We start from the raw sequence: 57,671 nt of genomic DNA, 5'->3' as shown, positions 1-57,671 counted from the left end.
TTCGCTTCGTCCCTCACACCAATCTGTCTCAATTCAATTCTGGTTTTAAAAACAGATGCCAAATCTTTCACCAATTCACGAAAGTCAACCCTTCCGTCTGCCGTAAAATAAAATAAAATTTTGCTGCGGTCGAACGTATATTCCACCTCCAGCAATTTCATCTCCAATTTATGTTTTTCAATCTTTTCCTTACAGATACGAAATGCTTCCTCCTGCTTGTGTTCGTTTATAATAACCTGTTCCAAATCCTTTGGCGAAGCGGCCCGCATCACTTTCTTCAGCGGCGGAATGATCTTTTCGTCCGCAACCATCCGATTCTCAATGGAGATCTCCCCCATTTCGACTCCTCTTGCCGTTTCTACAATCACCTTGTCGCCCAATTCAAATTTTTTGCCATCGGGGTCAAAATAATATGTTTTCCCAACTTTTTTGAATCTGATTCCTACGATTTCAACCATGTATTTCCTCCCACATGCTGATAAGCAATTTCATCATTCCGACTAAATAGTTTTGATTTTTTTGCTGCCCTTCGGAAAATGATAACGTACACATCAACAAATTATTTAAAGTGTGATAATTCAATATCTCAGCCAACTCGTTCAAAGCTTGTAACTGATCGGAATTGATGATTTTTCCGCTGTTTCCAGAACGGATCAATCCGATATCGGAAAGGATGATAGTCAAAAATTCAATGATATCCGAAGCTTTTTCCTGTCTTTCTTTCATCAGGAGAAACATCCTGTCAATCGCATTTTGTTTCTGTCCAACAACCAGCGCCTCAAATCCTTTCAGCGTTTCATTCCGAAGCTCTATCAGTTCTTCATCTTCCGATAGAGCAATAAGGCGGCCGATTTGTCCGTTTGAAAGATTGGTCAAAACCTTCCTGTTATCATCTTTCAAACCGTTCTGCACAGCAAATTGAAGAAGTTCCTCTTTGGAAAGCAGTTGAAACTTCACAATAACTCCTCTTGACAGGATAGTCGGCAAAAGCTTTGACAGACCGTTTGTCAGAAGAATAAAGGTAGCAAACCGCGGAGGTTCCTCAAAAACTTTAAGCAGTGCATTTTGTGCTTCCACTGTCATTTTTTGTGCACTCGGAATGATATAGACCTTCCGATCAGCGAAAAAAGGCTTGATATAGACATCTTTCTTTAATTCTCTAACAGCATCTACCGATATACTTTCTTTTATATCACCATTTTTGTCAATAGTCAAATCCATTTCTATGATATCCGGGTGAGAATTTCCAAAGGAAAGATGACAATTTTTGCAGACACCGCAAGGTTCCTGCTGAAAATTATCACAGACAATCGAGCTTGCAAAAGCATGAGCCATCATACTTTTCCCAATTCCATCCGGTCCGTCAAAAATATATGCATGACTAATTTTACCTGAGTGTACAATGTTTTTCAGTTGTTCTTTGATCGTTTCATGACCGATAATTTGTTGATACTGCATTTATGCTTGCTCCTGTTTTACTGCCAGTATGGATTCTCTTCCGGCAAATTTTCGGATGTTCTCTATGGTTTGCTTTGTCATTTGCTCTCCTAAAACAGCAATAGGGATCGAAGGAGGAAAACAGATCATATTTTCCCCGGCAATTCTGCCGACAGCCTGTGAAAGAGGAATTTCTTCCTTCTGTGAGAAATGTGCAGCTTTTGGGGACATCGCCATATGGGAAGAAAAAGACGGAATTTCACTCTCGTCATTAGAAACAGAGTGTCCGAATTTGTCCGAAGCAGCCAAAAGCGCGTCATACAGACATTCCAATTCCTTCTCTGTATTACACAATGTGATAATAAAAACAATATGTCTTTCGTCTGTCATTTCACATACAATCCGGTGTTTCTGTTTCAGATAATCCTGCAATCGATCAATTGTGGTATTACAGTTTTTGATGGAGATAACGATTCTTGTCGGATCATACCGTTCGGTCTCAATCAAAAACAGATTCTTTATTTTACGGATTTTTTCTCTTAATATCACAGTATATTCCGTAATTTTTTTCAAGTCTTCTCGACCTTTTTTCCTCATTCTATCCGCAAGCTGATCCATTGCACTCATCAAGAGGTAAGATGGGCTTGTAGAGGTAAAACACTTTACACCTTGTTTAATTCTGTCGAAATCATTGCTATTATATGCGATTGCGCCGCATTGTGTCAGAACAGGAAGATTCTTATGTAAACTTAAAATGCTGATATCAGCACCGCAATGCAACGCTGAATTCTGTCCCTTTTCGTTATAATAAAAATGGGTTCCATGCGCTTCATCCACAATCAAAGGAATACGATGCTGTTTTGCCAGAGCGGAAAGCTGACGGATGTCGGCGAGCATCCCATAATAGTTTGGGGATGTGACAAAAATCGCTTTGAGGTCGGGCTCTTTCTCTAAAAGTGCTTTTACATTTTTCGGTTCTACCGGTAAAGGCAAATGATCAAAAAAACTGCTTTCGGTAAATACCGGCATCACGCCGCTGAGTACTAAGGCATTGATGACAGATATGTGACAGTTTCGATCCACCAACGCCTTGTCCCCTTCTCGAAACAGAGCATAAAAAACGCCCAAATTCCCACTGGTTGCTCCATTGGGAAGAAAAATAACCTGGTTGCAACCAAGAGAAGCCGCTAATTCTTTTTGACTTTCCTCTATCACACCGGACGGATGAAAAAGATTGTCCGTTTCCTCCAATTCCGTCACGTCGAGCACAGAAGCCGGTAAATCAATTTTTCCTTTATGTCCGGGGGTGTGAAAGGAAATATAATTTTTATCCGCATAGTCATAAAGCGTTTTTGTTAACTGCAAAGAATTATTCACCTGAACTCTCTCGGAATTTGATTGTCAATCAAAATCGGATTCACACTGCATTTCACTGTGTCTCCGGCTTTGATATCCGTACCTGTAATATCCGTAACAATATTGTACATACCGACTCTGCCCAAAAGCGGATACTTTGTACCATCGATCTCTACCCATGTCTTTTTGCCAAGCTGCCTTATGTCCTGATAAATGTAGCGCAGAATGTCGATCGACCGAAAGGTATCTCTGGATTTTTCCACCATATAACCATCTTTATATCCCACAGGAATAACCGCTATTTTCGTCGGTTTCTTCGTGTAATACGTATTGGCATAACCGATATTATGGTTGGCAGGAAGCTCGCTTGTAGTCAGTATTTTGCTTTCCAGATAAGCAATGCGGTTAAGCTTCAGCTCGGTTGGATAACTGAGCCTTCCCAAAAAAGCGGAACCGATCCGCACAGCGTCCATCCTTGTCTCCGGAAATCGCAGCGCGGCACTGGAATTCGCAATATGCTTCAGAGGAATTTTTATTCCCAGCGTTTCCAGATAGGACAAAACTTCTAAAAATTTTTGAAGCTGTTTTTTCGTAATTCGATAGGTTTTCTCAAAGGAACAGGAAAAATGCGAATAGATTCCGTCAAAAGATAAATTCTTCAATTTAAACACTTTTGGAATCTCCTGCATATCCTGAAATCCGAACCGTCCGAAACCGGTATCCACCTTAATGTGAACCGATGCAATAATATCCAAATTCAAAGCGGCATTTTCATATAACTTTGCATTCTCATACGAGTGAATTGTCAGTATCACATTCTGTTCCATCAGCTTTTCAGCCAATGTCTGCTCTGTAACGGGAGTCAGAAGCAGAATGTTACCCTCAATTTCACTTTCGCGGAGGGAGAGCGCTTCCTCCGGCTCCGACACGGCAAAAAAATGAATCCCGTTCTCGTTTAAAATACGGGCATATGTTTCTAACCCCAGTCCGTATCCGTTTCCTTTCAATACCGCAATAATCTGCTTGTCGCCTACAGTCCCCTGAATCAGGTGAATATTTTCTTCCAGCTTGTCCTTTTCAATCACAAGAGTTTTATTCATACTATTTCTTCTTCCCTTTTAAAAGATAAACTTTTCTGCGCAGTTCCCGAAACGTTTTTTCCGAAGCGTCCACCAGTTTATTCAGCATCGGATTAAACACCAGCTCCAATTCCCCGATAAATTCAGTAAACTCGCCGTTAAAGCCTTTTTTGAAGCGGTATAATCCGTAAAGCGGATTGGATTCGTCCAGATCGCCGGACACACCTCTGAAATCGTAGATGCGGCATTTTTTCTCAATGGCCCACTTGATCATCTCCCACTGCAGCAGATAATTCGGCATAACATTTCTCGCACTGTTGGAGCTTGCTCCATACAGATACCATACCTTATCGCCAAAGTAGATCGCAAAGGTTCCCGCGATATCCTTTCCTTCATGTTCCGCCATATAAAGCCGCGCATACTCCGGTGCAAGGCAGTCATACATCTTCTCAAAATAGGAAAGCGTTCTTACCACAAATTCGTCGCGCTGCCCAGTTTCCTCCATAATTTCGTGAAACCGTTTTAAATCATCCCTGTTCCCGATTCGGACTTTGACACCCTTTCGTTCTGCCAGACGGACATTGTATCTGGTTTTGGAGTGAAAGCTCATAAAAATTTCTTCCTCAGTTTTATCCTTGATATCCATCCGAAAGACAAATTTAGGCTGTATTCCCTCAAAGTTTTTCGAATTTTCACCTTTGATTTCAAACCCTAAATCCAGGCAAATTTTCCGGAATTCCTGATTGTCTGCCCGGACATCCGGATCGATTTTCAGAACATAGGTTTTATATTTTTTACCGACTTCTTTTGCTCCCTCTATCAGTTCCGCAAAAGTCTCTTTATCTGTGATATTGCAGACGGGACCGCGCGGTGAGTACATGATCGTATTTTTAAAAAACGGAACTTTGCGGATCAGCAAACTCATAGCGCCTTTTATTTTATCATTTTCATCCACTGACAAAACAACCTCATTGATCCAGTTGTCTTTGACCGCCGCCCACATTTTTGTCTGCATAAAACTGCCCTTTTCACACCCTGCTACAAAATTGTGAAATTCATCTATTCTATCAGGAGTCAAAAGTTTAAACATCTGTTACCACCCTATTCGTTTCATAATGTATTTATTGTAACATGATTTTTCCAAAAAGTAAATATTTGTGGCTTATTTCCTGCCATAAAGCGCATTGATATGCTTAAAATATTCATGATCTATCTGCTCCAAAATTTCTTTCGTCACACGGAATCTCCAATTGTCCTTTTCGGTTCCCGGAAGATTCATTCTGGCATCATTTCCAAAACCGCACATATCCTGTATCGGAATGATTGCCGTATCGGACGAGGATTTCCATACTGTCTCAATAATACTGCGGCAGGAACGCGAATGATATCCGCCTCTTCCCCAGTCTGTGTCTTGAAACCCACAATAGCGGAGTGCAAATTCTCTTTCCTCCATACTGGATTCCCACAGCCAGCCGAGCAAGGTGGTGTTGTCGTGCGTCCCGATATAAGCGGCACAGCGGAAAGGATAGTGATGCGGCAGATGAATGCTGTCCGCTCCAGGGGTAAATGCAAATTGAATCACCCGCATCCCTGGAAAACTGGTGGCTTCCAAAAGCGCTTCTACGTCCTGACCATAACTCCCCAAATCTTCTGCAATGATTTTATCCTTCCAATTTTCCCAGACAGAGTGAAAAAAAGAAACTCCGGGACCGCTTTCCCAATGCCCTTCTTTAGCGCTGACAGAATCAGCCGGAACCGCCCAGTAAGAAGCAAAAGCGCGGAAATGATCGATTCGGATGATATCAAACATAGAAAAAGCATGAGTAAAACGCTGCTTCCACCAGGAGTATCCATCTTTCTTCATTTCCATCCAGTCATAGAGCGGATTTCCCCAAAGCTGCCCGTTTTCAGAAAAATAATCTGGCGGCACTCCTGCTACCTGAAGAGGTTGATGTGTTTCGGGATCCATTTGAAACAAGTTCTCATTGGCCCATACATCGCAGCTGTCCAAGGAGGGATAAATCGGCATGTCTCCAATAAAAGCAATGCCTTTCCGGTTGCCATATTCTCTTACCTTTTCCCATTGTTTCAAAAAGACATATTGAACAAACATCCAGAAGAGAAGCTCGTCTTTGTCAGCAGGTTCTCGTTTGATTTCCTCCGCCCATTCCCTCCAGGACATTCCCTTGTATTTCTTCTGTAAAAACATAAAAAGAGCAAAATCGGAAAGCCAAGCTTGCTCTTTTGAGAATATTTCTATTTTTTCGAGAGACTCCCCATTCAGCCTGGAAAATGCTTTTCTTAAAACAGATAATTTCTTTTCGCCGGCAAACGGATAGTCGGCCGTATGCGGAGTGCCCGGATAGATACATTCCCGCACCTCCTCTTCACTGAGAAGCCCTTCCGCCTGAAGCTGGCGCGGATCGATAAAAAGATAGTTTCCCGCAAAAACACTGATGCTGGAATAAGGAGAATTGCCCTCACCGACAATCGTAAACGGAAGCAGCTGCCAAAGCCGGAACCCCATTTCAGCAATCCGATCAATGAAACCATAGGCTTCTTCCCCGAATCCACCGATTCCGAATGGACCGGGCAGTGAGAATATAGGCATCAAAACGCCTGCTCTTCGCATAATCTCAACTCTTTTCTTTTAAGAATCTCTCAATAATATATTCCTTTGCCTGTATTTCTATGCAATCGTCCAGAGGAGACAAAGCAGCTGTCCCGTATTTGCGCGTCAAAGCTCTTGCGATCAGTTCATCTGTCAGATTCGGATTTTTCGGCAAAATAGGCCCGTGGAGATAGGTACCGAAAACATTGCGGTATAAAACGCCTTCCTGCCCATCTTCCCCATTATTTCCGTTGCCGTACAGGACTTTACCCAAAGGCTTGTGATCACCAATATAAGTACGTCCTCCATGGTTTTCAAAGCCTGCAACGGAACCAAAGTCTGTCTCTAGGATGACATTGTCAATCAATCTTTTCTGCCCTGCAATGGTATAAATATCCAAAACAGATAAACCCTCTATCTTTTCCTTCTCCAGCTGATAATAATGGCCCAGCAACTGATAACCGCCGCAAACTGCCAGAATGACGCCGTTATCCTGCACATAATCCAGGATATCTTTCTGAATTTCCTTAAGTCTTTTGCAGACAATAAGCTGTTCCCTGTCGGATCCGCCGCCTAGAAAAACAATATCCAGTCCGGAGAAATCCACTTCGTCATCAATGGAGAACTCCTTTACTTCAGTCTCTATTCCGCGCCATTCACAGCGTTTTTTTATGGCAAGAATATTTCCCCTGTCCCCGTATAAATTCAGCAGGTCGGGATAAAAATGTCCTATCGTGATTTTCATATTTCCAGACCGCCTTTCCGGTATTCCTCTTCCAATTCCTTCAAAATATCCTGTGCTTGAAAAATAGCAGTGTAATTCACCAAAATATAGAGTACCTCACCGCCTTTTTTTATCATATCCTTTATGGCTGATTTCAAATCATCATAAACCTTGGAGGACTTTCGTTCAAAGTCCGCATACTTGAACCGAACATTGACATCATATCTCCGAATGCCGCAGAAGCCGAGAGAGTGCACCTTCTCGTTATCCAGCTTCTCAAAATCAACATCCCAAATCCATGAAATATCCTTTCCATCCTGCGCATTGTCGTTGATCATAACAATAATGTCTTTTGTATGAGTATCCGATAAAACGGTAAAAATCCCCTGATTAAAACCGGCCGGATTTTTGGAAAGATTTAAAATAACCGGTTTTCCCAGATCAAACTTTTCCATTCTTCCAATTTGCGGCTTATAGTCTGAAAGGATTTCATTGATATCTGATAAGTCAATGTGCAGGCAGTCCGCCGTGCACAGTGCCGCCAAAATATTATACACATTGTAAAAACCGCGGTAGTCAACCGCAATGCGCATTTTCTGATTCACAGTAAATTTCAGGCCGTTTTGGATATCCACCTGTGTTGCCTCATAATCGATCGCCGGCCGCTGAAAGCCACAGCTCTCACAATGATATTGTCCAAGCTGGCTGTAATGATAGTAATCATAGGCAAGGCGGCTGCCGCAGTATGCACAAAACTGCCCTTCCTTCGTCTCATTCAGATGAATCTGTAGATCCTCGCTGATCCCATAGGTAATCACTTTTTGATTGAAATCTTTTCCGATTGTCGCACAGATAGGGTCATCGCCATTGATGATCAACGTAGTATTTTTGGTGAGTGCCAGCGCTTTTTTCAAAAAATCAACCGTGATATCAATTTCGCCATACCGATCCAGCTGATCACGGAACAGATTTGATATTACCATAATATCGGGTGTGAAATGGGGAAATATTCTGACACAGGAGGCCTCGTCCATCTCAATTGCAGCATAATCTGCATGCAGATTCCCAAATAAATCCGCACTGTCTATAAACGCGGTCACAACACCTGGAAGCATATTTGCCCCAACCTTATTGCACACCACTTTATAGCCTTTCTTTTCCAAGATAGAGCAAATAAGATTGTTGGTTGTAGTTTTCCCGTTGGTTCCGCAGACTGCAATGATTTCATGCTTCACCTGTTTCGATAAATCTTCAAGAATTCCGGGATATATTTTCAATGCGTAAATCCCTGGTGTGGAAGACCCCTTTTTTCCTGCCAGTTTTCCGATTTTGATAAGTAGCTTACAAGTCCAAACCGCTGCTATCCGTCTGATTCTATTCATAAGGTATTCTCTCCGTCATCTTTTGTGATTCTGATTTATGTACAACAGCCAAGACGATTTGGCGCCTTCGCATTTATACTGATATCCTCTTATGATATTATATCCCATTAAAGAAATTTTTTCAATTATTTTTTTAAATATATATTGACATCAAGGTCTCATATGTGTTATTATTTAATAGTTGAATACAGATAACATTTTATGCCGCTGTGATGGAATTGGCAGACGTAGCGGACTCAAAATCCGCCGGTAGCGATACCGTGCCGGTTCGACTCCGGCCAGCGGCACCAAAAAAGCTTTTGACCTTTTGTCAAAAGCTTTTTTGATTTTTAAGAAATTTAAAGACAACTATAAATTAAAATGCAGGGAAAACTTTCATTTTTCCCTGCATTTTCTCATAGAACAACCTGATTAAAAGATATGAAACGTTAAAATAAAGCTTGCGAACACAATGGAAACCATAGAAAGCAACTTAATTAGAATATTGATAGACGGTCCGGATGTGTCCTTAAACGGATCACCAACCGTATCGCCAACAACTGCCGCTTTATGAGCATCGCTTCCCTTTCCGCCGTGTTTTCCGCTCTCGATATATTTTTTTGCATTATCCCAGGCTCCGCCCGAATTTGCCATCATGACAGCCAAAATAAAACCTGAAACAGTGGCGCCGGCCAGCATTCCTGCTATGCCGTTCACCCCTAAAATCAGCCCGACTATAATCGGTGAAATAACTGCAATCAAAGCAGGTAAAATCATTTCTTTCTGTGCGGATCTCGTACAGATATCAACGCAACTTTCGTAATCCGGTTCCGCTTTTCCTTCCATCAGCCCAACAATTTCTTTAAACTGTCGACGTACTTCAATTACAATGCTTTGTGCTGCGCGCCCCACTGCATCCATTGTGAGAGATGCAAACAAAAATGGAAGCATCCCGCCCACAAACAAACCAATCAGAACAGGCGGATTCAAAATGGTAAGTTCAAATTGAAAGTTCGGATCGAGAACTTTGATCTCTGCGACAAAAGAAGCGATTAAAGTCAAAGCGGTCAGAGCAGCGGATCCAATGGCAAAGCCCTTTCCGGTTGCTGCAGTTGTATTTCCAAGGGAATCCAAAGCATCCGTTCGCTTGCGGACATCTGCTCCCATACCTGCCATTTCTGCAATCCCCCCTGCATTGTCAGCCACAGGTCCATATGCGTCCGTTGCCAGTGTGATTCCAAGTGTCGAAAGCATACCGACAGCGGATAATCCTACACCATATAAACCTTGATTAAATGTAAAATCACCGATTCCTCCGGCACCGCCGGATACCGTGTAACTAATTAAAACAGAGATACCGACAATAATAACTGGCAAAACAGTGGACAGCATTCCCAGAGAAAGTCCTCCGATGATAATAGTTGCAGGCCCTGTCAAAGAGGTGGCGGAAAGCTTTTGCGTTGGCTTATAGCTGTCCGAGGTATAATATTCTGTTGTCAGCCCAATTAAAATGCCTGCAATCAAACCGGAAAGAATCGCAAAGTAAAATCCTATTTTATCAGCGCCCAATCCAAAGTAAATCAGCGGGAAAGCAACAATCGCAACTAATCCGGCACTGATCCAGGTTCCCCTTCTCAATGCGGACAGCAAATTTTTCTGTGATGCCCCCTCTTTGGTACTGACAAAGAACGTACCAATAATGGACGCCAGAATTCCCACTGCCGCCATAATCATAGGTATGGTAACTCCTTTGAAACCAAGTCCTGCGGCAACAGCAAGTGCGGCGGTAGAGATAATAGAGCCTACATAAGACTCGTATAAATCCGCGCCCATCCCCGCTACATCGCCGACATTGTCTCCGACGTTATCTGCGATAACCGCTGGATTCCTGGGATCGTCCTCCGGAATTCCGGCTTCCACTTTGCCGACCAAGTCAGCTCCAACATCAGCTGCTTTGGTAAAAATTCCGCCCCCAACACGGGCAAATAAAGCCATAGAAGAAGCTCCCATACCGAATGTAAGCATGGCGGAAGTGATCGCCTGCACCTGGGCATCCGCCATGTTTTGCCCTGCAATCATACTCAGATGAGCAGGATCAGCATACCAAAATTTTAAGAAAAAGAACCAGAAAGAAATATCAAGTAAGCCTAAGCCCACTACAACAAATCCCATTACAGCACCCGAAGAAAATGCAACTTTCAAACCAGAATTCAAACTTTTATGCGCAGAATTCGCCGTTCTCGCATTAGCAGCTGTCGCAATTTTCATGCCGATAAACCCGGAAAGCGCAGAGAAAAAACCACCAGTAATAAAGGCAAAAGGAACGAACAGGGTAAGAAATCCATTGAGTGCCAGAATAAACAAAATGACAAACATAATTCCGAAGAAAATCAAAACACCGGTATACTGCCGTTTTAAATACGCATTCGCCCCCTTGCGGACGGCAAGTGAAATCTTCTTCATCAGGTCGGTGCCTTCTGGTTCCTTCATTACTCTGCGTGAAAGATACACCGCAAACAGCAGAGCAATGACCGAACCAATCGGGGCTAAAAGCGATAAATCCATTTCTGTATAACCCTCCTATATTTTATGATAATTTAAAAGTAACATATATTTCTTTTTATTTCAATTAAAATCCATTAATTTAAAAGGTAAATTTTTTCTGGATTGCACAGTTCGATCAAAACCGCATGAAAATACTGTTTTTCGGTCTTTTTCAACCGATTTGACCATATAACATTTATAGGGTGATAACTATGATTCAGAATGATATTTTAAAGATGGCTGAATATTCTGGTATCGCCTATCAAGCGATTCAACCCGAATGTTCAAATATTCGTCTTAAAGTCATTGATGATCCTGAGACAGATATACAGTGCATTCTCCGTCAAAAGGGAAATACATTGTGTATTTCATTTCGTGGGACAGATTCTTTAAAAGATTTCATCACCGATGTTCAATTCTGGAAAAAGAAAATTCCCTATGACAATCATAATTCAAGAATTCGGGTACATTCAGGTTTTATTGAACGTTATAAAAAACGGCAAATTCGAGATTGTATTCGATTCTGTATCACAGAGAATATTGAAAAAATACAGTTGACAGGCCATTCTTATGGAGCGGCTCTGGCAGTCTTATGTGCTGTTGATTTACAATATCATTTTCCCAAAAAAGATTATGAAGTTTTTTTATTTGGCTGTCCCCGGGTGGGGAATCGCGCCTTTGCTTCTTCCTATAACAAACGTATTTTTAAAACGCTGCGTTTCGAAAACGGAAACGATCTTGTTACGAAAATTCCTTTCTGCCTGCTTGGATACTGCCATGTCGGAACAAAAGTTCATATCGGCAGAAAACGAATCGCTGGTATTTATTCTATTGGCCAGCATTTTTGTCAGAAGTACTATGCCGGACTCTTAGGATTCGAACAATAAAAATACTGTAATTCTATTTTTTCTAACATTAAGCAACTAAATCTGTTATTGTTTTGAAGACCAATTTTCCGTACCTATATATAGCTATATATCATAATTGCGTATAGTTATCTCCGTGCTTTTTTCTTTCATTAGAAAAAATTTGCAGCTCTGATTTTAGAATTCAAACAAATGCAGGATATATTGGATCTGATATTCTAGGACTTAATCACTCCGGCAGAAGGGTATATGCCACGAAAAAAGCAACATGCAATGTGATTTTTTATCAGGTGAACTATTTAGTTATTTTTTTAAGATAATCCATTGAATTTCCAAAGATTCTCTGATATAATGATCACAAACAATATGAAAAGGAGTTGCTTAAAATGGCATATGTAAAACTGGATGTCAATGCTGTTAAGAAATTTTGCGCAGATGTATTTGAAAAAAGGGGTTTTTCAAAAGAGGAGAGCGACGATATCGTCGATGTTTTGTCCACAGCGGATCTTTACGGTATTGAATCGCATGGGGTTCAGCGTTTGATTCGTTATCACAAAGCAATTGATGAAGGTTCTATCATTCCGGGCGTGGAACCTTCATTGATACATAAAACGCCAATCTCAGCTGTATTCGACGCACCAAAATCAATGGGACAGGTTATGGGAAAAATGGGAATGAATATGGCGATTGATATGGCAAAAGAACATGGAATCGGCGCAGTGGTTGTAAGGGGTTCCAACCATTACGGAATTGCTGGTTATTATACAAAAATGGCCGCCGATAATGATATGCTTGGAATCTGTATGACAAACACGGAGGCAATCGCAATTCCCACCTATGGCAAAAAAGCAATGCTGGGAACCAGCCCTATTGCTGTTTGTATGCCTGCGGATCCAGTAGACTTCTGGTATGATGTTTCAACGACCGTCGTAACCCGAGGCAAGCTGGAGGTATACAACAAAAAAGAAGCTCCCCTCCCGCAGGGATGGGCAGCAGATGAGAACGGAAAAGATTGCAGTGAAGCGGATAGAGTTCTCAAAAATATTATCGGCAAACTGGGCGGAGGCATTTTCCCGTTAGGTGGGGCAGATGAATTAACCGGTTCTCATAAAGGTTATGGCTTGGGTGTTATTGTGGAGATCTTTACTTCTATCTTCTCCGGCGGAACCACTTCTCCACATGTGAAAAACAGTGGAAACGCTGACACTTCCTTCTGTTTCTGGGCAATTGATTATGGAATCTTTGGCGATAAAAAGGAAATCAAAGCAAGAATGTCTACCCTTCTCCAAGAATTGCGGGAAAGTCCGAAAGCAGATGGTCACGATCGTATTTATACTCATGGTGAAAAAGAAATGGAATCTCAGGCTGACAAACTGAAAAACGGTATTCCGGTAAACGATAAAACAGTTGCTGAAATGAAGGGGATTGGCCAGCAGTTGGGTCTCGATTTCGACAGCTATTTTAAAGCTTAAAAAATTTTTAAGAATAAAATGAAAACGGCCGCGGCACTGTTAAAAACAGTCCCCGCGGCTTTGTTTTATAAAAATATAAAAAAGTTTTTTCTTCTGAAAAACGCAGCCGCGCTTCGCACGCTGTTTTTTGAAACATGCAATTGTGCACGAGTCCGCGCAATTTGCTATGTTATAAAAAACGGCTTTTGCAAAGCAAAAGCCGCCAGAAAAACGTTTCAACCTTACGAAACGGAGAATAGTAATCCATCACTTGCTTATAATCGTAACTCGCTCGCTTTCAAAAGCGAAATTATATTTTTAGGTAACAGTATTTTTACACTGTGTCCTGCACTATTCTAAATCTTCCAGAACTCTTATCTGTGCTTCTACAATACTGCGGATTTTCGCTTTGTACGCATTGTAATCCTGAATCAGCGTTTCATGCTTTCCCCTGATATCCGTAATTTCTTTTTGTGCCTGCAACAAAACTTCCTTGGCTTTGTTTTCAGCTTCTTTCATCAAATTTTCCGCATTTAGCTGTGCGGTACGCTTTACTTCCTCGGCGATATTATTTGCCGTGACAATTGTATTCTGTAAGGCGGCCTCCATATTTTTATATTCCTTAATCGCCTCGGTCAGCATATTGATTTTATCCTTCAGCGCAATGTTATCTCGGTATATTTTATCAAATTCGCTTTTTGCGAGCGATAAAAAATCGTCCACCTCATCCTTGTTATAACCATTAAACGCATTTTTGAATTCTTTATTGTCAAAATCAATCGGCGTTAGCATTAAAATAAGCCCCCTGTTCCACTGTCACTATATATATTTTTTCATCACAATAATATAACGATCCTTCCTGCTCTTCCCTGTTACTTGATCAAATTCCGCCTTTCCATATCCTTTTGCAGAAAGAATGTCACCGCCTTTTAAAATATGGCTGACATTATCAATCATTTCATAATTCACAAAAACCCGCTGTTGTTGAATCAGCTTCACTGCACTGGATCTCGAAATTCCAAAAGCAACTGCGCATATCGTATCCAATCGAAGAGAAACTACTGTATCGCGTATGATTTTTTGCTTTCTTTCCGGTGCAGTGAGAACTCTCGTATAATAATCAACCTGAATATTACGGTTTCCGATTTTTTCTAAATGAAAAAGAATATACTGCGCAACATCATCACTGACTATTATTTTAACTGTCTCATCTATGAGAATATCCCCAATCTTCTCCCTTTTGAGCCCGAGTCCCATGAGGGACCCGAGAATATCCCGATGAGAAAAAGAGGAAATTTCTCTTGCCTTCCCTTCCAAAATAGAAATCGGGAATTCATTCCATTCCGGTATTCTTTCATAAAAAGCGGCCATTTGCCGTTCTGCAGCCTGATAACCTCCGTACAACAGCAACGAAACAGGTAACTCGGGTTCTATACGCTTTAATAGCATTTGTTGCCTTGGATCGAGAAAACCGCAGTATGTGGTATATCCTTTTTTCTCGGTAGAAGAAATCCGATCAATTATCTTTGAAAAAAACAGCCTATCCTCACTGCCACTGGCAGATTTTAGTATTTTTTCACGATCAAACATATCACAATGCTATAACAAGCAGACGCTGAACCATTACAATCAGCGCAAACAAAATAATCGGTGAAAAGTCAATCATAAATCCGCCCGGCATAAGCCTTCTGAGGACTCGCCGGATCGGCTCCAAAAAAGGATAGTTAAATTTTGTAACAAGATAATAAAACTTTGTGTTCTGAATCGGCGGAATCCAGGACATAAGACACTCAATAACAACCATGAATTCCAGAAACCGAAAAAACAAAGAAAGGATTAATACAACTGTCCGCATAAAAACTCCCTAAATTAATTGTTGAACGGAAAAACAATTTTATTTTTGATTTCATTCTTGAAATCGCCTCCCATAATACCAACATTATAAGGAGCAATCAAGAAAATTCTGTCTGCAATTTTCTGAATATTTCCGTCGAGAGCATAAACAGATCCGGAAAGAAAATCAATAATCCTCTTAGCGATAGACATTTCCACATTCTCCAAATTGATGACAACCGGTTTTTTTGCCTTCAAATGATCTGCAATCTCTCTTGCATTTTCAAAAGAATCCGGATTATGTACAACCACTTTTAGCTGGGTTGTTGTATGAATATTTACGATTTTCCCTTTCTTTCCTGAACTGGAAGACGGGGTATAATCGGTATTGACTTCTTTGATTGGATTTAACTCTTCCTGCTCTTCCAAATTTTCATCTTCTTCTGCAAGGCCGACAAAGGTCATTGCTTTTTTAAAAAAGTTTGCCATTTTAAACACCCTCCACTTTTATTTCTCTTTTTCCGAACAGTGCTGTCCCGATTCTTACAATATTAGCGCCTTCTAAAATAGCGTAGTAGTAATCAAGGGACATACCCATGGACAGATAGTCCATATTTATATTATCTATTTTTTTGTCCCTTATGTCAACAAAAATTTGATATAATTTATAAAATATTGATCTTTGTGTCTTCTCATCGGTAAAAACAGGAGGAATCGCCATTAATCCCCGGATAGATACATTTTGAAAAGAAGCTGCCTCATATAAAAATTCTTCCAGCCTTTCAGGCATCAAACCAAATTTAGAAGCTTCTTTGCAAACATTTAATTCAATAAGGCAATCCATCTTTCTCCCGTGTTTTTCCGCCTGCATATCTATCTCGCGAAGCAGTTTGATAGAATCCACGGATTCTATCATATCTACCTTGTCTGCAACATATTTCACTTTATTGGTCTGCAGATGGCCAATCAGATGGAATGAAATGTTTTTTTCTTTTAGACGGTCATACTTTTCGAGAAATTCCTGAACTCTGTTTTCTCCGATTGCCTTAATGCCGCAGTTTAGCGCTTCCGAAATTTTTTCACAGTCAATTGTTTTTGTCACGCCAAGAAACAGGATGTCCTTCGGATCCCTTCCGGCAACAAAACAAGCCTGCTCTATCCTTTCAAGGATATAACGGTAATTTTCAGAAACTTGGCTCATAAAACCATCTCCTATGTTGAATAGCCTTTTATTATTTTATCTTCATAAACTTTTTCCGGTTCCAAAATGATCAAATCGTAAAGCACGATTCCCGAAGAATCCCCAACTTCCGAAGACGCTTCTTTTTCAGAAAGAATAAAGTTTTTATCTTCATATACCTTTTTGACAGGACGGAATTTTGCCACACCGCTGCGGATGACAAATACGCCTTCCTCACCGTCTACTATCGTCAACGCTTGCTGTGGAATACGGAAACCGCTGCAATCCTTTTTAATCAGCTCAAATTCCACATTTCTGGCTTCAAACAGTCCTTCTATGTAATCGGCTGAGCTGATTGTTACCGCATATTTTTCATCCTCCGGTTCAGAAATGGAAGAAATGGTGCCACGCACAGCCACTGCTGATAACCCGGGTATACGAATTTTCACGGAACTCCCTACTTTTAGCTGACCGAGTTCTTCCTGCGTAAAAATTCCAGAAATATACCATCTGAAATTATTGATCACTTTACAAAATGGCTGATTTGCCACAACACCTGATTTTGTTTCCGGTTTCATAGACATGATAGACTTTAAGTCAGAAGCTTTTAAATCTTTCACATTTTTGTGATTGATCACATTTTCAAAGCCATCTATTTTAGTGGAAAAAATTCCTGTCTGTGTGTTATAATACTGCTTTTTTTCATAGCTGATGGAGTTCTCAATCGCCGAGATCTCATTTTTCAGCTGTTCTATATTTTTTGTCTCCAGGGATTCTTTCCCGCTTTGAGCATTGATGTAATCAATCCGGGAAATGATATCATTTTTATATTTATAAACATTACTGTAATCAAATTCGTCAGTCTCCACTGCCAGGCTGTTGGATATTGTTGAAACTTCTTTTTTCGCCATAGCTGGATCGCTGGGCATATTTACTTTATTATTCAACCGCGTTTCCGATTGCTTAATATTGTTGTTTGCCACCATCAGTTTATCTTTTGTAGCAGCATCTATACTTCCCTTGTATACGGTTGCGATCTTAACCTTGCTGACAATCCTCTGCCCATCAGGATACATAAAAAGAGCCTCTCCATCGCTGGAAGATGTGAAGAGTTCCTCGTCAAACGCAAGAATCCCTGCCTTGCTTATTTTATCCTCGACACTGTCAAGCATCGCCGTGGAAGTTTTAAGAGAGCCGTTTTGAAGGGATAAAAAGGAGATCAGAAAAATTGCAGCAATTCCCAGCAGAAGCACTACAAAAAACTGATTTTTTTTTCTGTTTTTTTTTCTTACATTCTTGTTTGCCTGATTCTCATTCACTTTTCATCAGCCCCAAGCTTAATTTTCCGGATTCTGTGAAAGGATATTTTCAAGTGGCTTGGAAGGTACAATACTTGCCACAGCATGTTTATATACCATACTCTGCTTTCCGTCACTCTCCAGAATAATTGTGTAATTATCAAAACCGCGCACAGATCCCTTTAACTGGAAGCCATTGACAAGAAAAATAGAGACATTTACCCTTTCTCTTCTTGCCAAATTTAAAAATACATCCTGCAAATTCATATTTGTCTTCATGATGACACTCCATTCCGCCGTTTTACGGCTGTTTCTTCTTATTATTTATGAATAAATTCATTTAACTGCCCTGTTACTCGCTCTGTAAGCCGAGGTTTCGAAGAATCGAACCATTGAATCCGCTTGTCCCGCTTAAACCAAGTCAACTGTCGTTTCGCGTAACGCCTGGATTCCTGTTTGATCATCTCTATCGCTTTTTCCAATGGCATTCTATCCTGCAGACACCAGATTAGTTCCTTATAGCCAATCCCCTGCATAGATTGATACGAATCATCAAGCCCCATGGATAAAAGCTTTTTTACCTCTTCCTGTAAACCGTTCTCCATCATTCTATCAACACGCTGATTAATTTTTTCATATAAAACAGTCCTGTCCATGGTAAGACCAATGTAAAACAAATCATAAGGCGAAGGAAGCATTTTGGAGCGCCTGATATGTTCACTCATCGGAACTCCGGTAGTGCGGAATACTTCAATCGCCCGGACGGTTCTCTTCACATCATTATAATGTATTTTTTCCGCACTGTCATAATCAATTTCTTCCAATATTTTATGAAGAGCCTGATTGCCGTTTTTCTTTGCATATTGATTTAGCTCTCTGCGGATATTTTCATCATTCTCTGTCTCAGAGAATGCAATGTTATCAATAACGGAATTGATAAAAAGGCCTGTGCCTCCTACGATGATTGGAATCTTTCCTTTGCTCTGTATCTCTTCAATAGCTTTTTTTGCAAGATCGGTATATTGCTTTACGCTGAATTCCTCAAAGGGAGAAACTTCGTCGATCAAATGATGAACAACGCCATCCATTTCCTCCGCTGTAGGTTTCGCAGATCCAACATCCATATAGCGGTAAATCTGCATAGAATCTGCTGAAATAATTTCCGTATTTAGTTGTTTTGCCAGCTGAATGGACAGACTGGTCTTCCCCGAAGCAGTTGGTCCCGCTACAACGATTAACTGATTCATTTGTCACACTCTCTTAAACTGTTTCTCGATAAAGTACTGATCAAACGTAACAAAAAGCGGCCGTCCATGAGGACACGTGTTTTTTTCCTGTAAAACAAAAACATCATTCACCAGCTTTTCCATTTCGAGAATGCTGAGCTTTTTATTCGCCTTAATGGATTTTTTGCAGGCTATCGTATAAAGCGCCCTTTCCTGTTTTGAAGCTATGGGCTCTTTTTTATAGCTGTCCAGCATATCACATAGTTCGATCAAAATATCCTGAATATTTTCTCTTTCATAATCAAATGGAACCGCCCGTACAAGGATACAGTTGTTTCCGAAATCCTCAATATCAAAACCGCATTGTTTAAAAAAATCTAAATTTTCCAGAGCACATTCATATTCCGCAGGAGTAAGTCTTGCAGTGTATGGAACCAGCAGCAAAGAACTCATTGTCTGGCTGTTTTTCAGATTTTCAACAATTTTGTCATAATTCAGCCTTTCATGGGCCGCATGCTGATCGAGCAACATCATTTTTTTCTCTTTTTCAATCACAATGTAGGTATCAAATATCTGACCTACAATACGGTAGTCTATCTTAAATTCATTTTTTTCTTCCCCGTGTTCTGTCACCTTCTGGACAAAGTCACGGTGATCTTCACGGATTTTCGGTTTGAACGCTTTAAACTCCGTGGTATCAGCCTCCAGAAACGGCTCACTGACTTCTGTAAGATGAAGGGTATTTGGAGCAGAGTTCTCCTCTTTAAAGATAACGGATTCTTTCTGCCGATGTATTTCATTCTCCATTTTTTCAGGGATTTGAAATGAAAAAGCTTTGTTTTCAAACTGAGGCGAAGAAAAGGTTCTATCCTCATAGTCCTCTCTTGCCGAAACAACCAGTTCTTTTACCTGATAAGCTTCCGAAACTGCCTGGCAGATGCTGCCGTATATGCTTCTCTCATCTGTAAATTTCACTTCCGCCTTAGTGGGATGAACATTGACGTCTACCTTGTCATAATCCACGCCGATATTCAGCAGGACGAATGGATATTTTCCGACGGTAGCCTTTTCCTTTGCAGCCTCGTCCACTGCGGCATAAAAAATTTTATTGCGGACACAGCGATCATTGACAAAAAAAGTCTGTTGTTTTCGGTTTGGCCGCAAAATATTTTCATTTCCTACAAAGCCGATAATCTGAATTCCGTTTGATTCATAATGCACTTCATTTAAGTTAGAGGCAACCTCTTTGGAATAGATGGTCGCGATATTATTCAGCTGATTGCCGTCTCCCGCAGAAAAGAGCTGTTCTCTTCCGTCTTTTAACAATCGGAAGGAGATAAAAGGCTTGGATAATATCAGCTTTTCTACTGTTTCCCGAATCACGGCAGCCTCCGTCGCATCCTTCTTCAAAAACTTCATTCTGGCAGGTGTGTTGTAAAATAAATCCGTAACTGTAATTGTCGTTCCCTTAGGAGCGCCGATTTCCTCTTCCAAAACAATCTTGCCTGCCTCCAAGATCAAATGAAAGCCGGATATATCCTCTTCCCTTTTGGTTATCAGATCAATTTTGGATACCGCTGCAATACTGGCTAGCGCTTCGCCCCGGAATCCCATAGTGGCGATATAGCTTAAATCGTCCTTTGTCCGAATCTTACTGGTCGCATGACGCAAAAAAGCATTCTTGGCATCTTCCGGCTCCATCCCGTCACCGTTGTCAGTGACTTTAATGAAAGTTTTTCCTCCGTCTGCGATCTCTATGCTGATGCGGGTTGCATGCGCATCGATCGAGTTTTCTATAAACTCTTTCACAGCGGAAGATGGACGTTCCACAACTTCTCCGGCCGCGATCATATTCGCAATCAAACTATCCAGTACTTTAATTTTTGCCATACAATTCACCTTCTATTCCATCCGCAAAGATTTTCTTCTGCCAGCACTTTGCGTTTTCCGCTTCAAAGCCACGCTTCTTCCGCATTTTCCTTCAACCTATATTTTTTGCCATTTTTGAAAATTCAAATAGTTTATTGAGTGCTTCAATCGGGGTTAATGTGGTGACATCTAATTTTTGGAGTTCTTTAATAATTTCATTGTCGTACATTTGAGTGAGATCCAGTTGTTCTTCTTCTGTCTCTTCTTTTTTCACTTTTGAGGCATCGAATGTGATTTCATTCAATTCCAGCACTTTGACAACCTCTTTTGCACGCCTGATAACCTCACTGGGAACCCCTGCGATCTTAGCAACCTGTATTCCGAAACTGTCATCAGTGCCGCCATCCACAATCTTACGGAGAAACGTGATGTCATCCCCGCGTTTTTTAACCGCAATGCTGTAATTTTTAACACCCTTCAGCCGTTCTTCCAGCACAGTTAACTCATGGTAATGGGTGGCAAACAGGGTTTTCGCACCGATTTTTTTCGTAATGTATTCCACCACAGACCAGGCAATGGAAAGACCATCAAAGGTACTGGTCCCGCGTCCAATTTCATCCAGAATAAGCAAACTGTTTTCCGTAGCGTTTTTTAGAATATTGGATACCTCGTTCATCTCCACCATAAAAGTAGACTGACCGCTGGCCAGATCATCCGATGCGCCAACCCTTGTGAAAATCTTATCCACAATGGTAATCGCAGCACTGTCAGCCGGCACAAAGCTCCCTAAATGAGCCATCAGCACAATCAATGCAACCTGCCGCATATAGGTAGATTTTCCCGCCATATTCGGTCCTGTGATAATCGCAAAATTATCACTGCTTAGATTCAGCAGAGTGCCATTCGGTACAAAAAGCGAATCGGTCAGCATTTTTTCCACTACGGGATGCCTTCCGTTTTTGATGGAAATAATGCCGTCGTTGGTTATGATAGGCTTTGTATAGTTGTTTTTATAAGCCACGTTGGCAAGGGACTGCAAAAAGTCCAGTTTTGCAACCGCCCGAGCTGTCTTTTGAATCCGAAGCATATTGTCATAGACCACATCACGAACCTGACAGAATATTTCATATTCGAGAGCGACACTCTTTTCTTCCGCCCCCAACACAACGTTTTCAATTTCCTTCAGTTTCGGAGTAATGTAACGCTCACAATTTGCCAAAGTCTGCTTTCGAATAAAATAATCAGGAACCAAATTCTGATAGGATTTTGTCACCTCCAGAAAATAGCCAAATACCTTGTTATATCCCACTTTCAGATTTTTAATTCCCGTTTTTTCTTTCTCTTCCTGCTCGACCTGAGCGATCCAATCTTTCCCCTCGCGCATCGCTCGTCTGAGTTCGGTAAGTCCGTCATGATAACCATCCTTGATAATACCGCCTTCTCTAACAGTAAAAGGCGGATCGTCAACAATTGCCATGTCCAGAATAGAAGTCACATCCTCCAGCGGATCCAGCTCACAGCATATCTGCTGAAGCATCTTTGCCTGACTTTGTATAATCGTCTCTTTCAGCGCAGGAATACATTTCAAAGAATTTTTTAGGCTAACCAAATCCCGGCCGTTCGCACTTTTAAAGGATATTTTGGAAGCCAGCCGTTCGATATCGTTCACACCAGACAATGTCTCACGGATACCGTCCCGCATAAAATGACCGGAAAATAACTCATCTACCGCATTCAGCCTTTCGTTAATTAGGTTGTAGGAAGCAAGCGGACGATCGATAAAATGCCGGAGAAGCCGTGCCCCCATAGAAGTTCTCGTATCGTCCAAAACCCACAGAAGGGAGCCCTTTTTCTTTTTTTCACGCATGGTTTCTGTTAATTCCAAATTCCGTTTGGTGGAGAGATCGATCTCCATAAACAGGCTGTCATTAACACATTCTACATCATTGATGTGCTTCAGTTCATTCTTCTGCGTGTCCTCCAGATAGTCCAGCAATGCGTAGAGCGCTAAAACCGTTTCAGCCGACTGAGCAATTCCTTTCTCAGAAATCAGCTTTTTTCCAAAACGGCCTTCTACCGCCGCAACAGCTTTATCAAACTGATAAAAGCTGTCATCCTTGATATCAATTGTTGTGACAAAGCGCTGGCGGATTTCCTCCATCATTTTTTGATTGGATGCCATCTTTGCATTGACTAGAATCTCAGAAGGCGAGAATTTGGAAATCTCCGAGTAAAGCTTATTTAAGTCATCTCCTACAATAATCGGACTGATCGTCAATTCGCCTGTTGTGACGTCTGCAAAGATAATACAGGTAAAAACATCTTCACGATACATGGAAGCAAGGTAATTGTTTTTTGTCTCATCCAGCATTTTTGGATCGGTTACCGTTCCAGGTGTGACCACACGGATAATATCGCGTTTCACAATTCCCTTTGCTGTGCTGGGATCTTCCAGCTGTTCGCAAATTGCAACCTTATATCCTTTTGCCACCAGCTTTGCAATATACCCATCCATCGCATGATATGGGACACCGCACATAGGAGCTCTTTCCGGAAGGCCGCAGTCACGCCCGGTTAAGGTGAGTTCAAGTTCTCTGGAAGCGGTGATCGCATCGTCAAAGAACATCTCATAAAAGTCACCCAACCGATAGAACAGGATACAATCCTGATTGTTTATCTTGATATTCAAGTATTGCTTCATCATCGGTGTGATGCTGGATTCAAGAAGTTCATTCAAATCATACTTTGGCAAGATTTTCCACCCTTTTTTCAGATTTGCTTTTTCTGCCAAATTAATGGCATCCGGAACAGGAGCTGCAAGAACTGCAGCCGCCGGAAGCACAACCGCCCTGATTGCCCAAAATGGTATCTGAAATCGTTTTATAAACACTTTGTTCCAGTTCATTAAATTTATCCAAGGCTTTGACATAGGTGCTGATCACCGTGTTTTCCAAAAGTTTTCCGTAAGATTTTTCAAGCTGAAGCCGCAGCTCGCCCATCTGCTCATCGGAAAGTTCTTCCTTCTGCATTCTCTGTGCAATCTGATTTCTTTCTTCATTATATGCATCGATCAATTTGACGGCTTCTTCATCCTTCGACTGAATTTCCCCCGCCAAAACAACATTGCGGTATTCGGGTGTTTCACGGATCAGTTTTCCCAGTTCTTCTGCTCTTTTCAAAATTTCCATTTCAATCTCCTCCAAATTTTTGTGTTGAAAAATTATTTTACTACACTTCTTCACCGATTAAGGCCCATGTCTGTGCTTTGGTGATTTTAACAGGGACAATCTGTCCAGGTTTGGCTGTTTTAGCCTCAAAATTGACAATTTTATTGCCCTCTGTTCTTCCCGCCATCATTTCCGGATTATTTTTACTTACTCCATCTACCAGAATCGCAACGGTTTTCCCGACATAGGCATCATTTTTCTTTTTTGAAATTTGATTTTGCAAATCTACCAAGGTTTGAAAATTTTTCTGTTTTTCCTCACGGCTTAAAACATCCTCCATCTTCGCCGCAGGAGTTCCCTCCCTTGGAGAGAAAATAAAGGTATACAAGCTGTCAAATTCCACCTGTCTGATGACGTCCAGCGTATCAAGAAATTCCTCGTTTGTCTCCCCAGGAAAACCGACTATCACATCACTGGTGAGCGTGATATTCGGCATCGCCTTTTTCACTTTGTCAATAATGGACAAATAATGTTCCTTTGTATATTTCCGGTTCATCCTTTGAAGAACACGATTGTTTCCCGCCTGAAAAGGCAAATGCAGATACTCGCAGACATTCTCACACTCTGCCATTGTCTCAATCAGCTTGTCCGAAATATCCTTGGGATGGGAGGTCATAAATTTAATGCGCTTAATCCCCTCAATGCGGTTGATCTCCCCTAAAAGATCCGCAAAGTCAATCCCGCTGTCCAAGTCATTTCCATAAGAATTCACATTCTGCCCCAACAGTGTAATTTCCCGGTACCCGTCCTGTACTAGCTGCGCACATTCCCTCAGGATATCTTCTTTGTCTCTGCTGCGCTCTCTTCCGCGCACATAGGGAACAATACAGTAAGAGCAAAAGTTGTTGCAGCCATACATAATGGATACTCCTGCTTTATAAGGATCTTCCCGCTTCTGCGGAATTCCTTCCACCAAATATCCATCGGAATCCTCCACTGCAATGACACGGTGCTGCTGTTCCAATGTCTCATACAGAATTTGAGGAAACTTATGAAGAGTATGGGTTCCAAACACCATGTCGACATGTTTGTACTTGCTCTTCAAACGCTCAACCACTTGTTCCTCCTGTATCATGCAGCCGCAGATACCAATCAATAAGTCTTCTTTTTTTCTTTTTAAATGTTTCAGTGCTCCAAGATTTCCAAACACCCTGTCTTCCGCTCCGGCTCGCACTGCACAGGTATTGTACAGAATAAGATCAGATTTTTCCGGTTCATTTCCCAATTCATATCCCATTGACAAAAGCATACCTTTCAGTTTTTCCGAATCATTTTCATTCTGCGCACAGCCAAATGTTTGCACACAAGCGGTTGGAATCTTTTTTGACTTTCCAATATATTCCTTAATTTGTTTTATATAATTTTTCTGAATCTCCATGTCTTTTTCTAAAACAACAATTTTTTCACGATTGCTCAATCATATCACCCATCTAAATTAATATTTTTATTTTATCATAACCGCTTTTAAAGTACAAGCTTTTTTCCCCTATTTATAACAAGATAAAAACGCTTTTGCAAAGTAAAAGTCCTCCTAAAAGTTTTCGATGTCCTCCATTTACTCATAAAGTGGTATCCAATCGCTTGCAGAAGCGGAGAACGGTGTAATAGATATGTCCTGCAGTAAAAAAGAAACATCCCTATAGAAAGAATGTTTCTCTATTTTTCGTCATTGACTCTTTCGATATTGGGTTGCAGGAAGCTTGATTTTATACTTTACAGCCAGCATCCGTATTGCAAAGACAAACAGCGCACAGCCATAGTAACTGACATTATAGTCACCCCAATAGCGGGTATAATAAAATAGTGTTGCTCCGATAATAGATGGGATTGCATAGAGCTCCTTCTTAAAAATATAAGGTTCCGTTCGGCTCAAAACATCCCGCATCAGGCCACCCCCAACCCCCGTCAATACGCCTACGGCGATAACCAAAAAAGGATTTTTAGGCCAATAATCGGCAGCTGTCTGAACGCCAAGCATTGTGTAAAGCCCAAGGCCGATTGCATCAAACAATTCAATCCAATAGGCAATGCGGTTAAAAATATGGCGTTTTACCTTGTTGTCCAAAAATTGAAAATACAGAAAAGTGATCACAGCTGAAATCAAACCGGCGATCACATAGCTTGGGTGAACAAATGCAGCCGGAGGAATTTTGCCGATGATCAAGTCGCGCATCAGACCACCGCCAACCGTAGTAATAACAGCAAGTGTTATCACCCCAAATAAGTCGTACCGTTTCCGTATGGCAAGAAAAGCGCCTGAGAAACCAAAAGCAATTGCAGCCAGCATTTCAAATATAAAAGTGATTTCCTCCCTGTCCATTGTCTTTATCCCTCCGCTTATAGAATCCTCAATATTTTTACTATAACAAATTTGAATGATAAAATCAATTATTTTCATTTCTGTTTTGAGTCATATAAAGAAAGACGACCTCATATATTTATAGAGAATTAACGAAATTGGAGGTCGATCGCATTGAAAGGTAATATCGAAGAGAGGGCCGTTATGCTGGCTCAGTACATTATCGAAAAAAATTCTACCGTTCGAGACGCTGCCAAACAATTTGGTGTCAGTAAAAGTACAGTACATAAAGATATTGCAGAACGATTATATAAAATCAACCGAGATTTATTCAACCAAGCGCGGACTGTTCTTGATAAGAATAAGGCAGAGCGCCATATAAGAGGCGGTCTTGCCACAAAAGAAAAACATTTCCACAAGGTTTAAACTTAAGAACCGGCTCAATGTGCGTTAGGCTCTTTCATATTTAAGCCATTCTGCCTCCCTTTCGTTCGGATACAGAAAAGGAGGCTTTTTCTATTGTAATAATTTTTTTCTGCGCTTGCAATATAAATGTTTTTCTTATATAATGTTAAAGAAAATATGCGCTGTATCCGATTGGAACAGCAGCAGGAGGAATATTTATGATAAAAAGAAATGAAAGAATTCTTGGCATGGCTCAATTATCCATGTTCACAGCAATCATCGTTATTTTGGCATTTACACCGATGATCGGTTATATCCCATTGGGAATAACACGGGTTACTATTATTCACATTCCCGTTATCCTCGGTTCCATTTTACTGGGACCGAAAAAGGGAGCTTTTTTAGGATTTGTATTCGGATTGACAAGCCTTATTATGAATACACTCAATCCAACCGCTACCTCTTTCGTTTTCACTCCATTCGGTACAATTGGAAGCACACAGGGAAATTTTTCAAGTCTCCTGATCTGTTTTATTCCCCGTATTCTCGTTGGAATTATTCCGTTCTGGGTGAATTATTTTTTTGAAAAACGCCGTTGGAATAAATACATTGGTTACGGTTTCTCGACTATATTAGGTTCCATGACGAATACCATATTGGTCATGAATATGATCTATTTGTTTTTCTCTGACAGCTATGCCGCAGCGACAAATAAAAATGTAAGTATTCTCTATGATGCAATTTTATATGTTATTTCCTTCAATGGTGTTTTGGAGGCTGTTGTTGCAGCTCTTATTGTAACTCCAATTGCCGCCGCTTTAATTGTTGCTCTAAAGAGAAAAAAATGAAGGTGTTTATATGGTTTTAACAGCAGATATCGGAAACTCCAACATTGTTTTTGCTGCCGTTTCTGAAAAAAAAGTGGAATTTGTTGCCCGTGTTGCAACTGTATTACAGCGAACCCATGAAGAATATGCAGTGTATCTAAAAAATATTCTTTTCTCCCGTAGAATAAGTATCAGTAAAATAGAAGGGGCAATCATTTCCTCTGTCAGCCCCGCCTTGTCCGGGATCATTCACAAAGCGATTGAAAAAGCAGCGGGGATTAATGCGTTGCTGGTCGGTCCAGGCATTAAAACCGGTTTAAAGATTCTGGTGGAAAATCCAGCTCAGCTGGGAAGCGACAGAGTGGTTGACGCCGTCGCAGCAGTGACCTGCTATAATGCTCCCGTTATGGTTATTGACATGGGAACAGCAACAACAATGTCGGTTATTGACAAATCCAGTTCTTTTTTAGGAGGTATGATCGTGCCCGGAATTAAAATATCTGTGGAGGCGCTGGCGCAAAACACCTCTCAGCTTCCTCATATCGCCTTAGAAAAGCCGGATTACGTGATCGGAAAAAACACTGTGGAATGTATGGAAAGCGGCCTGATATACGGCAATGCTTCCTTGGTAGATGGTATGATACAGCGCGTAGAGGAGGAATTGGGAAGCAAAGTAACTCCAGTGGCTACCGGCGGACTCTCCAAATTTATTGTACCTCATTGCAAAAATAAAATTATATATGATGAACATTTACTATTGAAAGGACTCTATATTCTTTTTCAAAAAAATAATATTTAAAAAGGAGAATTTGTTATGAATGGATTGATTCTGTTTTACATTATCTTTCTGGGCCTCTATCTTATCGTTGGGTTAGCCGGCTATCTGCTCAAAGGGCTTGGAATGTACGGCATCGCAAAACAGCAAAATTTGTCTTATGCCTGGCTGGCTTTTATTCCAGTCGCATCCAACTATCTTCAGGGCCGCCTCGCCGGAGAATCTCTCAAAATAGGGAAAAAGGAGTGGAAGAATCCTGGTCTCTGGATGTTGCTGATACCCATCATTTTTTACGCTGTCTTCTTCACCGTTTACATTATTTTCATTATTTCTATAGCACTTCAAGGATCCGCCGATTATTTGGATAAATCCCCTGCTGCCGTGCAGGCACTGATAAGCGGAATGATTGGATTTATCGTAATTATTATGCTGCTTGCTATAATCGGCGGAACCGCTGTCAATCTGATAACGGGACTGGTCCGCTATAACATACATAAAAGATATCAGGATGACAATAAAGCTTTACTTCATATGCTTCTGGGTATGTTTGTTCCGCTTTATCAAAGCATTTATTTTTTCATTCTTCGAAATAAAATTCCAATAGATATGCAAACTGCTTCTGAAGAGGAAATGTTTTCTGAATAAAATGAGAAAAAGACCCTGAAAATCAGGGCCTTTTTCTCATCTTTCGGAAATATTCCTTATTTTGAAGATAGGCAGCATCATGGGGCTTCACCTCTCCCGCCTTATCGTTATAGCGCTCAGCACTTTGCAGATCTCCCATTTTGTCATAACAAACGCAAAGCTGTATATAGGGAATATAATCATAGCAATCCAGCATTACGAATCCGCCGGATGTTTCATTTTTCACACAGGCCGCTGCAAGCTCGTACCAAAATATCGCTGTTTTATATTCTTCCAACTCAAAAAAGTAATTGCCGATTCCACAACATATTTCCGCTCTGGGCGTATCAAAAATGAAGCTTTTAAAAAGGGAACAAAGCCGTTGTTCGGTATCCCCTATTTTTTCATAACAGGCTGATAGCTGCATGCAGGCTTCAATATTGTTTTCGAGCCAGCCCCTTTTTTCGTTCAGAAAATTTTCAAGCATGGCAATGGAGTCCTGATACCGCTCGTGATAGAACAGTTCCCGCCCGTAATAAAACTGTTGGCGGGGATTTAACTCCTTCCCATCTGCAAGAAGTTTTTCAAATATTCTGATATTTCTCTGCGGATCTCCCGGACGCATCTTTTTATGGGAAACAGCCGCTTCTGAATAAAGGATCTTTCCTCTTGGAGCAATCACCTCATGGACAGCACCTTCCCATATAAAACCTGCAGCCCGTCTTAAAATACGCTCGCGGTAATAGGAAAAAGTCGGATTATTTTTTTCATCAAATGCTACATGATATTTCATCATAATCACATCCTCAGAGCCATCCAAACTTTTTTTCATTTTTCGAAACAGTTCTCTGTCCGTTTGTGTCAGGATATCATCCGCATCAAGCCACATACAGTAATCCATTGTTGCTTTTGAAAAAGCAAAGTTCCTGGCAGCGGAAAAATCGTCAATCCACGGAAAGTCATAGATATGATTTGTATATCTTTCTGCAATTGCTTTGGTATTATCGAGGGAACCGGTATCAACTATAATAATCTCATCTACCAAATCGCTGATACTGTCAAGACAGCGCGCCAGCACCTCCTCTTCATCCCTTATAATCATACAAAGGCTAATTGTCTGCATAATATCTCCTTCTCATCATATAGGATAATTTAATATATGAAAGAAAAGTGAAAAAAGTGTTAAATCCCCTCCACTTCTGCAATCCGGAAGGCCGATTGCAGAAAATGCTGCTGTAAGGGTATGAAAAATGAAGAAGTATTTTTAGGAAAACGAAGAAATCGTCATGGAATTCTCAAAACTCCATGACGATTTCTTCACTCTTTCATAGGAAGCATTTCCCGTATACTACTTAATTTCCATAATTTTAATTTTATCCGCTTTTAATTTCGTTTCGCTGATAACAACATCCCGGATTTTCGCCACATCGGTAGGATTCAATCCTTCTGTCAGCACAGCTACTGTAATGGAATCCTCTGATATATAAGCGCTGACATTTGCAAACCCTTTTCCCTTCAGAATATTTTCTACCGCTCCCTCCTTTTCAATATTTTGCGCTGTTTGTATCATTTTCTGCTGAGCCTGTTTTTTCTCCTCGGCGCTTGCACTTGGATTATCTGTCACCTGCTTCAGCAGAGCAACTGATTCACTCCTTGTCTTTTCTTTGCTTAACTTTGTCTCATTAAAATAATCATTTTTTGCTCCATCCATATTGGTCACAAACTTTGCCTCACCATAATTTATGTTATCTTCGTTTTCCGCTTCATGCCCTATGCCGGACACCATTTGCCCATCTTCCTGCGGCGATTCTCCCAGATACACAAAATTCAAATATCCCGCCACAACCAGCAAGGCTACCAAAGTCACCGTCACAATTTGTCTTTTTTTAAATATCATCATAGCATGTTACTCCTTTTCAATTTAAAATCACCTCAATTTTATGAGCGTCGACGCCCAATGCAGATTTCACCGCATTATAAATTTTATATTTTAAGGCTGTTTCTTCCGTCCCCTGCACAATGACTGTCACCCCCTTGATGCCGGGACTGATTTGCCTTACGACAACAGGTTTTTCATCCCCATTTTGCCTGGTAATCACCATTTTATTGTCTGTATTTTCCTGCACGTTTCCCTCCTCTTTTTTGGCGAAATCCTCTTTATAATCATAGGCATATTCCAGTTTTCCATCATCCTCATAAGAAATCAGAACATACGCTTTGGAGACGCCGGGAATATGCGTAAGCATCTTTTCAATTTCTTTTGATTCAATTCTCTCTGCTGCGGAGGAGACAGTTTTTTCCGCTGAATTGGGTTTCGCAGAAGAAAAAGAACTTCCGAACAGAAGAAGAACGATTCCGATAAGCGCAATGACTACAATGGGCATGAAATGGTTCTTTTTGATTTTTTCTGAGAAAGTCCGCAAGCTTTCCTGTATATTCTTTCTTTCCATTCGTACCTCCCTAATAGAATGAAATGATTTTATCATCTATTTTTAATTCCTCTGTGAGAATTTTTTGCGCCCGGCGCGTATCCTCCGTCCGCTGCAGTTTAAGCGAAACTGAAGTCAAATGAAAGTCCTTATCGAGCGTTACATCAATCTCCGGAACAGAAATTTCTTTTTGCGTCAATGCTGTGATGATTTTTTCCTCGATTCTCTGCTTCACATCCTGAAAAAGATCAATTGTAATTCCCTGTTGTACTTCCTCTGCCGCATCCGCCTCGTTCAGCAGGGAGAAATCCAGTGAAATATTTTTGATTCCTGTAAAGGCATTTATCATGACCAGAAGCATAACAAGCCCCAAAATACTCCTCACATATTTTTTAAAGGTCCCTTCCAGCATAAGCATATCCGCCAGCACAGCAAGAAAGGAGATACCGATCAGTATTTTAAAACAAAGAGAAATGTTTTCCATTTTGTCACCTTCTAAAGTAAAAGTACAGTGTTTGCTGTTCCAATGGTTATGGCAATGGACAAGATAAAGACAACTGCCATGCAAAGTATACAGATGCCGATCAGACTGATGTTGTCTGCAATGCTGTTAAGCAGTGTGCAGAAACGCTCATCACTGACTGGCTGGCATACTGCGGCGGTCAGCCGGAAAATAAATACCACCATAAAGATTTTGATGACAGGAACCAGGCAAAGCAGAATAATACCGATGATTCCCGCCATACCCGTAGTGTTTTTAATCAGCATAACCGATCCGCCGATGGATTCCAAAGCCTCTGCCAACGTTCCCCCAACCAGTGGTATAAAAGTGTTGACAGCATATTTTGCACCTTTGAGCTTCACCGCATCTATGGAACTGCCCGCAATACTTTGTACTGTGATAATCCCCACAAAGATGGTAAGGGAAAATATCAGAACCCATTTGATGACTTTATGTAATAAATCCCCAAAAAGCTTTAATCTCGCAGTCTCTGAAAAATGATCGGTGATGATGAGCGCGAAGCTGAACAGAATCATTGGAAAAAGAAACTGATGGATAATAATGACCAGTACCTGGGAGGCGACAAATATCGTCGGTTGCACCAAAGCAGCCTGTGTCAACCCACCTCCTGCAGCGATCACAGAAAAAAGAATAGGGATCAATCCTTTTACAGACACATCCAAAGTTGTCATTGTATTTTGCGCTAAATCCGCCATATTGTAAAAAACCGTGATACAAACACCGCACACCATAGCATAACATGCCATCAGCGCCGCATTGGATACGGTCTGGCCATTCTTTTTCAGCTGCATCGACTGAAGAATTCCAAATAAAAGAATTGGTAATATCAGCTTTGTCAGAACCTTTGCCGCTTCATATATTTCCCCTAAAAGCAGCTGGACAAACCGTTTTAGAATACTCTGAATGCGAAATGTCTCCGGTTCCTCTGTCAGTTGCCGCGAAATGTCATAGAAGCTGAAGGTTTCACCGCTGTCTATTTTTTTTAAAGCATCATAAGCTTGATTTTCCAAATTTTCCTGTGCTTGTGTTTTTTCACTTGCCTGAACATTAAAAAAAAGAAAGCCCAGAAGCAAAAAAACAAAAAGACTCTTTTGTATTTTTCCCATTTTATCACCTGTACTTTTCGTTTAGAACAGCGCAATGATCAATTTGAATAAGGATTCGATGATTGGAAGCGCCATAAAAAATATAATGCTCTTTCCTGCCAGTTCCACCTTTTTGGCAATGGCCGATTCCCCTGCATCCTCCAAAACAGCGCTGGCATACTCGCTCAGATACGCGATTGAAACTACCTTAATGATAATCCCCAAGTAAGATAGATCTACGCCGCCCAGACCGGCGATTGCTTTGATTTGAACAAATACATCCTTTAGCATATTGAATATCATTGTAAAAATCAAAACAGAAGTCACTATGGTAACAGCCAGTGCAAATTCCTGATTGCTTTTTTTTAAAAGTATGCTGAGCATGGCACTGCAGAATGCAATTCCTATAATCTTGAACAAAAGTTCCATCGCTAAAGTCCAAACACGCTTTTGATTGTCGTAAAAAGACTGGCAATCTGATTGACCATCATAAACATCACGACAACAAGGCCCGCCAGTGTGGTAAGCATTGCCTGATCTTCTCTTCCGGAACGAACCAATAATTGATTCAGCACTGCAACAATGATACCGATGGCAGCAATTTTAAAAATCAAATCCACATCCATTTTGATTTCCTCCTTCGTGTTTTTCCAAACATTTCAATGTACTCAGAGAAAAAGAAGCCCTAAAGCAATCGAACCTGCAATATAAAGTGTCCCCTGCGGCTTTGCATTCTTTGCCTGCTCCTTTTGTGCTATTTTAAGCTGCAAATTTAATTTGTCTGCTACATTGTCTATATTCTCTATCTGATTGGCTAAATCCGTCTGTCCAAGCAAAACAGAAAAGTCGGATAATATTTGAAGATCCTTTTGATTTAAACAGAAAAGCTTTGAAAATTTTTCAAGACCGTCATTCCAGAGAGCTTTTAACCCGTTGCCTGCCTCCAACCCATCTTTCAAATAGTTAAAAAAACGATTTACAATTGGATTCTCTCCTTTTGACGTTTTTGTAAAGATTTCACGGAGTGGTGTCTTTAAATATGCCATCTCAGCCTTAATTAGTTTGACAGATTCTAAAAACGCTTCCAATTCCGCGATTCTTTTTTTGTATCCCTGGTTCACCTTTAAGGCGAGCAAAATGCCTGAGAGAAGAACCAAAAAAAATCCTGTAGCTTTTATCACCTTAACTCACCGCCATTCATAATTTTGAAAATCCGATCCTTTTTGGAAGCATTTAGTATGATAATCTTCTGAAAAACCCGATTCTGAAACAAGGATTTCAAGTCTTCGCGTTTCTGAATCTCCATTTCATCTTCACCGTGAACGGTTGTGATAATTTTGACACCGGAGTTGATAGCGGTAAATACAGCATCAACCTCCTTGCAGCTTCCCAGCTCATCTGTAATCAATACGGTTGGAGACAAAGAACGGATCGCAAGAATCATTCCATCACTCTTCGGAATTCCCGTAAGAACATCGGTTCGTATACCGATATCATTTTGAGGTATTCCATTATAGATGGCAGCAATCTCCCCACGCTCGTCTATCAAGGATACTTTTCCCCCTTGAAGCGTATTGGAAATATTGCGGGTAATATCCCGCAGCAATGTCGTTTTCCCGGCCTGTGGCGGTGATATGATCAGGGTGTTTTTTACCGCTCCGTTTTCCAAAATCTGCGGAAGAATCCTATCGCTTATCCCCTTTTTCTCATTTGCAATTCGGATATTCAGAAAAGAGATATCTTTGATGTTTCCAATCGATCCGTTGTCCATAACACCTCTTCCGCAGATTCCAATCCGGTGCCCTCCCTCAACGGTGACAAAACCATTTTTAATATCATCCAAGTAAGCGTAAAAAGAACTTTTTGTGATACGTTCCAGAATTTCCTTAAGTTCCTCTGTACCCGGTACATAAAAGGTATTGGTTGACGCATCCTTCAAAAACAACTCCTGCGTATTGGTTAACAGAATGACAGGCTGACAAATCCGAATCCGAATTTCCTCCAGAGTATTTAGAATATCATTGCTCACTCTGCTAACACTTATTTTCATTCTCTCAGGCAAAAAGCCCAGAAGACTTTCTAATCTTTTGTTCATTATTTTCACCTCTGTAAATACTATTAGGTGTTGTCCCAAAATAGAACTGTAAATATAAAAAACAAAAACAGAAAGATGACTCTGTTTCAAAAAAGATATTCTGATTCTGCCTCATACAAGAAAATAGGATTTTGTAACGATAAAAAGCAACGCCATAGATTTCAAAATGAACTCTATGACGTTGCTTTTTTCAAGCTGTTAACTATCCAATGAATCTTACTTTTCTTTTTTAAACTCTGCCAGCGGATTGTTTTCAATCGCCTTGCGGATTTCATCGCTGTCCACATGCGTATAGATCTCGGTGGTGTTGAGATTCTCATGTCCCAAAATTTCCTGCAGTGCACGGATATCAACCTTACCGTATTTATACATCAGGGTTGCGGAGGTATGCCGCAGTTTATGGGTGGAGTATTTTGTGGCGTCCAGCCCTGCCTCGCGGATATGTTTTTTCACCAGATACTGCACCGTCTTATCGGACACCCTTTTTTTCTGAGAGCTGATAAACAAAGCATCCTCATCCAAAAGTCCTGTTTTCGGACGCACCTTAAGATATTCCTCAATCGCTTCGATGCAGGCTTCATTCAGATAGACCGTTCTCTCCTTATTTCCTTTTCCCAAAACGGTTAACCGGTTGCCTTTGATGTGGCTCAGATTGATTCCAACCAGCTCATTCAGCCGCATACCGCAGTTTAAAAACAGAGTGATAATGGCATAGTCCCGTTCCTTATTGCGACCTTCTATGCTGTTTAGAAGCTGCTTGCTCTCGCTGAGTTCCAGATATCTGGGAAGACTTTTCACAATCTTCGGCGAATCCAGCTCCTTCGCGGGATTGAAATCGATCAGTTTCGCCTTCACATTCAGATACTTAAAAAAGGATTTCAGGCTGGATACCTTCCGCGCCATCGCCCGTGCCTTGTTATTCTTTGCGTTGCTGACATACATCATATAATCATAGAGGTCATTCAAATCAATCCCTTTGATAAACTCCACATCGATATCCATGATATCAATTTCTTCCACTTCCGTTTCCAAACGCTGCTTTCGTTTTTTCATATATTTCAGGAAATTTGATAAATCAAAATAGTATTCCTTTGCTGTTTTTGGAGATTTTCCCTCGATGGTTTGCTTATGTATCAAAAAATTTTTTAAAATTCTAGGGCATTTTTCTAAATATTCTTTCATGCTTATCACCTCTGTAACTCCACCTTAAAACAGAACAATTGATTTGTCAAGCATTAAAATAAGAGAAGTTCAATGAACTTCTCTTATTCTTCTACTGATTGTCTCAAAAACAACAAACGAAATGTTTTTATTTTTCCAATCGCTCTTTAATCATCGGATTAACCATCTGCGGGTTAGCCTTTCCTTTTGATTTCTTCATGACCTGCCCCACAAGGAAGCCCAGCACGTTGGTTTTTCCGTTTTTATATTGTGCCGGTGTATCCGGATTTTCCGCCATAACCTCATCCACAATTCCCTCCAGGAAGGAATTGTCGCTGATTTGAAGCAACCCCATCTCCTCCACCAGAGTTTCCGGGGACTTGTCTGTCTCAAACATTCTGTCGAGTACCTTTTTGGCCGAAGTGTTGCTGATTTTATCCGCTTCCACCAGTTTTGTCAATTCCACAAGCGCTTTCGGCGCAAAGGGAATGGCGTCTGCCTCCTGTTCTTTTTGCTTCAGAATCTTAGAAATATCTCCGAGGCACCAATTGCTGATGGCTTTTGGGTTGCCCCCCTCCTGAATACATTTTTCAAAAAATTCTGCAAAATAAATATGAAATGCAATCAGAGAAGCGTCATATTCAGACAATCCATACTCATCCATATAGCGTTTGAATTTTTCATTGGGAAGCTCAGGGATGGTTTTCCGGATTTCTTCCACGGTTTCCGCCTGAATGTGAATGGGCATAATATCCGGCTCCGGGAAGTAACGGTAGTCGTGCGCATCCTCCTTGGAGCGCAGAAGCACGGACTCCCCTTTTGCGTCGTCCCATCTTCTGGTTTCCTGCTGGATGGTGCCTCCCTGCTCCAGAATTGCAATCTGGCGATCCCGTTCAAACTCCATCGCCTTGACAGCTCCCTTGAAGGTGCCCACATTCTTCATTTCGGAGCGGGTTCCCAGTTTCTTTTGTCCCTCCGGACGGACTGAGACATTCACATCACAGCGCAGGGAGCCCTCCTGCATTTTACAGTCTGAAACCCCGATAAACAGAAGAATGTTGCGCAGCGTTTCCAAAAATACATGAGCTTCCTCCGGCGAACGGAAATCCGGCTCGGTGACGATTTCGATCAGCGGCACGCCGCAGCGGTTGTAATCCGCAAAGGATTCCTTGCCGTCCAATCCGTGAATCAGCTTTCCGGCATCCTCCTCAATATGAATGCGGGTAATTCCGATGCGTTTCGTCTCCCCGTTGACATAGATATCCACATATCCATCATGGCACAGCGGCAAATCAAACTGAGAAATCTGATAGGCCTTCGGCAAATCCGGATAAAAATAGTTTTTTCTGTCCTGCTTGGAGTATTCCGTAATTTCACAGTTCATAGCCAGCCCTGCTTTGACGCAGGACTCCACCACCTTTTCATTCAGTGACGGAAGCACCCCCGGCATCCCGCTGCAGATCGGACAGCATTTGGTATTTGGCTCCGCGCCAAACTCATTGGCGCAGGAACAGTATATTTTTGTTTTGGTATTCAGCTCGGCATGGACTTCCAGACCGATGACGGTTTCGTAATTCATCAGAACGTCCCCCTTATCTGCTCATAGGTATACCCCACATTTAATATTGTCTTCTCATCAAAATGCTTTCCAATGATCTGCATGCCGACAGGCATATTGGAAGAGGTTTTTCCGCAGGGTACGCTCATTGCAGGAAGACCTGCAATGTTGATGCTGACCGTATAGATATCCTCCAGATACATCTGAGTGGGGTTGTCCGTTTTTTCGCCGATACGGAATGCTTCATTCGGCACTGTTGGAGTGATGATGGCATCCACCTGCTCAAAACGGCTGACAAAGCTTTGCTGAATCAGGGTGCGAACCTGCTGTGCTTTTTTGTAGTAGGCGTCATAATAACCCGAACTCAAAACATAGGTTCCCAGCATAATCCTCCGCTTCACTTCATCACCGAAGCCCTCGGTACGGCTCTTGCGATACATGTCAATCAGGCTGTCAAATTCCTGCGCACGATAACCATATTTTACGCCATCATAACGCGCCAGATTAGAGCTTGCTTCGGCTGACGAAATTATGTAGTAAGCCGGAAGCGCATAGTCAAGCTCTTTGAGGCTGATGTCAACAATCTCAGCCCCCTCTTTCTCCAATGCTTTGACTGCATTCAGCACCTTCTCCTTAATCTCCGGATTCAAACTGCTGCCAAAATATTCTTTTGGAATACCGATACGCAAACCTTTGACGCCTTTTCCCAATCCGGATGAAAAATCCGCTTTTCTGCTGTCCACCGAGGTGGCATCCCGCGGATCCTTGCCGGCGATCGTTTCCAATACAAAAGCGCAATCCTCCACATTATTGGCAAGAGGCCCGATTTGATCCAAAGAAGAAGCAAAAGCGACCAAACCATATCTGGACACTAAGCCGTAAGTGGGTTTTAAGCCCACAACGCCGCAGTACGCTGCAGGCTGGCGGATGGAACCGCCGGTATCGGAACCAAGCGAATAAAACACTTCATGAAAGCCTACACTAGCCGCGGAACCACCGGAGGAGCCCCCCGGCACACGGGTCAAATCATGGGGATTTTTTGTCTTTTTAAAATAAGAATTTTCGGTGGAGGAGCCCATCGCAAATTCGTCCAGATTCACCTTACCGACCATAACCGCATTTGCCCCATTTAACTTTTCCATCACGGCGGCGTCGTAAGGCGGAATGAAATGTTCCAGCATTCTGGAAGCACAGGTGGTACGGATTCCTTTGGTACAGATATTGTCCTTGACTGCCATCGGAATGCCTGTCAGGATCGACTGTGCTGTTCCGGCTGCCAATACCTCGTCCGCTTTCTTCGCCTGTGCAAGCGCTTGCTCTTCACAAACGGTCAGAAAAGCCTCTGCCTGCGGTTCTGTTTTATGAATTTGTTCCAGTGATTTTTGTGTCAGCTCCACCGAGGAGATTTCTTTCTTTTTCAGTTTTTCGGAAATCTCACGGACAGAGCATTGAAATAAATCAGACATGAATCCTTCCTCCTATTCTACAACCTTCGGCACAACAAAATATTCGCTGTCCTTTTCCGGTGCATTCTTCAAAATTTCATTGCGCGGGAAAGATTCTTTCACCTCATCCTCGCGAAACACATTGTAAACCGGAACGGAATGGGCGGTCGGATTGACGCCTTCCGTGTCCAGTTCTCCCAATTTATCGGCAAAACCGATAATCTGCTCCATATCCTTTGTAAACTTTTCGATACTTGTTTCATCAAAGGACAGTCTTGCCAAATCGGCAACATACTGCACTGTCTCTTTTGTTATCATAAGATAGCCTCCTGTTTATTTTATCATATTGTCAAATTCCGCTTCATCAATGATTGGAATGCCCAGTTCCTGTGCTTTTTTCAGTTTGCTCCCCGCTTCTTCTCCCGCCAGAACATAGGAAGTCTTCTTGGAGACGGAGGAGGCTGCCTTTCCCCCGAAATCTTCGATGATTTTCTGCGCTTCCTGACGGGTATAGGTCGGCAGTGTTCCCGTCAAAACAAAGGTCATGCCCTGAAAGCGAGTATCTGTCAAAGCAAAGTTACTTTCCATATTGACACCGGCCTGCTCCAGATTTTCGATGAGTTTCTGTGTCGCCGGCCGTTCAAAAAATTCAACCAGACTCTCAGCCATTTTGTCACCGATGTCCATCACCGCTGTCAGTTCCTCCTGTTTTGCCTCCATCAGCCGTTTCATAGAACCGAATTGCCGTGCAAGAATCTTTCCGGCTTTTTGCCCGATATGCCGGATACCAAGACCAAATATCAGCCGACTCAAATCATTCTGTTTGGATTTTTCAATGGCTTCCATTAAATTGGAAACCGATTTCTCTCCCATTCGTTCCAATGAAATCAATTCCATTGGATTCAGATAATAAAGATCTGCATAAGAATGAAGCTGATCGTTTTCAATCATAGCACTGATCAGTGCGGGGCCAAGTCCCTCAATATCCATAGCATCCCTCGATGCAAAGTGAATGATATTCCGAACCAGCTGCGCCGGACAAGCCGCATTGACACAGCGCACATAAGCCTCATCCTCTTCACGCACGGTCTCAGAGCCGCAGGCAGGGCAAAGATTGGGAAGCTGATATGGCTGCGCATCTGCCTGCCGGTATTTTTCAACCACCGAGACGACCTCCGGAATGATATCTCCAGCTTTGCGCACAATAACGGTATCTCCGATCCGGATATCCTTCTGCGTGATATTGTCAATATTGTGAAGGGTTGCCTTCTGCACGGTTGTTCCCGCCAGACGCACTGGCTCCAGTAAAGCGGTCGGTGTGAGCACGCCGGTTCTTCCAACCTGCACATCGATATCAAGCAGTTTGGTTTCCTTCTCCTCCGCTGGAAATTTATACGCTGCCGCCCAGCGGGGATTTTTGGCTGTGCTGCCCAACTGTTCTCTCTGGGAAAAATCATTGATCTTGATGACAACGCCGTCTATCTCAAAGGGAAGCTCTCCCCGCATTTCGCCGATTTCCAGTATCCTTTCATAAACCTGTTGGATATCCCCGATCACCTGATATTCCGGTATCACATGAAATCCAAGCTGTTTTAAATATTCCAGCGATTCAAAATGACTGTTCAATGTTTTTCCGCGAATCTGCTGAACATTAAAAACCCAGATATCCAAATTGCGGCTTTTGGTAATTTTCGAATCCAGCTGCCGAAGAGAGCCTGCCGCTGCATTTCTGGGATTGGCAAAAATCTTCTGCTCGTAGATTTCCTGCTGTTCATTCAGTTTCAGAAAATTTTTTACCGACATATAAACTTCGCCGCGCACTTCCAAATGCTCAATTGGTTCCTTCAGCCTTAGCGGAATGGAACCAATGGTTTTTAAGTTTTCTGTCACATTCTCGCCTATCTGTCCGTCTCCCCTGGTTGAGCCTCTGGTAAAAATCCCATTTTCATATTCCAAGGAAACGGAAAGACCGTCTATCTTCAACTCCACCACATATTCATAATATGCTCCTAAGGACGCCCGTACACGGCTGTCAAACTCAAAAAGTTCTTCCTTAGAAAATACGTCCGCCAAGCTCTCCATAGGCACCTGATGCACAACCGGAGAAAATTTTTCATCCGCTTTCGCCGCCAGCTTCACCGTCGGAGAATCCGGACTTTTATACTCCGGGAACTTCGCTTCCAGCTCTTCCAGTTCCCTGTACAGCTTATCATATTCCATGTCGGATATCTCGGGAGCGTCCATATCATAGTATAATTTGCTGTGGTATTTCAGTGTCTCTTCCAATTCCCTTATGCGGGTCTCGAACATATCCATTTGACTCTCCACTCTCTTTTTCAAAAAATAACTCAAAGTATATTATATCCAAAAAATAAAGAAATAGCAACCATTTCTGTAAGATTGCCTCATATTTTTCAATGCCGGAACCTTTTACATGGAAGCACATAATATGTAGTGAACCCCTCCCCTTTTTATCGGTTTCCAAAATGACGCCATTCATTGGAAAGGCAGATTTGAAACCGTTTCAATAGATTGGAGCCGCGGCAAAATGCTGCGGCTCTTTTTCTATGCAACAAATGTACAAATTTATGAGCGTTTCATTTATTGTGAAACGAAAGAGCCCATTATATACTAGAATAAGAGGTAAGACTATATTTTCACGAAAAAATTTCGAAAAAAATAAGGAGGAGGAAAGAAACTATGAAACGAATGATATGTGGTTTGCTGTGTGCCATAACGATAATTTCAATGGCATCCTGCAACAAACAGCAGAATGCAAATACGCAGCATTCTATAGGTACAAGCGACGTGGGCGATACCGGAGGGCTTAAGTTGCCGCTTACCAGTAAGAATGAAACGATTACTTGGGCAGTGTCTTCCAGCATTTCTAATCTGAATGAGCTCTTTGTCCACCAGAAGCTGAAGGAAATAACAGGTGTCAATGTACAAATTGATGCATACCCAACCTCTACGATACAGGAAAAAATCAAGGTGCTCGCCGCCTCAAAGAAACTGCCCGATATCGTGGGGGCTGGTTTTGGAAACAACGAGCAGATCAATGATTTGGCTGTGCAGGGAGCATTCGCTTCTGTCGATAACAAACTGGACATCATGCCGAATTTTAAATCTATTTTTGCAGATAACCCCGAAAACAAGTGGATTTTCACCTCGTACCAAGCCAACGACGGACATCTGTATGTCCTCCCATCCTATGATATCAATCGGGACGTCAATCACGGTATGTTATATCGGAAGGACGTTTTTGACAAGCACGGAATAACTCCCTGGACAAATCAGGAAGAATTTTATCAAAACCTAAAAAAATTAAAGGAGCTGTATCCCGCATCCACTCCGTTCACCTCCAAAAACCAGAGCACGCTGTTTACCCATCTCGGAACCAGTTGGGGAATTGTTGCCAACAGTCCCTATTATGATGAGGAAGAGAAAACCTGGAAGTATTCTGATACCGATCCCAAAATGAAAGATATGCTGGATTTTTTGAGAAAGCTCTATACGGAAGGATTGATTGACCCAGAATTTCTGACGCTGACCCAATCCGCCTGGACCTCAAAGATGACACAGGCAGACAAAGCGTTCACCACCTTCGACTGGATTGGCAGGCTGGACAGCTTCACAGAGGAGGCAAGAAAAACAACGCCGGATTATGATCTGCGCTATGGCTATCCCATTGGACCGAAAGGAACCCTTATCACACTTCCCAAGGTAACCGGGGGAATCGCGGTATCCAACAATAAAAATACGGAACTATCATTACAGCTAGCCGATTTTATGCTCTCTCCCGCAGGAGCAAAACTAATGACAATGGGTGAGGAAGGCGTAACTTACAGCTTGGACGAAAATGGAAAAGCAAACTACATAGAATATCCGGACAAAAACCCCAACATTACCGATTTAGAACAAAAATACGGAATGTATGTAAACGGAATGTACCGCCGGTTTGATCGGAACAGCAATTATTATATTTTTAGCGAACGGGAACAGGAGGCACAGAATTTTGCACAAAAGGATAACATCTTCGAACCTGCCGATCCGATTCTTCGTTTCACCAACGAGCAAAAAGAAGTTATCAACGACAAAATGCCTAACCTGCGGAAAGCGGCCAGCGAATTTTTCTCCAACTATATTCTCGGCAGCAAAACCGGTGACAGCGCCTGGAGGGAATGGCTGACCAAAGCAGAAACAATGGGAGCATCCGAAATTGTTAACATATACAATCAGTCACAGGAAGAATACGACAAGGAGCAAGGAGGAAAATAACATGAAAAAGAGTTTTGCCGTTCTTCTGGCAGTCAGCCTCTTATTCGGCTGTTTCTCACCGGGAATTGCATTGGAAGAGACTGCGGATGATCAAGCGATTTCCTTACCATTCTCAATGGAAGCCGGCTTTTTGAAATCAATCGGCGTGATAGACGGCTCTTTTGATTTGACCGCTTCCAAAACAAGAGGAGAATTTACGAAATTACTGGCCTTAATGATGTTCCCCCATGTGGACTTCTCAACAGCGGGAAATTATGAGGGCATCCCTTTTGCGGACGTTCCGTCCACACACGCCTATTACCCGTATATCAAGGCTTGCCGCGACATCAATGTTGTGAACGGCGACAACGAAAATAATTTTTATCCCGATCGGGAAATCACAATGCCGGAAGCCGTTGCCATGCTGGTAAATGTTCTGGGTTATACGGTATACGCCAATGCTTACGGCGGTTATCCCAGCGGCTATTATGTCATTGCAAGGGAAGCCGGAATCACCAAAGGCGTGGATCTCTCCAGTGAAAAAATCACCGGCAGTATTATGGCAAAGCTTTTCTACAATGCCCTGTTCGCTGACTTGGTATCCATTGACTCTGTCAGTAATAGTGGAATCCAGGTCGAGATCGAAAAAACAAAAAATATTCTCTCGGAACGTCTGGGTATTCTGGAATACGATGCAACGATTATTGACAATGGTCTGGTTTCCATGGAAGGAGTCAGTATCTCCGATCCGGAGCGAGTGGTTTTAACGGATGTCAAAACTTCCGACCGGATTACTGCCTATACTGGGAAAACGGATATCTCAAATCATTTGGGCTGCCGTGTAAAGGCATTCATTAAATACAATGAAGAAACCGGAAGAAATGAAGTTATTTATTACTCCCTGCACAAAAACACACAGGAAATTCTTTTGAACGCAGATTGGGTTATCGGCGTCACATCTGGTTATCTGGAGTATGAGCCGGAAAAGGACAGCGGAAAATACCAGAAGGTTTCTTTTGGCCAGCAGCCGCCTTTTGTTGTACTCAACGGCGTTCACCTGGTCCATTACAACTGGAACGAACTGGTTCCGGAAGACGGTCTTATCCGCGCGGTATTAAACGAAAATAACAAAGCGGAATTTATTGAAATCATCAGTTTCAACCTCTATGATGGGCAAAAAGGCGCATCACGCAATATTGTTGTGGACCTGGCGGACGAGGACGACCTTTTTATCAATTGCCGGCTGAATCCTTCTCAAAATCTGGATCTCAACGACAAGGATGCCTCCTTCCGTTTTATCATGAGCGAAGGATATTCCACGCTGCGGGATTTGAACAAGAATGATATTGTCTCGGTTGCACAGTCGCCGGAAAAAATTGACGGCAAAGATTTTTATTATCTGACTGTCTCGTCGGTCACAGCATCCGGCACCGTCACATCCGCGTCTCCCGCTGAGAGAGAAATCTATGTGGACGACAAAGGTTATGAGGTATCAAACAGTCTGCTTTCTATAAAAAAGACCCTGATTGAACAGATCTCCTTCGGACAGAATGCAACCTTTTATTTGGACTGCACCGGAAAAATTGCCTATACGGAAAACGCTGCAACAACTGCAAAAAATTATGCTTATCTCATTGGCGCCCAGCTGGAGGATTCCTTCGGTGATACCCTGAATTTAAAGTTGTTCACCAAAGACGGCGAAGTTCTTACTTTGGAAGCAAGAGATTCCGTCACAGTTGACGGCGTCCGCTGTAAAAACGCGGAGGAAGCTTTGACGCGTTTGAAAACACGGCCGGAGGGAGCCAAAGCAGTGTCCAGCTTATCCCGTCCAGTGATCGTCGATATCAATTCGGATAATATGGTAACTAGAATTGATACCGATACGCCGAACGAACCGGATAACGGTGAGCTCACTTTTTATTCTTCCCAGACTCATATTAAATACAGCAAAAATGAAACAGAAGATGAAAAGGCGCTGAAGGCCGGATACCGCAGTCCCCGCGCAGGCGATACAAAAACGACCAAGGGCGTCTCCATTGAAGGACGCTTTTATCTCACCTCTGATACCGTGATCCTAAATGTTCCTGACGTAGATGTATACGGCTTTGACGTATGGCAGAAATATGCTACCAACAAACAGAACGCCAATCTGAACCGCGCACCGGAAGAAGCTATGGCCAAACTGTATGAAATGCCTTTGAAGGACGAAAATTATCAGGTCATGTATTCCAACTCCCTGTCAAATATGATAAACTATGACATACAGGGATATGACATTGATCCGGAAACCGGAATCGCAGGTCTTGTTATCCTGCGGGGCAGAACGGATACCTATTATTATGGAAAGGTTCCCTATGCGGCTTCTTACCCGATGTACATATTCAAAAAGAAAACTCAGGTATATGATACGGAGAAGGAAAAAATCATCACAAAAATTTACTATACGATGAACGGAACAGACGAATACAGTGCAACAGCAGATTTGGATGATATTCTCTGCTTCTATCGTTTTTTGATCGAGGGATGCCAAGCAGATGCAACGCCTTATGGAAAAGCGGTCACCCCTCTGAAAGAGGGCGATATGATCCGTGTCATTGCGCAGGACGGAAAACTCACCCATCTGGAACGGGTGCTTCATCTTGACAATCTCACGGAGTCCTATTCCGCACCAATGTATCCGACCAGTTCTATGCTGCTTTATTCCTCTGTTTTATATGGAATGTACGGAATGCCTTTTGACGAGAGGCTGTATTATGCAGGCTTTACCAACAACTATGGAATGGCGGTCGGTTACTGCAATTCCTTAAAAGGAAGTAATCTGAGCGTTCTTCTGGGAAGCGCAAAGGTCTCCGATGTGGATCTTGGTGATCCCACAAGCTATATTGAACAGATTTTCAGTATCACCGGCATGCAGTTCCCCTTGATACAGATTGACAAAGAAGGAAAATTAGAGATTCGTACCGGCACCTTCAATGATATTGTGGCAGTACAGTCCAATTCAAACAATACAACCGGGGCTAGCCTGATTGTTTTAAAGCACAGCGACTTCAAAGCAGATCAATTTTTTGTGATTAATGATGAGAGGAGGTAACAAAATGAACAAAAAAATAACCGCAACAGTCACCGCATGGATCTTTTTCCTCTGTACCCTTCCCTTTGCCGTGTCCGCTTCCGATTATGAGGGGCATTGGGCACAGGAATCCATTCAAACCCTGATTGAGGCAGACGTGCTGAATGGCGATGAAAACGGTGACATCCATCCGGATGCATCCATTCTCCGCTGCGAATTTGTAAAAATTACAAATCGACTGTTTGGGTTCGATCAGCCCACAGCGGAAAATTATCCTGACATTGAAAAGGGCAGCTGGTATGAAAATGAATTTTCTGCCGCAAAAAATGCCGGCTACTTATCCGGTGACGCATCCGGCAATGCAAATCCCGAAGGACAGTTGACAAGAGCGGAAATCTCTGTGATATTATACCGCATTTTGAAACCGTCACAGACGTCTGACTCTCCCCTTTTCTTTACCGACCAATCGGATATTCCCGATTGGGCCGAAGAAGCTGTTTCCGTTTTATCTCAGAAGAAAATTATTTGCGGCTATGCAGACGGCAGTTTTCTTCCGAATCAGTTCGTCACCAGAGCGGAGGCCTTTACTCTTTCGCAAAAGGCAATTGCCCTCTATAATATCTCAAGCTCTCCCGCTGTTACTCCCACACCGACACCGACTTCCTCTAACATGGGAAATACAGCCGGAATGGGCGGCGTGTCTGTCAGTACAGGCGGAAGCAGCAGCGGTTCTTCCGGCGGCAGCTCCAAACCACAAAATAAACAGCTTTCCTCTCCAAACATTCTAAAACTGGGCGACGATTATATTGTCCATTGGTCAAAAGTCAAAAACGCAGACAGTTATGATCTTGTTTTCCGGTGCGGAGACACCGAAAAAACAATTTCTACCCAAGAGCTTTCAAGCGATTTAAATGAAATTTTAAAAGAGATCTGTGAAAACACAACGGAGGAATCTCTGACCTTCTCTGTAAAAGTAAAAGCAAATGCCTCTTCCGGCTACACCGATTCCGATTATTCTGCCCTGAGCAGCCTCGATTTGAATGTAAATGGATTTTTGAATACCGCAGACTTACAGCTGAAGGCAAGTTACGATTACAATGAGATGAAATTTCTTTTAAACTGGGAAGGCGGTGCCGCAAAGCATCTAACTATCTTAACAGAAGGAAATAAATGGTCACTGACGGAAGCGGAAAGTCCTTTTGACGTCACTGCCTATGTTCAGCAAGGCGAGGAAGCTGAGGACTATGTATACACCGTAATTCTGGAAAATGCTCTGGGACGTCAGACAACGATCTTTGACAAAACAATGTCCTATTTCGCAGGCGGAAACGGTTCTGCGGAAGATCCGTATCAGGTCGCAACCGCCCAGCACTTTGACAACATCAAAAAACATATGGATTATCACTACATTCAGATTGCGGACTTTTCCCTTCCGGAGGATTATATGCCTCTCTCTGAAGCCACCGGAGTCCCCTTTTCGGGAAGCTACCGGAACGGAAGCGGTTCTGAACGGGCGGAAATCACCCTCCATTTGAAAAATGGAACACAGTATGCCTCTCTATTCGGCCGGATAAACGGTGCAAAGGTGGAAGGAATAAAAATTGCGGGAAGTATAGAGAGCACCGGTACGCACACTGCGGGAATCGCAGGACTCGCTATCAGTTCAGACATCATAAACTGTGAAAATGAAGCCGATATTACCGTGACAGGAGACAGCATTCAGAACGGCGCTTATGCAGGAGGAATCGCCGGTTCCTTTGAAGGAGCCGGAACGATGGAAAACTGTATCAACACCGGGAAAATCCAGAGCAGCGCAGGGATGATCGGCGGTATCTGCGGACAGACAAAAGCGCCGCTTACCGCTTGTGAAAACCGCGGCACGGTGTGGACAACCAACGACAATCATATGGCAGCCAACTGTTTTGCAGGCGGTATCTGCGGAAACAACTCCGCTGTGCTGACCGGCTGCGTCAATACGGGGAAAATACAGAGTGATTTTTCTTCTACCTGTAACCAGGGCATGATTTTGTACCTGGGCGGCATCACCGGCTATGCCTCCGGCGGATTAGACGGATGTTCCGCTTCGGAAACAGCGGAAGTGAACGCCACCGTTATTACAGGCACGCCGACAAATTCGCTAGCAGGACAAATCGGCGGTTTAATCGGACAGCTGTCAAAAAATACAGAGGTATCCAATTTGACGGTCAGAGGCAGCATTCAAACTGCATACAACTCAAAATATTTCATCGGAGGAATCACCGGAACCGCCTATGCTTCTTCTGTTATATCCCGAAGCGCAAATTTGGCATCTCAGGTCTCTCCCGCTCAGTACGGGGGGATCGCGGGCCGGCTTACCGGCGGAAAAATCACCGAATGCTACAATACATCCGGTACAGACGGAACCTATCTTATCGGTGGAATTGTATGCCGCGCGGACAGCGGAGCTATCGAGAATACCTTTAATACGGGTGCCTTTCCCGGAAAAAGCAGTGCTGGTTTTATCGCAAATCCCTCTGGGAAAGTAACGGTAACAAACTGTTATAATGCCTCCTCAACCGGAACAAAATTTGCGGTTTCCGCAATGAATCCTGCCAATATTACAGCGTCAAACGTGTACTACATCAAAACAGCCGAGGAGACAAATGCTGTCGCCAATGTGACGGAAACAACTGCAGAATTACTGACACATGCATTTCTGGATCTGGACTCCAGTTTGCCGGAAGAACAAAAGCTTTGGACAGTTGAGGAAGAGGGAGCCTATCCACTTCCGCAGCTGATACACAATCCCTATCAAGGAGAATGAGCATGCATACCACTACAACAAGCTGTTTGACAAAATTAAATTATTCCGCGCCCGAATGGATCGCTGAACCGTTGAATTCCAATCAAATCATCCATTCGGTATTCCAGCAGATCAACGGGACAAATTACATGTACACCACTTTTTCCGGAATGCCCGGTCGTTTCTGCGTATATGATTTGGATGAGCGGAAGCTTATCTCCTCCTTTGAAACGACCGGAGGAAAAAACACCTGGATTCACAAAATTGACTCCAAAGGAATTGTGTATTTTATATCGGATTGCTATTTTTTCAGCTTCAACCCTTATACGGCGGTATTTAAAAAGTACGGGACTTACTTTCCCGGAGAAACCGGCAATTTTGTGATGGACATCGATGAAAACGATTATCTTTATATTGGTTCGTATCCTCACGCAAAAATCATTCGTTTTGACACTAAAACAGAAATGTTTGAGGATTTGGGGACTGTGGATTCGGATGCCCAGTACGTCCGTTCCATTGCCTGTCACAACGGCTATATCTATGCGGGCACTTTTGGGAATGATGTGGCAAAGCTCTACCGTATCCATGCTGAAAATCCCAAAGAAAAGAAATGCATTCCTCTCCCCTTCATCGAAGGATATTTTTGCCCGGAGGAGTTAAATTGGATTTACACGATGAACATGGCAGATGATCTTTTGATGCTGCATGTGAAAATCAAAAACCGTTCCCTGCTTTTGGTGTATGACACAAAGAGAGAGCAGTTCGCAGATGTTGGCTTCCGAGGTGAACTGAAAGGGCTTTACACTTCCGTGCCTTATTGTCATAAAACCTATTTTATTTCAGACTGCAAATTATGGGAGTTGGACACCCGAAGCCTGAAATGGAGCGACTGCGGCATAGAAATGAAAGAAAACGATGAGCTCTGCGCCAGCGGCTGGCTAAATTTAAAGATTCTTTACCCGGATGAAAAAGCATTGATTATCACAGGGCACGGAAACTGCACACCAACCGCTTTATATCCGAATCGAAAAGAATACCATTCCATCATTTTGCCGCGCATGGACCGCTCAAAGTTTTTGATCCAATGCATGGAAAATGGAGGAGAGGATGATATCTATCTCTCCTCCTACGCCGGAAACATCGCTGTTCGGTATGATTTAAAGAAAAGGGTGTTTGAGGATATCTCCATCGGGCAGATTGAAGGTTCCATCTTCTATCACGGAAAACAATATTTTGGTGTTTATCCTCATGCGTGGCTGTATGAATATGATTGCCATCATCTGCAAACCTCCGACAATCCAAAAAATCTCGGAAGAGTGGAGGCAATGCAGGACCGCCCCTTTGCACTGGAGGCCGCGGACGGAAAAATTTTTATCGGTACAATTCCCTATTACGGCCTGCATAATGGCTGCCTTTGTATCTATGATGTTGAATCGGGACAGAAAAAAAGTTTTCCCGGCTTGATAAAAAATCAGAGCATCATTAGCCTAGCTTACCATAACGGTCGTCTCTACGGTTCCACTTCGGTTCACGGAGGCCTTGGGTCTGTGCCCGTTGAGAAGGAAGCAAAAATCTTCTGCTATGATCCGGAGACGGAACAGTTCCTTGCACAGGCAACGCTCCATCTTCCTAATGATAAAAAAGCTCTTCATATCGGTCAGATAAAATTTGATACAGAAGGAAGACTTTGGGCGGTGAGCGGTTATACTCTTTTCCGTCTGCATCCTGAAACACTGGAACAAATGGAACAGTTATCCTTCGGGGAATATCCTTATAATGTTCATCAGCATGTGTGGAGACCCACTTATATTCGTTTTGATCAGAACGGATATCTGTACACGAATATTAAAGGCATTAAAATAATCAATCCGGAAACTTTGGAATTTGTTGATCTGCAGGCTTATACCGGCAATAATGTTCCGTTGTTTACCATTGGTTCGGATCAAAATTTATATTACAGTATTGATGCAAAACTATACAAAATTTCTATCTGCAAGGAGGAAGAATGATGAAGAAACGCTTTATTTCCCTTTTCATTTCCGTTTGCCTGCTGTCGGGTATCCTTTGTCTCCCATCCTCAGCGGCCACGATTGATGAGAGCAAATATCTACCGGCGGTATATTTAAATTCACCGATTCCATCCCATCAGGTTATTTCCGCCGCGTTCGGCGTGGTAAATGGAAAAGACTATATGTACACCTCCGCTTCTGGCTCCCCCGGTATCTTCAATGTATATAATCTGGATGATCAGAAGTTGGAGGCAACTTACGAGACTCCGGGAGCCAAAAACTTATGGAATCATATCGTTGATTCCGAGGGAATTGTCTATATGGCGTCGGACGGTCTGTTTTTCCGCTATAATCCCTACACCAAGGAGTTTAAAAAATACGGCGTTATGGTAGAAGGAGAAAAGGCCACCTTTGTCACAACGATAGATGAAAATGACAACATCTATATTGGTACGTTCCCCAATGCAAAGATTATCAAGTATGACAAAAATACAGACAGCTTTGAAGACTGGGGGCAGCTTGTGCCGGGCGCAACCTATGTACGCTCCATTTCCTACTATGATGGTTATCTCTACTGCGGCGTGCAGGGAGATAATCTGGTGGGATTCTACCGCGTTGATACCAAAAATCCTTCCAAAAAAGTGAAATATGACATTCCGGAAAATCCCGGCTACTATGAGGTGAAGGATATTGAATGGGTTTACACCAGCACTGTGATCGGAGATAAAATTGCCCTGTACACAAAATCTCATTCCCTCTCTCCCCTACTTGTATTCGATACAAAAAATGAGAAATTTTTGGATACCGGATTTAAGCAGACTTTTACCGGACTCTACACCTCCCCGGTCAGAAACGGAAAAAGCTATTTCACTTCCAGAAATAAATTGATGGCAATCGATGTGGCAACGGGAAAAGTAGAGGATCTGGATTTTGACCTTGGTGTTTCCACAACAACCCATGCAATCGGATGGGTGACGCTGGAAAACAACCCTGATTTTCCTGGTGAATCACTCGTGACAGTTGATACTTCGACCGGCTGCCCTGTCTTTTATAATGTTCAGAGTAAAAAGATTTTAAGGCAGACGGACATTGATTTAAAAGGCGGTTACTTCTCCATTCAATCTCTGGAAAACGGTGACTATCAAAACGGTGACAACGCTCTGTATATCGGGGCATATGCCGGTGATACCGCCACCCGATACGATCTTGACACCAAAGAATACAGGACAATGGGGCTGGGCCAGCCGGAAGGAATGCTTGGATACGAGGGAAAGCAGTATTTCGGCATCTATACCCGCGCTCAGCTTTACCGCTATGACCACACACTTCCATTGAGCGGTACAAATCCTTCTCGTCTTGGCATCATCGGAGAAAACCAAGATCGCCCGTTTGCCATGACCTCCGGCGAGGGAAAAATTTTCGCGGGCACGATTCCCGTTTACGGCATTTTGGGCGGCGCTCTTGGAATTTACGATGTTGCGACCGGAGAGATGGAAGCCGTCAACAATCTGATAGATAAGCAGGGAATCATGAGCATTGCATACCGGGATGGCAAAATATACGGTTCCACTACCATTTGGGGCGGTTTGGGTGCAACACCGGTAGCGGAACAGGCAAAAATATTTGTCTACGATCTCGCGGCAAAACAGCTTACAAAAGAATTTACTCCTAAAATATCCGGCGTTAATAAGCCCAGCTGGATTGGTTCCGTCGCTTTCGATAAAAATGGAAAACTGTGGGCTATTACAGGAAATACATTGTTTTCGGTCGATCCGGAAACGGAAGCTGTCAACAATGTTTTAAAATTTGACGACTACACTTACTCTACCACCAGCCATACCTGGCGTCCGCTTTATATCCGTTTTGATGAAGATGGCCTTCTCTATGCCGGCATTAAAGGGATTAAAGTTGTCAACACAGAAACAATGGAATACTATGATTTAACAGATAAGCTGGGTTACGAAACCTATCTGTGGACCATTGCGTCTGATGGAAATATCTATTTCTCGAAAAGCGGGCAGCTATGGATGCTTCCTATCCGCAAGACAGACTATCAAAAAAGCGACAGCGCAAAAATCAGAAATTTGTTTTCTGATAAGCTCTCTTTGGTTATCGGAAATTCCCTGGCCTTCTCCAACGGCACAATCAAACAGATAGACAGCCAAAACAGTAAAGTAACTCCGGTTGTGGAAAATGGCCGTACCCTGGTCCCCGTCCGATTTATTGCAGAGTCTCTAGGTGCGGAAGTAGATTGGAATGACGCCACTCAGACAGCCACTCTGAAAAAAGACAGCTTGACGATTTCAGTTACTCTGAATGAATCGCAGATTCTGATAAACGGTGAGCCAAAAGCGATTGACGTCCCCGCGCAGACAAAGGATGATCGGACACTTCTTCCCCTTCGGGCAGTCTCTGATGCGTTCTCTAAACAGGTTTACTGGAATGACAACGGTGTGATTGTCATTGGCGACGATCTCTCATCTGTTCAGGATGCAGATGCAGAAAAAATAAAAACTTATTTTGATTTCTACATTTACAATGATCGTTCCGAACAAAACAGCAGACTGGCTGTTCAGGAGAGATTAAAAAATGAGGTAAATAAGCTAAACAGTACCGTTCTTTCTATACCCAACAGCAGTTTTGAAGAACCATTCTCCGAATCGGATCCGGTTCCGGGCTTTACCTCTATTGCCCCCTTTACCGAGAATACGTCCGCACAGGTTTCCACCGACCGTGCGTTCACAGGAAAACAAAGCCTGAAGATTGTCGATAAGAGTACGACTGCGACGGTAGGATATGCCAGCGACTATATTCCCATCGATAAAACAAAAAATCATACTCTTTTTACACCGCTTTATCTAGAAAGCGGACGAACCAGTGTTGGAATTTATTATTACGACAGCAAAAAAACACTGCTTGGCAGAACCTTGTTTAATGAGGAGCCAGGTACCCAGCAATGGAATCTTTTGGAGTCGATTATCCCGATGACTTACCGGGCTGCCGCATACATCAAAATTCATCTCTATACCTCAGAATACTGGGTAAGTGATTGTTATTATGATGATATCACTTTAGTGGAATATTAATAGGAGAAAGAGAAGCTTTGCACATTCAAAAGTGCAAAGCTTCTCTGCTTATGAGCGATCATTGAATTCTTTTAAAAACTCTAAAGTAATATTTTTGGAAATGACAGAAGCCTGTTCACAATTTCGTTCAAAACTGTCTGCTCCGTCATGTGATGCAGTATCTGTAATCGTCCGTATTGCTATAAAAGGTATCTTATTCACGCAGCATACATGGGCAATACTTGCTGTCTCCATATCGACAGACAAAGGAGAATATTTCTCATCAATGATTGTCCTCATTTTATCTTCAATGAATTTATCTCCGGTAACCATCTTTCCAAAAAAAACAGAGTTCCTGTCCTTAAAAACATCTTTGGCCTTATTTAATAGTTTTTCATCCGCGTCAAAGTAGACGGAAGCAAGCCATGGATGAAACTCCGTCAATATATCGTCATCCATATCATGGTAAGCTACCTGTGTAGAAATAACACTGTCAAAAATCTTAATTTTACCATGGATCCCTCCTGCTGTTCCTGCATTAATCACTGCGTCAACATGATAAGTATCGATTAAAATCTGGGCGGCAACCGCGGCATTTACTTTGCCCACACCGCTATACAATGCTGTGATGGAGACACCATTTATTTTTCCCTCATAAAATTTCAGCATTGCTTTTTCCGTGACAACACAATTCTGAATATGACCCAGGAATGGCTCTAATTCAGAATCGCCGGCGCATAGGATACCAAATTTCCAACTCATTCATTTATTCTCTCCAAACTATAATCCAAGTCTATATTATAAATCAACGTATGCCGTCTCAATAAAATTACAGTTGTTTTCTTGCCTTAATAATCAAAAAATTGGGTTTTATAAACTCTTTTGCCAAAACCGGCCTTTTTTGCAACGCCCACTCTTCCGGCACCGGTTCAACAACTTCCTCTATTCGAAATCCTGTCTCTGCGATTGTGGTCAGCAACTCACCGATTGTTCTATGGTATTTTATAACATTTTCTACAAACCAAGTTGTATTTCTGAGTCCGCTTTCACTGTAATTTGAAAAACTATAGGATATCAAGTTGCCGTTCGCATCTTTATTAAAATGTCCCTTTCCATCAAGTGTTGCAGTGACAATTGGATGTTCCTGCGAAAACAAAAGCTGTCCTCCGTCATTTAAATGATGGAACACATCACAAATCAACGAACCAAAATTTTCAATATAATGAAAAGCAAGCGAACTGTATATCAGATCAAATTTTTCATTCAATAAATGGAGTTCTGCCATATTCATACATAAATACTCTATATCTTTATGACTGGATTCCGATTTGGCTACTGTAAGCATTCTTTCAGAAATATCAATTCCAAGAACTCTTTTTGCACCTTTCTCAATAAAGTCAATACAGCTATTTCCATATCCGCACCCTAAATCAAGAACTGTTTTGTTTTTTAAATTTGGAAGCAACCGGGTCATTGCGGGCTGTTCCACCAGAATATTATAATTATCTTCTCTGGCTCTGAGTTCCTTATAGCCATCAAAAAAGACCGGGTTATCGTATATGTTTTGGTCAATCATCTTTTTCCACCTCACATAAAAGTCTCTTTATCTATTTGGAAAAATTTCATAATTTGTCATACTTTTAAGCGCTATTTTTATCTCCTCATAGATTTCATTATCACAAGCTCTGACAGTGATATAAAACTTTCTGGTATCGTTTTTTACACCGATGGTATAATAATCTGAATGATTTAAATAATAAGCATCTGTGTTACCGCTGATGAGTACATCTGCATATCCCTGTTCAAAATCTTGTTTTGCCAGCCCATGCGTTACACCAAAATTCCGATTCATCTCTTGTGCTAAACTGCGGCATAATTCAAATTCTTCTTGACCGAAAGCGGCAAAAATAATATTTTTTTCGTATTGTTTACACTCTGTTTCTGTGAATTCAATTTTTTCTATTTTTCGAACAGTATTTTTGGAATTCACCCGTTTTGCATAAGGAGAAACAAAAACAAGGTACTCGAGAACACTCATTTTTTCTATATCATTTTCCCATAAAGCGTTTAAAAATATGCCTGAATCATTTTTGGCTACGCTACATTTACCGATATATTCATCGTCAATATATAAAAATAAATCCTCATCGATTTGTGCATTTTTATCTTTCAAAAACACAGAGAATTCCATTTCATAGGAATAGAAACCCATCTCTTCGATATCATCCATACCGTAGACAATATCTTTCTTCGCATTTCTAACTGTCACATTGGTATTATTATTGAGATAATCTGAAATAATTGTTTCCATCGCTATGTTATCTGTATATTCAATGTCCAGCAATACAGATTTTTCCTTGTATTTTGCGTTTATCAAATTAATATTGTTGTTATCCAAAAAGAGATAGTAATAGTAATTGATATTGGATAAAAACTCTTTATCCTTTACAAAAATTTCAACTTCTCCGCGATGATTATATACCGTCGTATTATTTATTTTAGCATCTTTTATAAAATCTATCAGCTTTTCATAAAAATCGATATCTCTGTTTTTATCTTCTATCCATTCCTGACTGCAGCTGATTAGGATGCTTTTTGAAGCCTCATTATAATCGACTATAGCACCGAATGCTTCACATACTCCCCTGATAGGAAGCAATGTTCTGTCATTATATATCATAGGAGACACATCGAGAAACACCTCTTTGATTTTATTCAAATCAGATAAAGAGACACCTTGTAATATATTTATAAATTCTTCAAAATTTGCACACGACACAATCGTCATAACATTGCTGTCAATTTGAAGAAATAATTTCGTTTGATTCTTCACAATGCAAATGTCCTGCTCTTCTTCATACCAATAAACATCTGCACCCAAAGCTTCACATACTGCACGTATTGAAACAAGAGTTCTGCCGTCTACAATAATAGGCGGCTGATCAAAAGCAAGTCGTTTGTCATTTATAAAAACTTTCACTTCATCATCGACGGCATAAGAACATATTGTTGTCAGCATAATCAATACCAGAAATAAAGACAATTGTTTTTTCATTACTTTTCACTCCTGTCAGAAATTATCGTTCTGTAAAGTTAAATGAAAGTTGAAAACCCGCCAGCCTTTCTGGTACAATGGTTTCACCACAAATCCAAGTACCTCCCGAAAGGAGACGAGTTTTCATGGCTAAAGTATACCAGAT

At 41.9% G+C, this 57,671-nt stretch carries 50 protein-coding genes and 1 tRNA gene (1 of these 51 running past the window's edge); 12 read left to right on the top strand and 39 right to left on the bottom strand.

Features of this window, described 5'->3' with window-relative positions; all coding sequences use genetic code 11:
- The 8 genes from KQI32_RS06215 to KQI32_RS06180 form a co-directional block, all read right to left on the bottom strand.
- Window positions 1-458, bottom strand: the 5' portion of a protein-coding gene (locus KQI32_RS06215; RefSeq protein ID WP_216424338.1) for a stage 0 sporulation family protein. Its footprint begins 403 nt before the window's first position; only the first 458 of its 861 coding nucleotides appear in the window; its start codon is at window positions 456-458; its stop codon lies beyond the left edge, outside the window.
- The gene (locus KQI32_RS06210) at window positions 451-1,458 is read right to left on the bottom strand and encodes a DNA polymerase III subunit (RefSeq protein ID WP_216424337.1); all 1,008 of its coding nucleotides are present in this window, start codon (window positions 1,456-1,458) and stop codon (window positions 451-453) included. The genes KQI32_RS06215 and KQI32_RS06210 overlap by 8 nt, the downstream gene beginning before the upstream one ends.
- The gene (locus tag KQI32_RS06205; RefSeq protein ID WP_216424336.1) at window positions 1,459-2,802 is read right to left on the bottom strand and encodes an aminotransferase class I/II-fold pyridoxal phosphate-dependent enzyme; all 1,344 of its coding nucleotides are present in this window, start codon (window positions 2,800-2,802) and stop codon (window positions 1,459-1,461) included.
- An 8-nt stretch (window positions 2,803-2,810) separates the two neighbouring features.
- Entirely contained in the window at window positions 2,811-3,893 is a 1,083-nt protein-coding gene (gene alr / locus KQI32_RS06200) for an alanine racemase (protein ID WP_216424335.1), read from the bottom strand.
- 1 nt (window position 3,894) lies between these two features.
- Window positions 3,895-4,962, bottom strand: coding sequence for a peptidoglycan bridge formation glycyltransferase FemA/FemB family protein (locus tag KQI32_RS06195; protein ID WP_216424334.1), 1,068 nt, complete (start codon window positions 4,960-4,962; stop codon window positions 3,895-3,897).
- A 72-nt stretch (window positions 4,963-5,034) separates the two neighbouring features.
- The gene (gene malQ / locus KQI32_RS06190; RefSeq protein ID WP_216424333.1) at window positions 5,035-6,504 is read right to left on the bottom strand and encodes a 4-alpha-glucanotransferase; all 1,470 of its coding nucleotides are present in this window, start codon (window positions 6,502-6,504) and stop codon (window positions 5,035-5,037) included.
- 4 nt (window positions 6,505-6,508) lie between these two features.
- Window positions 6,509-7,228, bottom strand: a complete 720-nt coding sequence (locus KQI32_RS06185) for a type 1 glutamine amidotransferase (protein ID WP_216424332.1) — start codon at window positions 7,226-7,228, stop codon at window positions 6,509-6,511.
- Window positions 7,225-8,589 carry a Mur ligase family protein gene (locus KQI32_RS06180; RefSeq protein ID WP_216424331.1) on the bottom strand — a complete coding sequence of 455 codons (1,365 nt, stop codon included), beginning with the start codon at window positions 8,587-8,589 and terminating at the stop codon, window positions 7,225-7,227. Before KQI32_RS06180 ends, KQI32_RS06185 begins: the two co-directional genes overlap by 4 nt.
- A gap of 203 nt (window positions 8,590-8,792) precedes the next feature.
- Between KQI32_RS06180 and KQI32_RS06175 the strand changes: the two genes are divergently transcribed.
- Window positions 8,793-8,879, top strand: a tRNA-Leu gene (locus KQI32_RS06175).
- A 121-nt stretch (window positions 8,880-9,000) separates the two neighbouring features.
- Here KQI32_RS06175 and KQI32_RS06170 read toward each other — a convergent pair.
- Entirely contained in the window at window positions 9,001-11,133 is a 2,133-nt protein-coding gene (locus KQI32_RS06170) for a sodium-translocating pyrophosphatase (protein ID WP_216424330.1), read from the bottom strand.
- 191 nt (window positions 11,134-11,324) lie between these two features.
- Here KQI32_RS06170 and KQI32_RS06165 point away from each other — a divergent pair, with 191 nt between their 5' ends.
- Entirely contained in the window at window positions 11,325-11,999 is a 675-nt protein-coding gene (locus tag KQI32_RS06165) for a lipase family protein (RefSeq protein ID WP_216424329.1), read from the top strand.
- Between the two features lie 365 nt (window positions 12,000-12,364).
- Window positions 12,365-13,450 carry an Ldh family oxidoreductase gene (locus KQI32_RS06160; RefSeq protein ID WP_216424328.1) on the top strand — a complete coding sequence of 362 codons (1,086 nt, stop codon included), beginning with the start codon at window positions 12,365-12,367 and terminating at the stop codon, window positions 13,448-13,450.
- 330 nt (window positions 13,451-13,780) lie between these two features.
- Here KQI32_RS06160 and KQI32_RS06155 read toward each other — a convergent pair whose 3' ends face one another.
- The 13 genes from KQI32_RS06155 to KQI32_RS06095 all read right to left on the bottom strand — a co-directional run bounded on the left by KQI32_RS06155 (window position 13,781) and on the right by KQI32_RS06095 (window position 26,382).
- Window positions 13,781-14,221, bottom strand: coding sequence for a DivIVA domain-containing protein (locus KQI32_RS06155; protein ID WP_177691557.1), 441 nt, complete (start codon window positions 14,219-14,221; stop codon window positions 13,781-13,783).
- 27 nt (window positions 14,222-14,248) lie between these two features.
- Window positions 14,249-15,019: an RNA-binding protein gene (locus KQI32_RS06150; RefSeq protein ID WP_216424327.1), complete on the bottom strand. Its 771-nt coding sequence runs from the start codon at window positions 15,017-15,019 to the stop codon at window positions 14,249-14,251.
- 1 nt (window position 15,020) lies between these two features.
- Window positions 15,021-15,284, bottom strand: a complete 264-nt coding sequence (locus KQI32_RS06145; RefSeq protein ID WP_177691559.1) for a YggT family protein — start codon at window positions 15,282-15,284, stop codon at window positions 15,021-15,023.
- A 14-nt stretch (window positions 15,285-15,298) separates the two neighbouring features.
- Window positions 15,299-15,751: a cell division protein SepF gene (locus KQI32_RS06140; protein WP_177691560.1), complete on the bottom strand. Its 453-nt coding sequence runs from the start codon at window positions 15,749-15,751 to the stop codon at window positions 15,299-15,301.
- Between the two features lies 1 nt (window position 15,752).
- Window positions 15,753-16,463, bottom strand: a complete 711-nt coding sequence (locus KQI32_RS06135; RefSeq protein ID WP_177691561.1) for a YggS family pyridoxal phosphate-dependent enzyme — start codon at window positions 16,461-16,463, stop codon at window positions 15,753-15,755.
- A gap of 11 nt (window positions 16,464-16,474) precedes the next feature.
- Entirely contained in the window at window positions 16,475-17,761 is a 1,287-nt protein-coding gene (locus tag KQI32_RS06130) for an HlyD family efflux transporter periplasmic adaptor subunit (protein ID WP_177691562.1), read from the bottom strand.
- 18 nt (window positions 17,762-17,779) lie between these two features.
- Window positions 17,780-18,022, bottom strand: a complete 243-nt coding sequence (gene hfq / locus KQI32_RS06125; RefSeq protein ID WP_177691597.1) for an RNA chaperone Hfq — start codon at window positions 18,020-18,022, stop codon at window positions 17,780-17,782.
- 38 nt (window positions 18,023-18,060) lie between these two features.
- Entirely contained in the window at window positions 18,061-18,987 is a 927-nt protein-coding gene (miaA, locus tag KQI32_RS06120; RefSeq protein ID WP_177691563.1) for a tRNA (adenosine(37)-N6)-dimethylallyltransferase MiaA, read from the bottom strand.
- A 3-nt stretch (window positions 18,988-18,990) separates the two neighbouring features.
- Window positions 18,991-20,856 (bottom strand): DNA mismatch repair endonuclease MutL, encoded by a 1,866-nt coding sequence (gene mutL, locus KQI32_RS06115; protein WP_216424326.1) that lies wholly within the window; start codon window positions 20,854-20,856, stop codon window positions 18,991-18,993.
- Window positions 20,857-20,947: 91 nt separating this feature from the next.
- Window positions 20,948-23,539: a DNA mismatch repair protein MutS gene (gene mutS, locus KQI32_RS06110; RefSeq protein ID WP_216424346.1), complete on the bottom strand. Its 2,592-nt coding sequence runs from the start codon at window positions 23,537-23,539 to the stop codon at window positions 20,948-20,950.
- Between the two features lie 88 nt (window positions 23,540-23,627).
- Window positions 23,628-24,023: a YlbF family regulator gene (locus tag KQI32_RS06105; protein ID WP_177691565.1), complete on the bottom strand. Its 396-nt coding sequence runs from the start codon at window positions 24,021-24,023 to the stop codon at window positions 23,628-23,630.
- A gap of 40 nt (window positions 24,024-24,063) precedes the next feature.
- Window positions 24,064-25,440 carry a tRNA (N6-isopentenyl adenosine(37)-C2)-methylthiotransferase MiaB gene (miaB, locus tag KQI32_RS06100; RefSeq protein ID WP_216424345.1) on the bottom strand — a complete coding sequence of 459 codons (1,377 nt, stop codon included), beginning with the start codon at window positions 25,438-25,440 and terminating at the stop codon, window positions 24,064-24,066.
- A 288-nt stretch (window positions 25,441-25,728) separates the two neighbouring features.
- Window positions 25,729-26,382: a trimeric intracellular cation channel family protein gene (locus KQI32_RS06095; protein ID WP_177691566.1), complete on the bottom strand. Its 654-nt coding sequence runs from the start codon at window positions 26,380-26,382 to the stop codon at window positions 25,729-25,731.
- Window positions 26,383-26,535: 153 nt separating this feature from the next.
- Here KQI32_RS06095 and spoIIID point away from each other — a divergent pair, with 153 nt between their 5' ends.
- The 4 genes from spoIIID (at window position 26,536) to KQI32_RS06075 (ending at window position 29,013) form a co-directional block, all read left to right on the top strand.
- On the top strand, window positions 26,536-26,787 hold the full coding sequence (gene spoIIID / locus KQI32_RS06090) for a sporulation transcriptional regulator SpoIIID (protein ID WP_177691567.1): 252 nt from the start codon (window positions 26,536-26,538) through the stop codon (window positions 26,785-26,787).
- Window positions 26,788-26,984: 197 nt separating this feature from the next.
- Entirely contained in the window at window positions 26,985-27,614 is a 630-nt protein-coding gene (locus KQI32_RS06085; protein ID WP_216424325.1) for an ECF transporter S component, read from the top strand.
- A 10-nt stretch (window positions 27,615-27,624) separates the two neighbouring features.
- Window positions 27,625-28,392 (top strand): type III pantothenate kinase, encoded by a 768-nt coding sequence (locus KQI32_RS06080; protein ID WP_216424324.1) that lies wholly within the window; start codon window positions 27,625-27,627, stop codon window positions 28,390-28,392.
- Window positions 28,393-28,407: 15 nt separating this feature from the next.
- Window positions 28,408-29,013 carry a hypothetical protein gene (locus KQI32_RS06075; RefSeq protein WP_177691570.1) on the top strand — a complete coding sequence of 202 codons (606 nt, stop codon included), beginning with the start codon at window positions 28,408-28,410 and terminating at the stop codon, window positions 29,011-29,013.
- 22 nt (window positions 29,014-29,035) lie between these two features.
- Here the strand turns inward: KQI32_RS06075 and KQI32_RS06070 are convergent, their stop codons facing one another.
- From KQI32_RS06070 to ligA, 14 genes are all read right to left on the bottom strand, one after another.
- Window positions 29,036-30,115, bottom strand: coding sequence for a glycosyltransferase family 2 protein (locus tag KQI32_RS06070; protein WP_177691571.1), 1,080 nt, complete (start codon window positions 30,113-30,115; stop codon window positions 29,036-29,038).
- 225 nt (window positions 30,116-30,340) lie between these two features.
- Window positions 30,341-30,892, bottom strand: a complete 552-nt coding sequence (locus tag KQI32_RS06065; protein ID WP_177691572.1) for a SpoIIIAH-like family protein — start codon at window positions 30,890-30,892, stop codon at window positions 30,341-30,343.
- A 16-nt stretch (window positions 30,893-30,908) separates the two neighbouring features.
- Window positions 30,909-31,442 (bottom strand): hypothetical protein, encoded by a 534-nt coding sequence (locus KQI32_RS06060; RefSeq protein ID WP_177691573.1) that lies wholly within the window; start codon window positions 31,440-31,442, stop codon window positions 30,909-30,911.
- A 10-nt stretch (window positions 31,443-31,452) separates the two neighbouring features.
- Window positions 31,453-31,905: a stage III sporulation protein AF gene (locus KQI32_RS06055; RefSeq protein WP_177691574.1), complete on the bottom strand. Its 453-nt coding sequence runs from the start codon at window positions 31,903-31,905 to the stop codon at window positions 31,453-31,455.
- 11 nt (window positions 31,906-31,916) lie between these two features.
- The gene (locus KQI32_RS06050; protein WP_216424323.1) at window positions 31,917-33,050 is read right to left on the bottom strand and encodes a stage III sporulation protein AE; all 1,134 of its coding nucleotides are present in this window, start codon (window positions 33,048-33,050) and stop codon (window positions 31,917-31,919) included.
- 21 nt (window positions 33,051-33,071) lie between these two features.
- Window positions 33,072-33,449 carry a SpoIIIAC/SpoIIIAD family protein gene (locus tag KQI32_RS06045; RefSeq protein ID WP_216424322.1) on the bottom strand — a complete coding sequence of 126 codons (378 nt, stop codon included), beginning with the start codon at window positions 33,447-33,449 and terminating at the stop codon, window positions 33,072-33,074.
- An 11-nt stretch (window positions 33,450-33,460) separates the two neighbouring features.
- Window positions 33,461-33,655 carry a stage III sporulation protein AC gene (gene spoIIIAC / locus KQI32_RS06040; protein ID WP_177691577.1) on the bottom strand — a complete coding sequence of 65 codons (195 nt, stop codon included), beginning with the start codon at window positions 33,653-33,655 and terminating at the stop codon, window positions 33,461-33,463.
- 42 nt (window positions 33,656-33,697) lie between these two features.
- Complete coding sequence (locus KQI32_RS06035; RefSeq protein ID WP_177691578.1) at window positions 33,698-34,210, bottom strand: stage III sporulation protein AB; 513 nt, start codon at window positions 34,208-34,210, stop codon at window positions 33,698-33,700.
- On the bottom strand, window positions 34,207-35,124 hold the full coding sequence (gene spoIIIAA, locus KQI32_RS06030; RefSeq protein WP_216424321.1) for a stage III sporulation protein AA: 918 nt from the start codon (window positions 35,122-35,124) through the stop codon (window positions 34,207-34,209). The genes KQI32_RS06035 and spoIIIAA overlap by 4 nt, the downstream gene beginning before the upstream one ends.
- 216 nt (window positions 35,125-35,340) lie before the next feature.
- Window positions 35,341-36,306 carry a tyrosine recombinase XerC gene (locus KQI32_RS06025; RefSeq protein ID WP_216424320.1) on the bottom strand — a complete coding sequence of 322 codons (966 nt, stop codon included), beginning with the start codon at window positions 36,304-36,306 and terminating at the stop codon, window positions 35,341-35,343.
- A gap of 127 nt (window positions 36,307-36,433) precedes the next feature.
- A complete protein-coding gene (gene gatB, locus KQI32_RS06020; RefSeq protein ID WP_216424319.1) occupies window positions 36,434-37,864 on the bottom strand; it encodes an Asp-tRNA(Asn)/Glu-tRNA(Gln) amidotransferase subunit GatB in 1,431 nt (476 codons plus the stop codon).
- Window positions 37,864-39,309, bottom strand: a complete 1,446-nt coding sequence (gene gatA / locus KQI32_RS06015; protein ID WP_216424318.1) for an Asp-tRNA(Asn)/Glu-tRNA(Gln) amidotransferase subunit GatA — start codon at window positions 39,307-39,309, stop codon at window positions 37,864-37,866. Before gatA ends, gatB begins: the two co-directional genes overlap by 1 nt.
- Window positions 39,310-39,321: 12 nt before the next feature.
- Window positions 39,322-39,606: an Asp-tRNA(Asn)/Glu-tRNA(Gln) amidotransferase subunit GatC gene (gene gatC / locus KQI32_RS06010; protein WP_177691586.1), complete on the bottom strand. Its 285-nt coding sequence runs from the start codon at window positions 39,604-39,606 to the stop codon at window positions 39,322-39,324.
- Between the two features lie 15 nt (window positions 39,607-39,621).
- Complete coding sequence (gene ligA, locus KQI32_RS06005; protein ID WP_216424317.1) at window positions 39,622-41,604, bottom strand: NAD-dependent DNA ligase LigA; 1,983 nt, start codon at window positions 41,602-41,604, stop codon at window positions 39,622-39,624.
- Between the two features lie 384 nt (window positions 41,605-41,988).
- Between ligA and KQI32_RS06000 the strand changes: the two genes are divergently transcribed.
- The 5 genes from KQI32_RS06000 to KQI32_RS05980 are packed head-to-tail and all read left to right on the top strand — an operon-like array spanning window position 41,989 to window position 54,492.
- Window positions 41,989-43,566, top strand: a complete 1,578-nt coding sequence (locus tag KQI32_RS06000; protein WP_177691588.1) for an extracellular solute-binding protein — start codon at window positions 41,989-41,991, stop codon at window positions 43,564-43,566.
- Window position 43,567: 1 nt separating this feature from the next.
- On the top strand, window positions 43,568-46,636 hold the full coding sequence (locus KQI32_RS05995; protein ID WP_177691589.1) for an S-layer homology domain-containing protein: 3,069 nt from the start codon (window positions 43,568-43,570) through the stop codon (window positions 46,634-46,636).
- A gap of 4 nt (window positions 46,637-46,640) precedes the next feature.
- Window positions 46,641-49,418, top strand: a complete 2,778-nt coding sequence (locus KQI32_RS05990) for an S-layer homology domain-containing protein (RefSeq protein ID WP_216424316.1) — start codon at window positions 46,641-46,643, stop codon at window positions 49,416-49,418.
- 2 nt (window positions 49,419-49,420) lie between these two features.
- Entirely contained in the window at window positions 49,421-51,406 is a 1,986-nt protein-coding gene (locus KQI32_RS05985) for a DUF4221 domain-containing protein (protein ID WP_216424315.1), read from the top strand.
- Window positions 51,403-54,492: a copper amine oxidase N-terminal domain-containing protein gene (locus KQI32_RS05980; RefSeq protein ID WP_216424314.1), complete on the top strand. Its 3,090-nt coding sequence runs from the start codon at window positions 51,403-51,405 to the stop codon at window positions 54,490-54,492. Before KQI32_RS05985 ends, KQI32_RS05980 begins: the two co-directional genes overlap by 4 nt.
- Before the next feature lie 48 nt (window positions 54,493-54,540).
- Here KQI32_RS05980 and KQI32_RS05975 read toward each other — a convergent pair whose 3' ends face one another.
- The 3 genes from KQI32_RS05975 to KQI32_RS05965 all read right to left on the bottom strand — a co-directional run bounded on the left by KQI32_RS05975 (window position 54,541) and on the right by KQI32_RS05965 (window position 57,526).
- Window positions 54,541-55,233 carry a 5'-methylthioadenosine/adenosylhomocysteine nucleosidase gene (locus KQI32_RS05975; RefSeq protein ID WP_177691593.1) on the bottom strand — a complete coding sequence of 231 codons (693 nt, stop codon included), beginning with the start codon at window positions 55,231-55,233 and terminating at the stop codon, window positions 54,541-54,543.
- A gap of 67 nt (window positions 55,234-55,300) precedes the next feature.
- Window positions 55,301-56,047: a class I SAM-dependent methyltransferase gene (locus KQI32_RS05970; protein WP_216424313.1), complete on the bottom strand. Its 747-nt coding sequence runs from the start codon at window positions 56,045-56,047 to the stop codon at window positions 55,301-55,303.
- A gap of 27 nt (window positions 56,048-56,074) precedes the next feature.
- Window positions 56,075-57,526: a copper amine oxidase N-terminal domain-containing protein gene (locus KQI32_RS05965; protein ID WP_216424312.1), complete on the bottom strand. Its 1,452-nt coding sequence runs from the start codon at window positions 57,524-57,526 to the stop codon at window positions 56,075-56,077.
- Window positions 57,527-57,671: the final 145 nt, after the last annotated feature.

Origin of the sequence: Acetivibrio sp. MSJd-27 (genome assembly GCF_018918095.1) — a bacterium.
Classification (GTDB): Bacteria; Bacillota; Clostridia; order UMGS1840; family HGM11507; genus HGM11507.
This window is presented reverse-complemented; position numbering and strand designations above follow the sequence as displayed.

Excerpts from the sequence above, each read along its gene's own strand:
- KQI32_RS06210 (WP_216424337.1), bottom strand. The coding sequence starts at position 1,458 with ATGCAGTATCAACAAATTATCGGTCATGAAACGATCAAAGAACAACTG.
- alr (WP_216424335.1), bottom strand. The coding sequence starts at position 3,893 with ATGAATAAAACTCTTGTGATTGAAAAGGACAAGCTGGAAGAAAATATT.
- KQI32_RS06195 (WP_216424334.1), bottom strand. The coding sequence starts at position 4,962 with ATGTTTAAACTTTTGACTCCTGATAGAATAGATGAATTTCACAATTTT.
- malQ (WP_216424333.1), bottom strand. The coding sequence starts at position 6,504 with ATGCGAAGAGCAGGCGTTTTGATGCCTATATTCTCACTGCCCGGTCCA.
- KQI32_RS06185 (WP_216424332.1), bottom strand. The coding sequence starts at position 7,228 with ATGAAAATCACGATAGGACATTTTTATCCCGACCTGCTGAATTTATAC.
- KQI32_RS06180 (WP_216424331.1), bottom strand. The coding sequence starts at position 8,589 with ATGAATAGAATCAGACGGATAGCAGCGGTTTGGACTTGTAAGCTACTT.
- KQI32_RS06170 (WP_216424330.1), bottom strand. The coding sequence starts at position 11,133 with ATGGATTTATCGCTTTTAGCCCCGATTGGTTCGGTCATTGCTCTGCTG.
- KQI32_RS06165 (WP_216424329.1), top strand. The coding sequence starts at position 11,325 with ATGATTCAGAATGATATTTTAAAGATGGCTGAATATTCTGGTATCGCC.
- KQI32_RS06160 (WP_216424328.1), top strand. The coding sequence starts at position 12,365 with ATGGCATATGTAAAACTGGATGTCAATGCTGTTAAGAAATTTTGCGCA.
- KQI32_RS06155 (WP_177691557.1), bottom strand. The coding sequence starts at position 14,221 with ATGCTAACGCCGATTGATTTTGACAATAAAGAATTCAAAAATGCGTTT.
- KQI32_RS06150 (WP_216424327.1), bottom strand. The coding sequence starts at position 15,019 with ATGTTTGATCGTGAAAAAATACTAAAATCTGCCAGTGGCAGTGAGGAT.
- KQI32_RS06145 (WP_177691559.1), bottom strand. The coding sequence starts at position 15,284 with ATGCGGACAGTTGTATTAATCCTTTCTTTGTTTTTTCGGTTTCTGGAA.
- KQI32_RS06140 (WP_177691560.1), bottom strand. The coding sequence starts at position 15,751 with ATGGCAAACTTTTTTAAAAAAGCAATGACCTTTGTCGGCCTTGCAGAA.
- KQI32_RS06135 (WP_177691561.1), bottom strand. The coding sequence starts at position 16,463 with ATGAGCCAAGTTTCTGAAAATTACCGTTATATCCTTGAAAGGATAGAG.
- miaA (WP_177691563.1), bottom strand. The coding sequence starts at position 18,987 with ATGAATCAGTTAATCGTTGTAGCGGGACCAACTGCTTCGGGGAAGACC.
- mutL (WP_216424326.1), bottom strand. The coding sequence starts at position 20,856 with ATGGCAAAAATTAAAGTACTGGATAGTTTGATTGCGAATATGATCGCG.
- mutS (WP_216424346.1), bottom strand. The coding sequence starts at position 23,539 with ATGATGAAGCAATACTTGAATATCAAGATAAACAATCAGGATTGTATC.
- KQI32_RS06105 (WP_177691565.1), bottom strand. The coding sequence starts at position 24,023 with ATGGAAATTTTGAAAAGAGCAGAAGAACTGGGAAAACTGATCCGTGAA.
- miaB (WP_216424345.1), bottom strand. The coding sequence starts at position 25,440 with ATGGAGATTCAGAAAAATTATATAAAACAAATTAAGGAATATATTGGA.
- KQI32_RS06095 (WP_177691566.1), bottom strand. The coding sequence starts at position 26,382 with ATGGACAGGGAGGAAATCACTTTTATATTTGAAATGCTGGCTGCAATT.
- KQI32_RS06085 (WP_216424325.1), top strand. The coding sequence starts at position 26,985 with ATGATAAAAAGAAATGAAAGAATTCTTGGCATGGCTCAATTATCCATG.
- KQI32_RS06080 (WP_216424324.1), top strand. The coding sequence starts at position 27,625 with ATGGTTTTAACAGCAGATATCGGAAACTCCAACATTGTTTTTGCTGCC.
- KQI32_RS06075 (WP_177691570.1), top strand. The coding sequence starts at position 28,408 with ATGAATGGATTGATTCTGTTTTACATTATCTTTCTGGGCCTCTATCTT.
- KQI32_RS06070 (WP_177691571.1), bottom strand. The coding sequence starts at position 30,115 with ATGCAGACAATTAGCCTTTGTATGATTATAAGGGATGAAGAGGAGGTG.
- KQI32_RS06065 (WP_177691572.1), bottom strand. The coding sequence starts at position 30,892 with ATGATGATATTTAAAAAAAGACAAATTGTGACGGTGACTTTGGTAGCC.
- KQI32_RS06060 (WP_177691573.1), bottom strand. The coding sequence starts at position 31,442 with ATGGAAAGAAAGAATATACAGGAAAGCTTGCGGACTTTCTCAGAAAAA.
- KQI32_RS06055 (WP_177691574.1), bottom strand. The coding sequence starts at position 31,905 with ATGGAAAACATTTCTCTTTGTTTTAAAATACTGATCGGTATCTCCTTT.
- KQI32_RS06050 (WP_216424323.1), bottom strand. The coding sequence starts at position 33,050 with ATGGGAAAAATACAAAAGAGTCTTTTTGTTTTTTTGCTTCTGGGCTTT.
- spoIIIAC (WP_177691577.1), bottom strand. The coding sequence starts at position 33,655 with ATGGATGTGGATTTGATTTTTAAAATTGCTGCCATCGGTATCATTGTT.
- spoIIIAA (WP_216424321.1), bottom strand. The coding sequence starts at position 35,124 with ATGAACAAAAGATTAGAAAGTCTTCTGGGCTTTTTGCCTGAGAGAATG.
- KQI32_RS06025 (WP_216424320.1), bottom strand. The coding sequence starts at position 36,306 with ATGAAAGAATATTTAGAAAAATGCCCTAGAATTTTAAAAAATTTTTTG.
- gatB (WP_216424319.1), bottom strand. The coding sequence starts at position 37,864 with ATGAATTACGAAACCGTCATCGGTCTGGAAGTCCATGCCGAGCTGAAT.
- gatA (WP_216424318.1), bottom strand. The coding sequence starts at position 39,309 with ATGTCTGATTTATTTCAATGCTCTGTCCGTGAGATTTCCGAAAAACTG.
- gatC (WP_177691586.1), bottom strand. The coding sequence starts at position 39,606 with ATGATAACAAAAGAGACAGTGCAGTATGTTGCCGATTTGGCAAGACTG.
- ligA (WP_216424317.1), bottom strand. The coding sequence starts at position 41,604 with ATGGATATGTTCGAGACCCGCATAAGGGAATTGGAAGAGACACTGAAA.
- KQI32_RS06000 (WP_177691588.1), top strand. The coding sequence starts at position 41,989 with ATGAAACGAATGATATGTGGTTTGCTGTGTGCCATAACGATAATTTCA.
- KQI32_RS05995 (WP_177691589.1), top strand. The coding sequence starts at position 43,568 with ATGAAAAAGAGTTTTGCCGTTCTTCTGGCAGTCAGCCTCTTATTCGGC.
- KQI32_RS05990 (WP_216424316.1), top strand. The coding sequence starts at position 46,641 with ATGAACAAAAAAATAACCGCAACAGTCACCGCATGGATCTTTTTCCTC.
- KQI32_RS05985 (WP_216424315.1), top strand. The coding sequence starts at position 49,421 with ATGCATACCACTACAACAAGCTGTTTGACAAAATTAAATTATTCCGCG.
- KQI32_RS05980 (WP_216424314.1), top strand. The coding sequence starts at position 51,403 with ATGATGAAGAAACGCTTTATTTCCCTTTTCATTTCCGTTTGCCTGCTG.
- KQI32_RS05975 (WP_177691593.1), bottom strand. The coding sequence starts at position 55,233 with ATGAGTTGGAAATTTGGTATCCTATGCGCCGGCGATTCTGAATTAGAG.
- KQI32_RS05970 (WP_216424313.1), bottom strand. The coding sequence starts at position 56,047 with ATGATTGACCAAAACATATACGATAACCCGGTCTTTTTTGATGGCTAT.
- KQI32_RS05965 (WP_216424312.1), bottom strand. The coding sequence starts at position 57,526 with ATGAAAAAACAATTGTCTTTATTTCTGGTATTGATTATGCTGACAACA.